The organism is Cupriavidus sp. 05N38 (assembly GCF_056397345.1).
Genome location: NZ_JBFTNF010000017.1, coordinates 1 through 57,183, shown reverse-complemented (window position 1 = coordinate 57,183; position 57,183 = coordinate 1). Strand labels below are relative to the sequence as shown.

The window sequence follows — 57,183 nt, the reverse complement described above, 5'->3', positions numbered from 1 at the left end:
GGAAGTCGAAACCGATCGCGGCATCACCTCGCTGGTGCTGCGCGGCGAAGAAGACATCCGCCGCCTGGCCGGCTCCACGCTGCTGATCTCCGACAGCCACGGCATCCACTACCTGGTACGCAACCTCACCGGCCTGGACAAGGCCAGCCGCAAGATACTCGACCGCTTCCTCTGAGCGCGCCGCCCGCGGCGCCGTGCATGCGGCCGGCAGCTGGCGCTCAATGCTTGCCGGTGAAGATCACGCCGGCCTGGCGGTCTGCGCGCATGGCGAACAGGTAGAGCTGGCCCAGGGTCGGCAGGCTGTGCGTGGTGGTCGGATCGTAGTAGGCGATACCCGTCATGGTCGTATTCGGATAGCGGCACGGCGCCGCGCCGAACTGCAGGTTCACGTTGTAGACCTTGCCCTGGCGCCGTGGCGTCGCGGTGCCGGTGAAGGTGCAGCCCGCGCCGGCGCTGACAGTGATGTTGCCCGTGGCATCGATATGCATGGCGATGCCGTCCGAACGCATGCCGGTGGTGTCGAGTGCCACCGCATTGCCCGCGTAGTCGCCTTGCAGCCCGTCGACGGTGGCGATGTAGTTGTAGTCGGTGCTGTAGTTGGCGGTGAACGATGTCTTGCGGGCGTTGCGGTAGGTCAGCTGCGTCTGCATCAGCGAACTGGGCACGAAGCGGCCGGTGAAATCGGCTGCCGCGAGGTTGTAGCCGGCAGCCTCGAGATTGAAGTCGAGCCCGTTGTTGTTGGTGGTGAGCGTATCGGCGTTGGTGCTGTAGTTGCCGGTGATGACGCCCATCGGTACGTCGGGTACGCCCGGGGACGAGTAGAAGATGTAGAAGGCGTTCTCGTCGAGCACGAGCACATTGACCCGCTGCCCATCCGGGGTAAAGCCGTTGAAGATGCCCGTGCCGATGGCATTGGTATCAGGTGCTGCCGGCACGGCCGGCGTGGTGGGCGTGGTCGGGGTCGTCGTGGCGGCCGGGGGCGTGCGTACCACCGCCAGCCCGCTATCGTTGTCGCCCGATCCGCCACATCCTGCGAGGGTCAGCGCGATCCCTGCAGCCCCGAAGATTCTCTTCATGTTGTCCGTTGCCCGTTCCTGTGTGCCGGGGCAAAGCCGACGCCGCCAGCCGGTCGAAAAAAATATCGACTGTAACAGATGATTACAATTTGCCGGCGAAGGCGGGGGATAGGGGACGGACCGGCAGGGCGCCGCCATTTTCGTGCGGCGTCGGCCAAAAGAAAGGCGCCCGCACTGGATGAGGCAGGCGGGCGCTGGAGGGATGCTCCGGAACGGCCGGTTTAAGGCAGGCCGGAAGGCCGACCCGGCTGGTATGCCGGGATGGCCTGGGGAGATCATGCCCCCTTCGCCAGCAAATGTGAATCAGACGACTCTCATTGTGCTGGGAAATTTTCGGCGCCGCGGGCGGCGGTGCGCGATGGCCTGCGACATGATGCCGGCACGATAGGGTGCCGGACACGGGGTGCCAGATATGGGGCCGGATATGGGCCCCGATATGGCGTCTACCATGGCCCCCGATTATGTCGGCCCCAAAAAATAAAACCCCGGGGATACGATCCTCGGGGTTTTGCATGATCCCGGCAATAACCGGAATCGAATATTGGTGGAGCCGGCGGGAATCGAACCCGCGTCCGCAAGCCCTCCACAGAGAGTTCTACATACTTAGTTCTGTCATTTGATTTAACCGGTGCATCGCGGACGAACACGCTCTACAACGACGAGTCACTAGATTTTCGTCCCCGGGTTCGTGACTCACCTGGGGCTTATCTGACGTAAATGACCTCGCGTAGTCTTGCGACTCTAGCCCGTCAGCGAGCCAGTGCGAGGACGGCCGCAATTAAGCGGCCAGTGCGTAACGTTCGTCGTTAGCAGTTATTGCATTCCCATTGATTAACGAGGTGACGGGTCCTCGGTATGCCCTCCACTGCTTTGTAACCCACGTCGAAACCAGGTCGGCCCCGTGTGAACAGTGTCAAGGAGTGGAATTGTACTCCGTTGTCGACCCGGCGTGTTGTCCCGCACGCGGCGCGTCGTCTCTATCGGCGCCGCGCGGCCGGTGTCAGCAGGGCGATCAGTTCGCTCGGATGGCGCACCAGATAATCGGCGCCCCATTCTTCGGGCGGCTCGCCTTCGCCGCAATAGCCGTAGGCGGCCGTGATGGTGGCCATGCCGGCCGCCTTGCCGGCCTGGATGTCGCGCAGGTCGTCTCCGACATACACGCAGCGCGCCGGCGCGACGCCGCTGACTTCAGCGGCGTGCAGCAGCGGGGCGGGATGAGGCTTGGCGTGCGGCGTGGTGTCGCCGCTGACCACGGCCGAGGCGCGCGGCGCCAGGCCAATCGCGGCCACCAGCGGGGCGGTGAAGCGGGTGATCTTGTTGGTGACGATACCCCAGCGGATGCCGGCCGCCTCGAGCGCGTCCAGCACCTCGCCCATGCCTTCGAAGAGATGGGTATGCACGGCGATATCCGCCTCGTAGTAGTCGAGGAAGGTATCGCGCAAGGCGGGAAACTCGGGGTCGGCGGGGCTCTTGCCGAAGGCCGCGCCGATCAGGCCCCGTGCGCCGTGCGATGCCACCGGGCGGAGCTTTTCATAAGCCACGGGCGGGCGACCGTGCTCGGTGACCAGCCGGTTGGCCGCCGCGGCGAGATCGGGGGCGGTGTCGGCAAGGGTGCCGTCGAGATCGAAGAAGACTGCGTCGAATGTCTGCATGTTCAGGCGGGCCGGCGGAATGCCATCAGGTAGTTCACGTCGGTGTCGCGGCCCAGCGAATAGACCTGGGTCAGCGGGTTGTAGCTCATGCCGCGCATCTCGATCAGCTCCAGGCCCGCATTGCGGGCGTAGCGCGCCAGTTCCGACGGCGTGATGAACTTGTCGTAGTCGTGCGTGCCGCGCGGCAGCATCTTGAGCACGTATTCGGCGCCGACCACGGCCAGCAGGTAGGCCTTGAGGTTGCGGTTGATGGTGGAGAAGAACACCGTGCCGCCGGGCCGCACCAGCGTGGCGCAGGCGCGCACGATGGACTGCGGGTCGGGCACATGTTCGAGCATCTCCATGCAGGTCACCACGTCGACGCTGGCGGGCATGCGCGCGGCAAGCGCTTCGGCGGCGATCTCCTCGTAAGTCACGGATACGCCGGACTCCAGGCTGTGCAGGTCGGCAACCCGCAGCGCCTTGGTGGACAGGTCGATGCCGCGCACGGTGGCGCCGCTGCGCGCCATGCTCTCGGCCAGGATGCCGCCGCCACAGCCGATGTCCAGCACCTGCTTGCCGTTCAGCCCGGCAATGCCGTCAATCCAGTCCAGGCGCAGGGGATTGAGTTCGTGCAGCGGCTTGAACTCGCTTTCCGGGTCCCACCAGCGGTGGGCCAGTTCGCTGAACTTGTCGATTTCCCGGGCGTCGGCATTCTTGCCGAGCAGGGTGGTTTCAACGGTCGGGTGGTGCGGCGGGGAGATCTGCGTCATGGGGTTTGGCGCGCGGCCGGTGCGGCAGCGAGAAAGCGGAGGGTATGCTGCACTGTATCAAAAAAAAAGCCCAGCTTGCGCTGGGCTTTTCTTCATCGGAAAGAATCCGATTAACGTGCGCTGCGGGTGCCGACCACTTCGACTTCCACGCGGCGGTTCGGCTGCTGGCAGGCGATTTGCGCCTTGCGGTTGCCCTTGCACGACTTCGGGTCAACCTTCAGCTGACGCTTGCCCTTGCCTTCCGTGTAGACACGGTTGGCTTCCACGCCCTTGCTCACCAGATAGGCCTTGACGGCTTCAGCACGGCGGATCGACAGGCGATCGTTGTACTTGTCCGAACCGAACGAGTCGGTGTGGCCAACGGCGATGATGACTTCCAGGGTGATGCCGGACAGCTTGGAGCCCAGGTCGTCCAGCTTTGCCTTGCCTTCGGGCTTCAGCACGGCCTTGTCGAAATCGAACAGGGTGTCAGCAGCGAACGTGACCTTCTCGCTGGAAACAACCGGAGGAGCAACCGGAGCCGGCGGCGGAGCTACCGGAGCGACCGCCGGAGCCAGGGCGCCGTCGCACAGGGCGTTGGCCGTGGCCGGGGTCCACGAACTGTCGCGCCAGCAGAGCTCGTTCGTGCCGTTCTTCCACACGTACTCGCTCGTACCGTTGCCCCAGTTATCGTTCACAGCCTTCTTTTCGTAGGGGACGGACTGGGCTTGAGCGGATGCAGCCATTACTGCGGTAGCTGCAACGAGCGCGAGCTTGGCAAATTTTTTCATATTTCTCCTCTCAGGATGAGATCACCGCAGGGTTACTGCGAGCAAATGGACGGAAACAAGTCATACATTCTTCGGAGTATAACATTCTCGATGCGGTGTATGCTCCACTTCGAACAATGTCTGGCTCTTCGCTGGGGAATTGTGCCACAAGGGTCGTTTCCTAAGAAGTAAATATATTCGATTCCATCAATGGGTTTTAGGCCTGTGGTGTTTGTGCAACATGGCCCTTGCGATGCCCGCAAACCCTTGCCTGGCCGGGCTTGCAGGTTTTTGGTCCCGCTTCCGGGCGGCGCTTCCGGGCCCCGCCGGAGGCCCGGAACCGGGGGTTGCCGCAGCCGCGGGGGAGGGGTGCCGGGCATGTTAGAATGCCACGTTGCCCAGCTGTCAGACGCCGTCCCGGCGAATGGCGATTCACATGGGCGCCTTCTGTTTAAATTCGCCGCATAACCCACGCCGCAATGGATCAATTCGCCAAAGAAACCCTTCCGGTCTCCCTAGAAGAGGAAATGCGCCGCTCCTATCTCGATTACGCGATGAGCGTGATTGTCGGGCGCGCGCTTCCCGATGTGCGGGATGGCCTGAAACCGGTACACCGGCGTGTGCTCTATGCGATGCATGAGCTTAACAACGACTGGAACCGGCCGTACAAGAAATCGGCGCGTATCGTGGGGGACGTGATTGGTAAGTATCACCCCCACGGCGACACCGCTGTGTACGATACGATCGTCCGCATGGCGCAGAATTTTTCGCTGCGATACATGCTGGTCGATGGCCAGGGTAATTTCGGCTCGGTGGACGGTGATAACGCCGCCGCGATGCGTTATACCGAAATCCGCCTTTCCAAGATTGCCCACGAGATGCTGCTGGACATCGACARGGAAACTGTCGATTTCGGGCCGAATTACGACGGCTCCGAAAATGAGCCGCTGATTCTGCCGGCGCGCATCCCCAATCTGCTGATTAATGGCTCGTCGGGTATCGCGGTGGGTATGGCCACCAATATTCCCCCGCACAATCTCAATGAGGTCGTCGACGGCTGTCTGCACCTGCTGCGTAATCCGCAGGCCACGGTGGACGAGCTGATCGAGCTGATCCCGGCGCCGGACTTCCCGACCGCCGGCATCATCTACGGCATCCAGGGCGTGCGCGAGGGCTACCGCACCGGCCGCGGCCGCGTGGTGATGCGCGCCAAGACGCACTTCGAGGATATCGACCGCGGCCAGCGCCAGGCGATCATCGTCGACGAGCTCCCCTACCAGGTCAACAAGCGCACGCTGCTCGAGCGCATCGCCGAGCTGGTGACCGACAAGAAGGTCGAGGGCATCTCGGATATCCGCGACGAATCCGACAAGTCCGGCATGCGCGTGGTGATCGAGCTCAAGCGCAACGAAGTGCCGGAGGTGGTGCTCAACAATCTCTACAAGCACACCCAGCTGCAGGACACCTTCGGCATGAACATGGTGGCGCTGGTCGACGGCCAGCCGCGCCTGCTGAACCTGCGCCAGATGCTGGAGTGCTTCCTGTCGCACCGGCGCGAAGTGGTGACCCGCCGCACCGTGTTCGAGCTGCGCAAGGCGCGCGAGCGCGGCCACGTGCTGGAAGGCCTGGCGGTTGCGCTGGCCAATATCGACGAGTTCATCGCCATCATCAAGGCTGCGCCCACCCCGCCCATCGCCAAGCAAGGGCTGATGAACAAGGCGTGGGATTCGAGCCTGGTGCGCGAGATGCTGGCGCGCGCCGAAGGCGATACGCCGGGCGGCCGTGCCTCTTATCGTCCGGATGGCCTGCCCGCCATCTTCGGCATGCAGGCCGACGGCCTGTACCGCCTGTCCGATTCGCAGGCCCAGGAAATCCTGCAGATGCGCCTGCAGCGCCTGACCGGCCTGGAGCAGGACAAGATCGTGCAGGAGTACCGCGACGTGATGGCGGTGATCTCCGACCTGCTCGACATCCTGTCGCGCCCCGAGCGGATCAGCACCATCATCGTCGAAGAGCTCACCGCCATCCGCACCGAGTTCGGCGACCTGCGCCGCTCGCACATCGAGCTCAACGCGACCGAGCTCGATACCGAGGACCTGATCACGCCGCAGGACATGGTGGTGACGCTGTCCCACAGCGGCTATATGAAGAGCCAGCCGATTTCCGAGTACCGCGCGCAGAAGCGTGGCGGGCGCGGCAAGCTGGCTACCACCACCAAGGAAGACGACTGGATCGACACGCTGTTCGTGGCGAACACGCACGACTACATCCTGTGCTTCTCGAACCGCGGCCGGCTCTACTGGCTCAAGGTGTACGAGGTGCCGCAGGGTTCGCGCAATGCGCGCGGCCGGCCGATCGTCAACATGTTCCCGCTGTCCGAAGGCGAGAAGATCAACGTCATCCTGCCGGTGCGCCAGTTCGACGCCGAGCACTTCATCTTCATGGGCACTGCCCGCGGCACCGTGAAGAAGACCGCGCTGACCGAGTTCTCCAACCCGCGCAAGGCCGGCATCATTGCTGTCGACCTGGACGAGGGCGACTACCTCATCGGCGCGGCCGTGACCGACGGCCAGCATGACGTGATGCTGTTCTCCGACGCTGGCAAGGCCGTGCGCTTCGACGAGAACGATGTGCGTCCGATGGGTCGCCAGGCACGCGGCGTGCGCGGCATGAACCTGGAAGACAGCCAGAGCGTGATTGCCATGCTGGTGGCGCCGGCCGAAACCAGCGACCAGGCCGGCACCGTCGGCAGCGTGCTGACCGCCACCGAGAACGGCTACGGCAAGCGTACGCCGATTGCCGAATACACTCGACACGGCCGCGGCACCAAAGGCATGATTGCGATCCAGACCAGCGAGCGCAATGGCCGTGTGGTGGCTGCCGCACTGGTGTCGCCGGACGACGAGATCATGCTGATCACGACCGGCGGCGTGCTGATCCGCACACGCGTGTCCGAGATCCGTGAAATGGGTCGCGCGACGCAAGGCGTCACGCTGATCAATGTGGACGAAGGCACCAAGCTGTCGGGTCTGCAGCGGATTGTCGAGAGCGATGCCGACAACGGCGTCGCGGGTGACGATCTCGACGCGGCCGAGGCGAGTGGTGCTGACGGCGCGGCGCCGGGCGAGCAGGCCGGTGCGCCGGACGGCACCCAGGCAGGCACGCCTGACACGGGATCGAATTCGTAAGTTGTTGCAACATTGAACCGCTGGCCGGAACTCGTTTGCCGGCCGTCGGACTAAAACGGACATATTTACCAGGGAGTCACAATGCTCAAGACCTATCGACGTATCGCTGTTCTGGCTGCCTTCGTGCCGGCCATGATGCTGGCCAACGCGGCGCAAGCCCAGGACGCCGACAAGACCGCTGCCATCAAGGAGCTCCTGACCGTCATGCAGGCCGACCAGGCCGTCAAGGGTCAGGCTGACAACTGGCAGCAGGGCGCCAAGCAGGAAGCGCCCATGGTCCTGGAGCAGGTACTTGTCGACAACAAGACCCTCAACGACAAGCAGAAGCAGGCTGCGGTCGACAAGCTGAAGAAGAACGGCGCGGTGCAGCGCATGGTGGATGGCGCCGGCCAGGCGTTCTCGACCGACGGCTTCAAGAGCGACGCCATGAAGGCGCACTACGACGCCTTCGGCAAGTACTACAGCGCGCAGGAAATCCGTGACCTGACCACCTTCCTGAAATCGGCTACCGGACAGAAGTTCATGGCCAACCAGGGCAAGGCCACCCAGGAAATCTGGGGCTCGATGATGCAGAAGTACGGCCCGCAGGTCGGCAAGTCGATGCGCGACGCCGCCGAGAAGGAAATCGCCGCTGCTGCGAAGTAAGCCCGGGCAACCGGCCGCGGGAGCGGGGCGCTGTCCTCGTCTGCCCATTGCGGCGCGGGTTTGAGGGATAATGGCTGCTTGGTTAACACCGGCAGCCATTTTTCATTCCATGAACGAACCCCAGAATCCCGCACTTGCCGCCATGATGCAGCGCGCCGTGGCCGAGCGTGTCTATAACTTCTCGCCCGGTCCGGCAGCGCTGCCGACCGAAGTGCTGATGCAGGCGGCCGAAGAAATGCTGTCATGGCACGGCACCGGGGTTTCGGTGATGGAAATGAGCCATCGCAGCCGCGAGTTCGAAGGCATCCAGGCCGAGGCCCTGGCCAACCTGCGCGAACTGCTGCATGTGCCGAAGAACTTCCGCATCCTGTTCCTGCAGGGCGGTGCCATCGGCGAGAACGGCATCGTGCCGTTGAACCTGATGCGCCGCGTGGACGCCGAGCGTCCGAAGGCGGATTTCGTCGTGACCGGCAGCTGGTCGGTGAAGTCCGAGAAGGAAGCGCGCCGCTATGGCGAGGTCAATATCGCCGCCAGCAGTGCCGCGCAGAAGTTCGCGCGCATTCCCGACGTGTCCCAGTGGAAGCTGTCCGACGACGCGGCCTACGTGCATCTCTGCACCAACGAGACCATCGACGGCGTCGAGTTCCAGGACGTGCCCGATATCGGCCAGAGCCGCGATGGCGGACCGGTGCTGGTGGCCGATGTCTCCAGCCATATCCTCTCGCGCCCGGTGGACTGGTCGCGCGTCCAGGTTGCCTACGGCGGCGCGCAGAAGAACATCGGCCCGGCCGGGGTGACCATCGTGATCGTGCGTGAAGACCTGCTGGGCCACGCGCATCCGCTGTGCCCCTCCGCCTTCAACTGGCGCGTGGTGGCCGAGCATGACTCGATGTACAACACGCCGCCGACCTAYKCSATCTATATCGCCGGSCTGGTCTTCAAGTGGCTCAAGGCCCAGGGCGGSGTRGGCGCSATCGAGCAGCGCAATATCGCCAAGTCGSRCGCGCTGTACCAGTTCCTGGACCAGAGCGCGTTCTATCGCAACGAGATCGATCCGGGCAGCCGCTCGCGCATGAACGTGCCGTTCTTCCTGGCCGACGAGTCGCGCAACGATGCGTTTCTGGCCGGTGCGCGCGCCAACGGGCTGGTCCAGCTCAAGGGCCACAAGTCGGTCGGAGGCATGCGTGCCAGCCTGTACAACGCCATGCCGCTCGAAGGTGTGCTGGCGCTGATCGAGTACATGCGCGAGTTCGAGCGCAGCGCGGCTTGATTTTCATGCGGTGACCTTGCCCGGCGGCAGTGGCGCGGCGCCGCCACACTGCCGGGCACCATCGCGCAGGGCTGCGCGCAGACCGCGCAAGCCGGCCATTTTCAGAGCCATTTCGCAATGAGGTGGCGAAGCGGATCCATACAATGACAAATCAAGACAAGCACATCGCGCAGGAGGCGGCGCCGCAGGACAATGCCGCTGCCGACAAGGCGCTCGGCGTCGAGCTGGCGCCGCTGCGCGAGCAGATCGACACGCTCGACCGCGAACTGCTCGCGATGCTGAACCGCCGTGCGCAACTGGCTCTCGACGTGGGCGAGGTCAAGAAAAAGTACGGCGCGCCGGTGTTCCGTCCCGAGCGCGAATTGCAGGTGATTCGCAAGGTGCAGGGCGCCAACCCCGGCCCGCTGCTCGACGAAAGCGTGGCATCGATCTGGCGCGAGGTGATGTCTGCCTGCCGCGGACTCGAGAAGCCGCTCGAGGTGGCCTTCCTGGGGCCGGCCGGCACGTTCTCCGAGCAGGCGCTGTACTCGCATTTCGGCCATGAGGTGAGCGGCGTGCCGTGCCCGAGCATCGACGAGGTGTTCCGCGCGGTGGAAGCCGGCACCGTGGAGTATGGCGTGGTGCCGGTGGAGAACTCCACCGAGGGCGCGGTGTCGCGCACGCTGGACCTGTTCCTGCAGACCTCGCTGAAGATCAGCGGCGAGATTGCGCTCAAGGTCCATCACAACCTGATGGCGTCGTCGCCGGACATGAAGGGCGTGACCGTGGTGCGGGCCCATGCGCAGGCGCTGGCGCAATGCCAGCACTGGCTCACGGCGAACTACCCGCACCTGGAGCGCCAGGCGGTGTCGAGCAACGCGGAAGCCGCGCGCATGGCAAGCGAGGACCCGACGGTGGCGGCGATTGCCGGCGAATCGGCGGCCAACCGCTACCACCTGCACCTGGTGCGCACGCATATCCAGGACGACCCGCACAACCGCACGCGCTTCGCGGTGATCGGGCGCTACGAGACCGAGCCCTCGGGCAGCGACCAGACCTCGATGATCCTGTCGGTGCCGAACAAGGCCGGCGCGGTGTACCAGTTGCTCGCGCCGCTGGCCGACAACGGTGTGTCGATGTGCCGCTTCGAGTCGCGTCCGGCGCGCAGCGGCGCGTGGGAATACTACTTCTACGTGGACGTGGAAGGTCACCAGCATGACGCCGCGGTGATGCGGGCGCTGGAGGAACTGCGCCGCAATGCGGCTTACTTCAAGGTGCTGGGCTCGTACCCGTCCAGCAGGTAGGGCATCACGTCAGAGCAACAAGAAAGCGAACAGCGAGGAGTCGATATGGCAGAGCAGGGCAAGCAATTCGGTCCGGATTACGTGCGTGCGATTTCCCCGTACGTGGCGGGCAAGCCCATTTCCGAGGTGGCGCGCGAGTTTGGCCTGGACGAGGCCGCCATCGTCAAGCTGGCGTCGAACGAGAACCCGCTTGGCATGCCCGATTCGGCGCGCGCCGCCATCGCTGCCGCGGTGGGCGAGCTGGGCCGCTACCCCGACGCCAACGGGTTCGAGCTGAAGGCCGCATTGTCGGCCCGCTTCGACGTAGACACGGAATGGCTCACGCTGGGCAACGGCAGCAACGACATCCTGGAAATCGCCGCGCACGCGCTGGTCAAGCCGGGCGAGTCGATCGTCTATGCCGAGCACTCCTTCGCCGTGTACGCGCTCGCCACACAGGAAGTCGGCGCGCGCGCCATCGAGGTCAAGGCGCGCGACTTCGGCCACGACCTGGACGCGATGGCTGCCGCCATCGCGCCGGATACGCGCCTGGTCTTCATCGCCAACCCCAACAACCCGACCGGCACCTTCCTGCCGGCCGCCGCCCTCGAAGCGTTCCTGGCCAAGGTGCCTGCCGACGTGGTCGTGGTGCTGGACGAGGCCTACAACGAGTACCTGGACGATGCGCAGCAGTACGACTCGGTCGCGTGGGTGCGCCGGTATCCGAACCTGCTGGTGTCGCGCACGTTCTCCAAGGCCTACGGCCTGGCCGGCCTGCGTGTCGGCTACGCGGTGGCCCAGCCGGCGCTGACCGACCTGCTCAACCGCGTCCGCCAGCCGTTCAACGTGAACAGCCTCGCACAGGTGGCGGCGATCGCGGCGCTGGGCGATGCGGCCTTCCTCAAGCGCAGCGCCGAGCTGAACCGCGCCGGCAAGGCGCAACTGGTGGCCGCGTTCGACCGGCTCGGCCTGCAATACGTGCCGTCCTCGGGCAACTTCGTGCTGGTGCGCGTGGGCGAGGACGACGGTGCCGGCGCGCGCGTCAACCTGGCGCTGCTCAGGCAGGGCGTGATCGTGCGCCCGGTGGGCAACTACAACCTGCCGAAGTGGCTGCGCGTGACCATCGGCCTGCCCGAAGAGAACGCCGCCTTCATCGCGGCGCTGGAAAAAGCGCTCAGGTAAAGGCACCCGGGCCGGCGCCGTCCCCGCGTCGCGGCCCGCCACCCGCGCATTTGGCGGCGCCGATGCCGGGCGGAGCGGATACAATGCCGGATTCCCGAACTTTCGTGCCTGGCAGCGTATTCCCGTGACCGATCCTGCGTCCGCCCCCTATTTTTCTCGTGTCGTCATTGTCGGCGTCGGCCTGATCGGCGGCTCGCTCGCGCTTGCGCTCAAGCGGGCCGGCGCGGTCGGCACGGTGGTCGGCGTGGGCCGCTCGCAGGCTGCGCTCGAGCGCGCCCTCAAGCTTGGCGTGATCGACGAGGCGGCGACGCTGGAAGAAGCCGCCAAAGGCGCCAGCGTGATCGTGCTGTGCGCGCCGGTGGCGCAGACCTTTGCGCTGCTGCACGCACTCGAGCCGCACCTGGAGCCCGCCACCATCGTGACCGACGCGGGCAGCACCAAGTCCGATGTGATCGTGGCCGCCAAGACCGCGCTGGGCGACAAGGCAGCGCAATTCGTGCCGGCGCATCCGATCGCCGGCCGCGAGCTGCACGGAGTCGAGGCCGCGCTGGCCGATCTCTACGACGGCAAGCGGGTCGTGTTGTGCCCGCTGCAGGAAAACTCCCGCCTCGATGTGGCCGCCGTGCGCGCCATGTGGGAGACCGCGGGCGCGCTCTGCCATGTGATGTCTGCGGTGCAGCACGACGCCGTGTTCGCCTCGGTCAGCCATCTGCCGCATTTGCTGTCGTACGCGCTGGTCGCCCAGGTGGCCAATGCCGAAGACGCGGCGCTCAAGCTCGATTTCGCCGGTGGCGGTTTCCGTGACTTCACGCGCATTGCGGCGTCCTCCCCGGAAATGTGGCGAGACATCTGCGTGGGCAACCGCGAGGCGATGCTCAGCGAGCTGACTACCTACCAGGCCATGCTCGCGCACCTGAAGACCCTGATCGAGAAAAGCGACGGCGCGGGCCTTGAACGCGTCTTCCAGCGTGCCAGCCAGGCCCGCCTTCAGTGGGGCGCGCAGCGTGCGCCTGCAGTCAACGTCGAACCCTGACCGCCACGTCCTTCGCGTCCTTCGCGTCATTCGCGTCATTCACACCACGGCGGCCCGCCATCGGCACGGCCGTCGCCCAACCCGCTTGCAGACCATGGAACACCTCACGCTCGGTCCCCTCACTCGCGCCTCTGGCACGGTTCGCCTGCCGGGCTCCAAGAGCATCTCCAACCGCGTGCTGCTGCTGGCGGCGCTCGCCGAGGGCGAGACCCGCGTATGCGACCTGCTCGATTCCGACGACACCCGCGTGATGCTGCAGGCGCTGCGCACGCTCGGCGTGGAATGGCGCCAGGAAGACGGCGTGTGCGTGGTGCGCGGCGTGGGCGGCAAATTCCCCGGCAAGGCGGCGGACCTGTTCATGGGCAATGCGGGCACCGCCATCCGCCCGCTGACCGCGGCGCTGGCCCTGCAGGGCGGCAGCTACAAGCTGTCCGGCGTGCCACGCATGCACGAGCGGCCGATCGGCGATCTCGTCGACGGCCTGCGCCAGATCGGCGCCAAGGTCGACTACCTGGGGACCGAGGGCTATCCGCCGCTGCAGATCTCGCCCGCCCAGATCCGCATCGATGCGCCCATCCGCGTGCGCGGCGATGTCTCCAGCCAGTTCCTGACGGCCCTGCTGATGACGTTGCCGCTGGCCGACGCGGCCGCCGGCACCATCGAGATCGAGATCGTGGGCGAGTTGATCTCCAAGCCCTATGTCGAGATCACGCTCAGCCTGCTGGCGCGCTTCGGCATCGACGTCAGGCGCGAAGGCTGGTCGCGCTTTATCGTTCCGGCGCGTGCCGCCTATCGCTCGCCGGGCGAGATCTTCGTCGAGGGCGATGCGTCGTCGGCGTCGTATTTCCTGGCCGCCGGTGCCATCGGCGGCGGCCCCTTGCGCGTGGAAGGCGTGGGCATGTCGAGCATCCAGGGGGATGTGAAGTTTGCCGAGGCGCTCAATCGCATGGGCGCCAATGTCATGGCCGGCGCCAACTGGATCGAGGTGCGCGGCACCGAGCGTGACGATGGCCGCCTGCGCGGCATCGAACTCGACTGCAATCACATTCCCGACGCCGCCATGACGCTGGCGGTGGCTGCGCTGTTTGCCGACGGCCCGACCACGCTGACCAATATCGCCAGCTGGCGGGTCAAGGAAACCGACCGCATCAGCGCCATGGCCATCGAGTTGCGCAAGCTCGGCGCGGAGGTGGAGGAGGGCGCGGACTACCTGAAAGTGACGCCACCGACCCAGTGGCTGACGCCGGCGGCCGGTATCGACACTTATGACGACCACCGCGTGGCGATGTGCTTTTCGCTGGCCGCGTTCGGGCCGCTGCCGGTACGCATCAACGAGCCGGGTTGCGTGGCCAAGACCTTCCCGGACTACTTCGACGTGTTCGCCACGGTGGCGCGCTGATCACCCGGCGCGGGCCGGGAGGCCCGCATACGCGCATGCGCGCCTGCCCCAGTAGCGGCCGGGCGCGGAATGCGCCACAGTATGGAATTGCGGTGTGAACGATGCCGCCTGCGCGCGGACGAAGGACAAGGAGGACTTGTCGTGGCGAATTCCCGTTCTGATTTAAGTATTCAATTTTTTGTTCTGTTTCAATAAGCAATGACTATTGTCGACGTCATCACAATCGACGGGCCCACTGCCTCTGGCAAGGGCACCGTAGCGCACAAGGTGGCCGATGCGCTCAGCTTCCACTTGCTGGACAGCGGGGCCTTGTATCGCCTTGTGGCGCTCGCCAGCGAGCGTGCAGGCATCGATATACAGGACATCGAGGCGCTTGCAAGGCTGGCTGCCCACCTCGATGTCAAGTTCGGCCCGGACCGGGTCTGGCTCAGTGGCGAGGAGGTCAGCCTGGCCCTGCGCGCCGAGGCGACCGGCAACCGCGCCTCGGCCATCGCCGTGCATCAGCCGGTGCGCGATGCGCTTACGGCGCTGCAGCGGGGCTTTCGCAAGCTGCCCGGGCTTGTCGCCGACGGGCGCGACATGGGCACCGTGATTTTCCCGGACGCCCGCCTGAAGGTATTCCTGACCGCAAGTGTCGAGGCGCGCGCTCGCCGGCGCTATAAACAATTGATTGATAAGGGAATTTCTGCTAATATCGAAGACCTTTTGCGTGACCTCGAGTCGCGCGACCTGCGGGATCGCACCCGCACGGCCGCGCCGCTGCGTCCCGCAACGGATGCAAAACTGCTCGATACCTCCGACATGACGGTGGATCAGGCGGTGGCGCAAGTGCTGCAGTGGTTTGCGGTGCAGGGTTCCTGACCCGCGCCCTGACCACTTCGCACTGAAGTGCCGGCAGCGCCCGCCCGAGCGGACCTGCCGGTGTTGTCCAACCTGACCCCGCTGCCCTGGCAGACTGTGCGCGATCCTCGCGCCGGCCCGAGTACTGCGGATTGATACTCAAGTTTATGTCCGACCTGCAAACTAACGAATCCTTTGCCGCACTGTTCGAGGAATCCGTCGCCCGCTCCAATATGAAGGCTGGCGAAGTGATTTCCGCTGAAGTCGTGCGCATCGACCACAACTTCGTGGTCGTCAACGCCGGCCTCAAATCGGAAGCCTTTGTGCCGGTGGAGGAGTTCCTGAACGACCAGGGCGAACTCGAAGTGCAGGCCGGCGACTACGTCTCCGTGGCCATCGACGCGCTCGAGAACGGCTATGGCGACACCATCCTCTCCCGCGACAAGGCCAAGCGCCTGGCATCGTGGCTGAACCTCGAGAAGGCGCTGGAAGACGGCGAGATCATCTCGGGCACGGTCACGGGCAAGGTCAAGGGCGGCCTGACCGTCATGGTCAACGGCATCCGCGCGTTCCTGCCGGGCTCGCTGGTCGACGTGCGTCCGATCAAGGACACCACGCCGTACGAAGGCAAGACCCTGGAATTCAAGGTCATCAAGCTGGATCGCAAGCGCAACAACGTGGTGCTGTCGCGCCGCGCTGTCGTGGAAGCGACCCTGGGCGAAGAGCGCCAGAAGCTGATGGAAACCCTGAAGGAAGGCGCCATCGTCAACGGTATCGTCAAGAACATCACGGACTACGGCGCGTTCGTGGACCTGGGTGGCATCGACGGCCTGCTGCACATCACCGACCTGGCATGGCGTCGTGTGCGTCACCCCAGCGAAGTGCTGTCGGTTGGCCAGGAAATCACCGCCAAGATCCTCAAGTTCGACCAAGAGAAGAACCGCGTCTCGCTGGGCGTGAAGCAGCTGGGCGAAGATCCGTGGGTCGGCATCTCGCGTCGTTACCCGCAAAGCACCCGCCTGTTCGGCAAGGTGACCAACCTGACCGACTACGGCGCGTTCGTCGAGATCGAAGCCGGCATCGAAGGCCTGGTGCACGTGTCGGAAATGGACTGGACCAACAAGAACGTTGCTCCGTCCAAGGTTGTCCAGCTGGGCGACGAAGTCGAAGTCATGGTTCTGGATATCGACGAAGACAAGCGTCGTATCAGCCTGGGCATGAAGCAGTGCAAGGCCAATCCGTGGGACGATTTCAGCCGTAACCACAAGAAGGGCGACAAGCTGGGCGGCCAGATCAAGTCGATCACCGACTTCGGCGTGTTCATCGGCCTGCCCGGTGGCATCGACGGCCTGGTGCACCTGTCCGACCTGTCCTGGCAAGAAACCGGCGAAGAAGCCGTGCGCAAGTACAAGAAGGGCGACGAAGTGGAAGCCGTGGTTCTGGGCATCGACGTCGACAAGGAACGCATCTCGCTGGGTATCAAGCAGCTGTCGGGCGATCCGTTCAACAACTTCATCTCGGCCAACGACAAGGGTTCCCTGGTCAACGGCACGATCAAGACGGTTGATGCCAAGGGCGCCGTGGTGCAGTTGGCTGATGACGTCGAAGGCTACCTGCGCGCATCCGAGATCTCGGCTGACCGCGTGGAAGACGCCCGCAACGTGCTGAAGGAAGGCGAGCAGATCACCGCTCTGGTTGTGAACGTCGACCGCAAGTCGCGCAACATCAACCTGTCGATCAAGGCCAAGGACAACGTCGAGCAGCAAGAAGCGATGCAAAAGTTCGCGGCTGACACCGGCACGGCTGGCACGACCAACCTGGGCGCGCTGCTGAAGGCCAAGCTCGGCCAGGACAACCAGTAAGCATTGGTTCACTCCTGCCAGCGGATGCCCATGACCAAGTCCGAGCTTGTCGAAAAACTGGCTGCCCGGTTCCCGCAGTTGTTGCTGCGGGATGCGGACATCTCGGTGAAGACGATCCTCGATGCGATGTCCGAAGCGTTGGCCGACGGCCACCGAATCGAGATTCGCGGATTCGGCAGTTTTGGTCTGAACCGGCGTCCGCCGCGCGTGGGGCGCAACCCCAAGTCCGGCGAACGTGTGCTGGTGCCCGAGAAACGGGTGCCGCACTTCAAGGCGGGCAAGGAGTTGCGCGAGCGGGTCGACCGCAGCCCGGTGCCACAGGCCGGTAACGGTGGTGCCGGTGCCATTGCCAACGGGAGTCACGTCGGCAACGGCAATGGCATCGCCAACGGCAACGGCCACGGCGCCGCGCCTGGGGCGGCACATGCGGCAACGCATGTCCAGTCCAAGCCGGCGACGGTTGCCGGCGGTGCGCTGCACGAGGATGCCGGGCTGAAGCTGGCCCGGTCCTGATTTGCTGCGATTCGCTCGCAACATGCCTGGATAGTCGAGAAAGCGCCCCTTATCGGGGCGCTTTTTCATTGTGTGGGCATACAAGACGTTACCGTTGGCACGAGGCGATTCCGCTACAATGCCGGAAATCCACCGGGGACTGCCCTGATAGCCGCATTGCCTGGGCCCGAGTTCCTACCTGTCGCATGAAGTCCGCATGATGTCCGCATGAAGCCCGCATGAAACTTGTCGCCTGGATCATCCGCATCGTCCTGTTCGCGCTGCTGTTCGTGCTGGCGCTGCGCAACACCGCCGACGCCTCGCTGCGGCTGTTTTTCGACGCAGTCTGGCGCGCGCCGCTGATCCTGATCCTGCTTGCCGCATTCGGCCTCGGTATCGTCGCCGCGCTCGCCGCCATTGCGCCCGCGCTGATGCGCCAGCGCATGGAAGTGGGCCGGCTGCGGCGTGCGCTCGGCGAGGCGCGCAGCCAGCCGGCCGCAAGCGATCCGCAGGCGGCCGCATCCGGCGTTCCCTACAACGTAGTCGGCCCGAAAGTCTGAGCCATGATTTTTGAAACCTGGTGGCTGCTTGCGCTGCCGCTGATCTTTGGCCTCGGCTGGATGGCCGCGCGCTTCGATGCGCGCCAGCTCCTGAGCGAGCAGGGCGCGCTTCCCCGTTCCTATTTCAAAGGGCTGAATTTCCTGCTCAACGAGCAGCCCGACCAGGCCATCGATGCCTTTATCGAAGTGGTGCGCCTGGACCCCGAGACCACCGAGCTTCACTTCGCCCTCGGTGCGCTGTTCCGCCGGCGCGGCGAAACCGAGCGCGCCATTCGCGTGCACCAGAACCTGGCCAGCCGCCAGGACCTGCCCGATGCAGAGCGCGAGCACGCCCTCTACGAACTCGGGCAGGACTATCTGCGCGCCGGGTTGCTGGACCGTGCCGAAGAGTCGCTGCGGCGGCTGATGTCGGGCCCCTACGCGGCGCCGGCCAAGCATGTGCTGCTCGAACTCTACGAAGTCGAGAAGGAATGGAAGAAGGCCATCGAGGCCGCGCGCGAACTCCAGCCGCTCGAGCAGAAGGACTACAAGGTGCAGATCGCGCAGTTCTGTTGCGAACTGGCGCAGGACGCGCTGCAGCGCAAGCAGCCAGAGGATGCGACCGGCTGGTTGCGGCAGGCCATCGAGGAAAACCCCGCCAATGTGCGCGCGCCGATGCTGCTCGGCGACGTGGCGATGGCGGCAGGCGATGTCACCGGCGCGCTGGGCCACTGGCTGGGCATCGAGAAGCAGGATGCGTCCTACCTGCCGTTGGTGGCGGATCGCGTGATCAAGGCCTATCGCCAGCTCGGTGATGAAGGCCGGGCCCTGGAGTGGCTGCGCGGCCTGCTCAAGACCAACCTGGCCCCGGAATTGCTCGACAGCGCCTATCGGACGGAGCTCGAGCTGCATGGTGCGGAAGCGGCCGCGACGCTGATGCGCGAGCAACTGCGCCGGCAGCCTTCGCTGCTGGCCCTGACCAAGTATTTCGAGGCCCAGGCCGCCGAGGTCGCGCAGGCGCAGGGTGCGCCCGCCGAAGTGGCCGCGGCCGGATCCGGCGCCGCCGCCGCGGTGGCGCAGCCCGACGCAGGCCAGGATCTCGCCCATGCGCAGGAGGTATCGGCGATCCGCGACCTGCTGCAGCATCGTACGCGCAACCTGGCGCGCTATACCTGCCGCGAGTGTGGCTTCCGCGCGCGATTGTTCTATTGGCAGTGCCCCGGCTGCAATCGCTGGGAAACCTATGCACCGCGCCGTTCCGAGGCGCTGGGCTGACGCCGTCGTAGCGCGCGCCAATCCCTATCTGGAGTACGAGTTATGAAAGTCACCGTTATCGGCAGCGGCTACGTCGGTCTAGTGACCGGCGCCTGCCTGGCAGAACTGGGCAACGATGTGTTCTGCCTGGATGTGGATGAGCGCAAGATCGCTCTGCTCAATGCCGGCGGCGTGCCGATCTACGAGCCGGGCCTGAAGGAGCTGATCCAGCGCAACCGCGAAGCCGGGCGACTGACCTTCTCCACCGACGTGGCGGCCAGCGTGGAGCACGCCGATGTGCAGTTCATCGCGGTCGGCACGCCGCCGGACGAGGACGGCTCGGCAGACCTGCAGTACGTGCTGGCGGCGGCGCGCAATATCGGCCGCCATATGACGGGCTTCAAGGTGGTGGTGGACAAGTCGACGGTGCCGGTCGGCACCGGGGATCGTGTCACGCAGGCCATCCGCGCCGAACTGGCTACGCGTGCGCTCGAAGATCTGCAGTTTTCGGTGGTGTCGAATCCCGAGTTCCTCAAGGAAGGCGCCGCGGTGGAAGACTTCATGCGGCCTGACCGCATCGTGCTGGGTTGCGACGGCGACGTCGCGGGCCGCCATGCCAAGGCCATCATGCGCCAGCTGTATGCCCCGTTCAACCGCAACCACGAACGTACCTTCTACATGGACGTGCGCTCGGCGGAGTTCACCAAGTACGCCGCCAATTCGATGCTGGCCACGCGCATCTCGTTCATGAACGAGCTGGCCAACCTGGCCGACGAGGTCGGCGCCGATATCGAGCTGGTGCGCATGGGCATCGGTTCCGATCCGCGCATCGGCTATAGTTTCCTCTATGCCGGCGCCGGTTACGGCGGCTCATGCTTCCCCAAGGACGTGCAGGCACTGATGCGTACCGCGAGCGCGCACGGCAAGCCCATGCGCGTGCTGGAGGCAGTGGAAGCGGTCAACGAGGCGCAAAAGCAGGTGCTGGCCGACAAGGTCGTGCGCCGCTTCGGCGAGGATCTCGCAGGCCGCACGTTCGCGTTCTGGGGCCTGGCGTTCAAGCCGAACACCGACGATATGCGCGAGGCGCCGTCGCGGGTGCTGGCGCGCGCACTGGTTGCACGCGGTGCGTCGCTGCGCGTGCACGATCCGATCTCGATGGAGGAGGCTCGCCACGCGCTGGAGGCAGACCTCGCCGATATCGAGGGCGGCTTTGCCCGCGTGCATTTCAGCGAAGCGCAGATGGATACGCTGGACGGCGCCGACGCGCTGGTCATCCTCACCGAATGGAAGGTCTTCCGCAGCCCGGATTTCAACCAGATCAAGCGCCGCCTGAAGGCACCCGTCATCTTCGACGGCCGCAATCTGTACGAGCCCGAGGCCATGCAGGAAGCAGGCATCGAATACCATGCGATCGGGCGGCCGACCACGACGCGCTGAACCGAGAAAACCAACGGGAACGACAAGCCGACGCCCTGGCTGACGGACCGGGCCGCGTTGCCAAGGATTCCATGAGCAAGAACCACATTCCGCTGCAACAGATCAATCAATCCCGCATCCTGGTGACGGGCGACATGATGCTGGACCGCTACTGGTTCGGCGACGTGGAACGCATCTCGCCGGAAGCGCCGGTGCCGGTCGTGCAGATCAAGCGCAGCGACGAACGGCTCGGCGGCGCCGCCAACGTGGCGCGCAACGCGGCCGCGCTGGGCGCCACGGTCGGCATGCTCGGCGTGGTGGGCGACGACGAGCCCGGCCGCACGCTGGAGACGCTGCTGGAGGCCAGCCATGTGCAGCCCTACCTGCACCGCGACCGGAGCGTCAACACCACCATCAAGCTGCGCGTGATGGCGCACCAGCAGCAACTGCTGCGCGTGGATTTCGAGAACCCGCCGGCGCACGAAGTCCTGCTCTCCGTGCAGGACCGCTTCCTGGCCCTTGTGAAGGAATACAAGGTGCTGGTGCTGTCCGACTACGGCAAGGGCGGGCTGGCGCACGTGGGCCGCATGGTGGAAGCCGGCCGGGCGGCCGGTTGCCTGGTGCTGGTCGATCCCAAGGGCGACGACTACTCGCGCTATCGCGGCGCCACGCTGATCACGCCCAACCGCGCCGAGATGCGTCATGTGGTGGGTGCCTGGAAGACCGAATCGGACCTCACCATCCGGGCCCAGAACCTGCGCCGCGAATTGCATCTCGATGCGCTGCTGCTGACGCGTTCGGAAGAGGGCATGACGCTCTACACCGAAGCGGAAGTGCTGCATGTTTCGGCCCAGGCGCGCGAGGTCTACGACGTATCGGGCGCCGGCGACACCGTGATCGCCACGCTGGCGACCATGCTCGGGGCCGGCGTGCCGCTCAAGGAAGCCGTGCAGCACGCCAACCGCGCCGGCGCCATCGTGGTGGGCAAGCTCGGCACGGCCGTTGTCACCTATTCTGAATTGTTCGGCTCGCAGGCGCAGGGCGCGGCGCTGCCTTCCGGCTCGAACGAGCCTTCACGCACATGACCATCATCGTTACCGGCGCGGCCGGATTCATCGGCAGCAACCTCGTCAAGGGCCTCAACGAACGCGGCGAGGACAATATCGTCGCCGTCGACAACCTGACGCGCGCAGAGAAATTCCACAACCTCGTCGACTGCGAGATCCTCGACTACGTGGACAAGACCGAATTCCTCGCGCGCTTCGCCCGTGGCGAGTTCGGCAAGGTGCGCGCGGTCTTCCACGAGGGCGCCTGCTCGGACACCATGGAGCACGACGGCCGCTACATGATGGAGAACAACTACCGCTATACGCGGGCGCTGATGGAAGCCTGCCTGGAGCAGGGCACGCAGTTCCTCTACGCTTCGTCGGCGGCGACCTACGGCGCTTCGCAGGTGTTCAAGGAAGACCGCGAGCACGAGCAGCCGCTCAACGTCTACGGCTACTCCAAGTTCCTGTTCGACCAGGTGGTGCGGCGCACGCTGCCGTCGGCTTTGTCGCAGATCGTGGGCTTCCGCTACTTCAATGTCTACGGCCCGCGCGAAGCGCACAAGGGACGCATGGCTTCGGTGGCGTTCCACAATTTCAACCAGTTCCGCGCCGACGGCACCGTGAAGCTGTTCGGCGAATATGGCGGCTACGGCCCGGGTGGCCATACGCGCGACTTCGTGTCGGTGGAAGACGTGGTGAAGGTCAACCTGTTCTTCCTCGAGCACCCGGACAAGTCGGGGATCTTCAACCTCGGCACCGGCAACGCGCAGCCCTTCAACGACATCGCCACCACCGTGGTCAACACGCTGCGCGAAGCCGAGGACAAGCCCCGGCTGAGCCTGGACGAGCTGGTGCAGGAAGGACTGGTCGAGTACGTCAAGTTCCCCGATGCGCTGCGCGGCAAATACCAGTGCTACACGCAGTCGGACATGTCGCGACTGCGCGCGGCAGGCTACAAGGACGCGTTCTACACGGTCGAGGAAGGCGTGTCGCGCTACTGCCGCTGGCTGCTGCAGCGCAAAGCCTGAGGCGGGAGAGATCAGGCCATCGACGCGCGCTTCGGCGCGCGTTTTTTTGGCTTGCGGCGGACACACCTTGGTAGCCGAGGTGAACATTTGTTGCAGGACGCGCCAACGCTGCCGCGCGCTCCTATCCTCCGTGTTGCCGCGTCCAGCGAGGGCGCGGCTACCTTCACAACGGATAGGAGAATCTCCATGCGCAATCAGGCAATCAAGGTACTCAAGCTGGTTTCCGGGCAGGCACTGCTGGCCCTGGCGCTGTGCTTTTCGCTGATGGGCGCGGCCCATGCCGCGGTCGATGTCAATACGGCAGACGAGACTTCGCTGGTGACGCTCAAGGGCATCGGTCCGGCCACCGCGAGCACCATCGTCGCCGAGCGCGCCAAGGGTGGTCCCTTCAAGGATGCGGCCGACCTGGCCGACCGCGTCAAGGGCCTTGGGCAGAAATCGGTGGCGCGGCTGCAGGAAGGCGGCATGACCATCGGCGCCGCGGCCGCACCGAAGCCGGCCGCGGTTGCGGCAAAGAAGGATGCCAAGGTCGCGGACAAGGCGCCGGCCAAGCCCGCCAGATAAGCGGGCGCGGCTGCCGCCACCAAGGCAACCCGCCCGTCGTACCGAAGAAGCCCCGGCCGTGTCCGGGGCTTCTTTGCGTTCATGCACCAAAAGCGCGGTCGAGCCGCTGGTACGGCTCGTGCTAGTCCGGATGGCTTCGCACGATCGCGGCTGCACGGTATCATGCGGACGCCCGCGCAGGCCGAGCCGGCCGCGCGGCAAGGACAAACCAAATCGAGCCGGACCTGCCCGCGCGCGGGCGGCCAGGCCAAGGACAGAAAAGGGAGCTGGACAATGGGAAATGATGAGGACGCGGGATTCCTGCCCAAGTGGCGGCTGAAGACGCATGGCGTGATCGCGCCTGACGAGCGGCTGCCTGCGGGGCAGACCGTCCTGGCCGGCATCCAGCACGTGGTGGCGATGTTCGGCTCGACGGCGATCGCGCCGATCCTGATGGGTTTCAATCCCAATATCGCGATCCTGTTTTCCGGTATCGGCACGCTGATTTTCTTCTTGTGCGTGCGCGGGCGGGTGCCGAGCTACCTGGGCTCGAGCTTCGCCTTTATCGCGGTGGTGATTGCCGCCACCGGCTACGCCGGCAGCGGCCCCAACCCGAACATACCGGTGGCGCTGGGCGGCATCATCGCCGCGGGCGCGCTCTACCTGGTGATCGGTCTCGTGGTGCAGGCGGTGGGATACCGCTGGGTCGAGCGGCTGATGCCGCCCGTGGTGACCGGCGCCATCGTCGCGGCCATCGGCCTGAACCTGGCGCCGGTGGCGGTCAAGGCCGTGAGCGGCGCCGCGCTCGACACCTGGGTTGGCCTGGCCACGGTGCTGGCCGTTGGCATGGTCGCCGTGCACGCGCCTGGCATGCTGCGCCGGCTGCCGGTGCTGGTCGGCGGGCTGTTCGGCTATGCGCTGTATTACGTTTGCACCAATGTCATGGGACTGGGCAAGGCCATCGATTTCTCCGGCGTGGCCGCGGCGAGCTGGTTCGGCCTGCCGGTCTTCACCTCGCCGGTATTCCAGGCCAGCGCCATGCTGCTGATCGCACCGGTGGCGATCGTACTGGTGGCCGAGAATCTCGGGCATATCAAGGCCATCAGCGTGATGACCGGGCGCAATCTCGATCCGTACATCGGGCGTGCCTTCATCGGTGACGGCATTGCCACCATGATCTCCGCGGGCGGCGGTGGTACCGGCGTGACCACCTATGCCGAGAACATGGGCGTGATGGCCGTGACCCGGATCTACTCCACGCTGATCTTCGTGGTGGCCGCGGTGGTGGCGCTCATCCTGGGCTTTTCTCCCAAGTTCGGCGCGCTGATCCTGACCATCCCGGGTCCCGTGATCGGCGGCCTGACCATTGTCGTGTTCGGGCTGATTTCCGCCACGGCAGGGCGCATCTGGGTGGAAAACAAGGTGGACTTCTCCAGCTCGCGCAACCTGATCACGGTGGGCGCCACGCTCACCGTGGCGGCCGGCGACCTGACCCTGAAGCTGGGCGGCATGGCGCTGGGCGGTATCGGTACCGCCACTTTCGGCGCCATCCTGCTGTATCACCTGCTGGGCGGCAGCAAGAGCGAATCCGACGCCTGATGACCGTGCCGCGGCGGCCCGGGCGGCGAGGGTCGCCCGCCGCGCAGCCAACGCGGGTATTACGACTGGATTACAATGTCCGCCGACATTTGGAATCCCCGCTCACCATGGCCTACAAGACGATCGAAGACACCATCGGCAATACGCCGCTGGTGCAACTGCAGCGCATCCCCGGCGCCGCCGGTGCCCCGCGCGGCAATGTCATCCTCGGCAAGCTCGAGGGCAACAACCCGGCCGGGTCGGTCAAGGACCGGCCGGCGGTGTCGATGATCGCCCGCGCCGAAGCGCGCGGCCGCATCAAGCCGGGTGATACGCTGATCGAGGCCACCTCGGGCAATACCGGCATCGCGCTGGCCATGGCGGCCGCCATCCGTGGCTACAAGATGGTGCTGATCATGCCCGAAGACCTGAGCATGGAGCGCCGCCAGAGCATGGCCGCCTATGGCGCCGAGATCATTCTCACGCCGGTCAAGGGCGGCATGGAGTACGCGCGGGACCTGGCTGACTCGATGGAGCGCGATGGCCGCGGCGTGATCCTCGACCAGTTCGGCAACCCGGACAATCCGCTGGCCCACTACGAGACCACCGGCCCCGAGATCTGGCGCGAAACCGAAGGACGCATCACTCACTTCGTCTCCGCCATGGGCACCACCGGCACCATCACCGGCGTGTCGCGCTTCCTGAAGGAGCAGAGCGCGGCGGTGCAGGTGGTCGGCGCGCAGCCGGCCGAGGGCTCGCGCATTCCCGGCATCCGCAAGTGGCCGGAGGCGTACATGCCGAAGATCTACGATCCCAAGTACATCGACCGCACCGAACTGGTCAGTCAGGGCGATGCCGAGCACATGGCCCGCCGCATGGCGCGCGAGGAAGGCATCTTCTGCGGGATCTCGGCCGCCGGCGCGCTGTGCGTGGCACTGCGCATCGCCGAAGAGGTGGAGAACGCCACCATCGTCTTCGTGGTGTGCGACCGCGGCGACCGCTATCTCTCGACAGGGGTGTTCCCGGCCTGAGGCCCGCGCCGCACGCACCGCACGCGCCAGCAAAAAGCCCCGCTCGGATCACGGCGGGGCTTTTTGTCTTCTGTGGTCGGCGGCGGCAGGTGCCGCCGGCGCTCGGGGTCAGCCCATCGCCGACTTGACCGCCTCGCCCAGCTGGTACACCGCCAGCGCGTAGAAGAAGCTGCGGTTATAGCGCGTGAGCACGTAGAAATTGCGCAGGCCCAGCATGTAGTCGGTGGTTTCGCCGGGCGTGGGCAGGTCCACCACCAGCACGCCGGTCTCGCCTTCGCGCGCCAGGTCGATCGGTTCGTCCACGCGCAGGCCGGCCTTGAGCAACTGGTTCAGCGTGCGGGTGGGCCACGGCTCGCCGTCTGCGGCCGCGGTGGCGATGCCGCGGCTGCCCTCGTCGGGGGCAAGGCGCCAGACCACCGGGCGGCCCTGTTCCCAGCCGTGCAGTTGCAGGAAGCGGCCCACGCTGCCGATGGCGTCGGTGGCGCTGTTGCGCAGGTCGATGTGGCCGTCGCCGTCGTAGTCGATGGCGTAGTCGCGCAGGCTGGTCGGCATGAACTGCGGGATGCCGACGGCGCCGGCGTAGGAGCCCAGCACCGAGAACACATCGGTGTTGGTGTCGCGGCACCACAGCAGGTAGTCCGCCAGCTGGTTGCGGAACAGCGTGGTGCGCGCGTCGCGGTTCGGGGTGTCCGGATAGTCGAAGGCCAGCGTGGAGAGCGAGTCGATCACGCGGAACGTGCCCATGTCGCGGCCATAGATGGTTTCGACGCCGATGATGCCGACGATCACCGAAGCCGGCACGCCGAACTCGGCCTCGGCGCGGCGCAGGGTGTCGCGGTTCTGCTGCCAGAAGCGCACGCCCGCGTTGATGCGGATGGGTTCGATAAAGCGCGAGCGGTATGCGCGCCAGCTCTTGCGGCCCGGCGTGGCGGGCGGCATGATCAGGCGCGCTACCGTGGACGAATAGACGGCCTGCCCGAACCAGCCTTCGAGCATGGGGCGGGCGAAGCCATGGCGCGCCACCATTTCGTCGATGAAGGCGCGGCTCTTCGGGTTGTCGCGATAGCGGCCCGGCTCGATCTCTTCCTCGCGCACGCTCACACGGCGCTTGCCGGCGGCAAGCAGTGCGGGAGAAACGCCGCACAAGCTCAATGCGGCAGCGGAAAGCGCAGCTCCCAGCAAGGGGCGGCGCAGGGAGCGCTGGGTTTCGGTCATGGTGTCCTTTGCAAGTCGCTGCGAGTATAGCGGATGGTGCCCGCGCGGCACCTCGCTGGGTGCCCGGCGCGGCATGTGCTAACGTAGCGATTGGAGACCACGATAAAGCTATAAGCCATGCCGACAGGCTATTACACGCATCCAGAATTCCTGCTGCATGAGATGGGGCATTTCCATCCGGAATGCCCGGAGCGCCTGCAGGCCATAGAAGACCAGCTGATCTCGCACGGCATGGATGGTTTGCTCGACCGGCGCGATGCCCCCGCCGCGACCGCAGAGCAGATCGGGCGCGTGCACCGGCCGGAGTACGTGGCCAGCCTGGCCGCCGCCAGTCCCGCCAGCGGCTATCACCCGATCGACCCCGACACGCTGATGAACAGCCACACGCTGGCCGCCGCCACGCACGCGGCCGGCGCCGCGGTGGCAGCCACCGACGCGGTCATCGCGGGCGAGATCGAAAATGCCTTTTGCTGTGTGCGCCCGCCCGGCCATCATGCCGAGCCGGACCATGCGATGGGCTTTTGCTTCTTCAACAACGTAGCGATCGCCGCGCGCCACGCGCTCGCGGCGCACGGCCTGGAGCGCGTGGCGATCGTCGATTTCGACGTGCATCACGGCAACGGCACCGAGGCCGCGTTCCGCGGCGATGCGCGCGTGCTGATGTGCAGCTTCTTCCAGCACCCCTTCTATCCCTACAGCGGCACCGAGCATATCGCCACCAATATGTCGAACATCCCGCTGCCGGCCTATACCAGCGGCATGGCGGTGCGCGAAGTGGTGGAGACGATCTGGCTGCCGCGCCTGAACGAGTTCAAGCCGCAGATGCTGTTCATCTCGGCGGGCTTCGATGCCCATCGCGAGGACGACCTCGGGCAGATGGGGCTGGTCGAGCAGGACTACGCCTGGATTACCGCGCAACTGATGGAAGTCGCCCGCACGCATGCCAAGGGACGCATCGTCAGCTGCCTGGAAGGTGGCTACAACCTCAGCGCGCTCGGCCGCAGCGTGCTCGCGCACCTCAAGGTGCTGCTCGAGCAATAGACAACAGGAGAAGGCCTGCCATGGCAGATACCGATAACCGCCATGCGGCGTCGCTGCTGAGCGAAAGCCTCGATGCGCCCGGCGTGCTGCGGCTGACGATGAACCGTCCCGAAGCCTTCAACGCCTTGTCCGAGGGCCTGCTGGACGCGCTGACCGCCGCCTTCGCGCGCGTCGCGGCCGATGCTTCGGTGCGCGTGGTGGTGCTGGGCGGGGCAGGGCGAGCCTTCTGCGCCGGCCACGACCTGCGCGAGATGCGCGCCAGCCCGTCGCACGACTACTACCGCCGCCTGTTCGACCGCTGCACGCGCATGATGATGGCGATCCACAAGATGCCGCAGCCGGTGATCGCGCGGGTGCAGGGCGTCGCCACCGCCGCCGGCTGCCAGCTGGTGGCCATGTGCGACCTGGCCGTGGCGGCGGATGACGCGCGCTTCGCGGTATCCGGCGTCAATCTCGGCCTGTTCTGCGCCACCCCCGGGGTGGCGCTGTCGCGCAACCTGTCGCGCAAGCAGGCGCTGGAGATGCTGCTGACCGGCGACATGATCGACGCGACGGAGGCGCGCACGCGCGGGCTGGTCAATCGCGTGGTGCCCGCCGACGGCCTCGATGCCGAGGTCGCGCGCCTGGCCGCCAGTATCTGCGCCAAGCCGGCCGCCGCGGTGGCTGCCGGCAAGGGCCTGTTCTACCGCCAGCTCGAGATGGGCATCGAGGCCGCTTACCAGCTGGCCGGCCAGACCATGGCCTGCAACATGATGGATCCCGCCGCGCTGGAGGGTGTCCAGGCCTTCCTGGACAAGCGTGCGCCTTCTTGGCGTGGCGAATAAACTGCTTTTTATTGTCTTATATGCCTTGAACATATAAAGACATCGGCAAAAAGTCGTTTCTGGTATGAAGCGGATCGCTTAAAATGCGAGCTTCGCCTAAAAATAAAATGCGGCAACAGCGCTTGAGACATTCTCGCCTGTTGCCGTTTTCTTTTCACATGATCGAACTGCAAGGTCTATCGCAGCGCTTCCCCGGCGGGTCGGGCGAGGTGCATGCATTGCGGGATGTCAGCCTGTCCATCGCGCCGGGCGAGGTGTTCGGCATCATCGGCCGCAGCGGCGCCGGCAAGAGCACGCTGGTGCGCGCCATCAACCTGCTCAACCGCCCCAGCGCCGGCCGCGTGATCGTCGGCGGCCAGGACCTGACGGCGCTCGACAGCGGCGCGCTGCGCCAGGCCCGCCGCGACATCGGCATGATCTTCCAGCATTTCAACCTGCTGTCGTCGCGCACCGTGTACGACAACGTGGCGCTGCCGCTGGAGCTGGCCGGCAAGTCCAGGAACGAGATTTCCGCGACGGTGCTGCCGCTGCTGGAACTGGTCGGCCTGACGGCGCTGAAGGACCGCTATCCCGCCCAGATCAGCGGCGGGCAGAAGCAGCGCGTGGGCATCGCCCGTGCGCTGGCCAGCAAGCCCAAGGTGCTGCTGTCGGACGAGGCCACCTCGGCGCTCGATCCGGAAACCACGCGCGCCATCCTGGAGTTGCTCAAGCAGATCAACCGCGAACTGGGCCTGACCATCGTCATGATCACGCACCAGATGGAAGTGATCAAGCAGGTCTGCGACCGTGTCGCCGTGCTGGAAGCCGGCCAGGTGGTCGAGACCGGCCGCGTGATCGACGTCTTCCTGCGCCCGCGACACGAGGTCACGCGCGCCATGATCGGCGATGTGATTGCCCAGGAACTGCCGGCAAGCGTGCTCAAGCGCGTGGAAAGCCGGCTTGGCAACGGCCGCGACCATGTCTACCGGCTGGCCTTCACCGGCGAAGGCGTGGACCAGCCGGTGCTGGCCCAGGCCATCCGCCGCCATGGGCTGGACTTCAATATCCTGCACGGGCATATCGACGAGATCCAGGGCCAGGCCTTCGGTTCGCTGGCCATCATGGCCACCGGCGAACCCGCCGACGTCAAGGCCGCGATGGCATTCCTGCAAGAACAAGGCGTGGTCGTGGAGGAGATCGAGCATGTGGTCTGAAATGTTTGATCTGTTCGTGACCTCGTTCAACGAGACCTTGCTGATGGTGGGCATCTCGGGCGTGGTCGGCTCGCTGTTCGGCGTGCCGCTGGGCGTGCTGCTGCACCTGACCAACCGCGGCGGCGTGCTGTCGCACCCGCTGTTCAACCGCACCATCGGCGTGGTGGTCAACGCGGTGCGCTCGATTCCCTTCATCATCCTGCTGGTGGTGGTGATCCCGTTCACGCGCTTTATCGTCGGCTCGTCGATCGGCACCACCGCGGCCGTCGTGCCGCTGACCATCGCCGCCATTCCGTTCATCGCGCGACTGGTGGAAAGCGCGCTGCGCGAGGTCGACAAGGGTTTGGTGGAGGCCGCCCAGTCGATGGGCGCGACCACCGGCCAGATCGTGATGAAGGTGCTGCTGCCCGAGGCCATGCCCGGCATCGTGGCCGGCCTGACCATCACCTTCGTGAGCCTGGTCGGCTATTCGGCCATGGCCGGCGCCATCGGCGGCGGCGGGCTGGGCGACCTGGGCATTCGCTACGGCTACCAGCGCTACATCACGGAAGTGATGGTGGCGGTAGTGCTGATCCTCATCGTCTTCGTGCAGGCGGTGCAGAGTTTCGGTGACTGGCTGGTGCGGCGCATCAGCCACAAGTGAGCGAGGCGCGCGGCAGCGCGCAACAAAAGAAATCAGGGCAATCGAGAAATCGAGCCATCCAGAAATCGAGAAACAAGGAAGTCAGACATGCAACGTCGTAACGTGCTGCAATGGATCGCCGGCGCCGCCATTGGCGCCACCCTGGCCACTGGTGCCATCGCCCAGGAAAAGCCGATCAAGATCGGCGTCACCGGCGGCCCGCACGCCCAGATCATGGAGCAGGTCAAGAAGGTCGCCGCCAAGGACGGCCTGAACATCCAGGTCGTCGAGTTCAGCGACTACATCCAGCCCAATGCCGCGCTGGCCGCCGGCGACCTCGACGCCAACAGCTACCAGCACCTGCCGTACCTGGAAGCGCAGATCAAGGACCGTGGCTACAAATTCACCCACATCGCCTTCACCGTGACGTTCCCGATGGGCGTGTATTCCAAGAAGCTCAAGTCGCTCGACCAGCTCAAGGAAGGCGCGCGCGTGGGTGTGCCCAACGACCCCACCAACGGCGGCCGCGGGCTGCTGCTGCTGCAGAGCAAGGGCGTCATCAAGCTGCGCCCGGATGCAGGCCTGAAGGCCACGCCGCTGGACATCGTGGCCAACCCGAAGAAGATCAAGATCGTGGAGCTGGACGCAGCGCAGCTGCCGCGCTCGCTGGATGACCTCGACGCCGCCGCGATCAACGGCAACTATGCCGAGTCCGCTGGCCTGTCGCCGATCAAGGACGCCATCGCCATCGAGGGTCCGAAGGGCCCCTACGCCAACCTGATCGCCATCCGCGAAGCCGACAAGAACAAGCCCTGGGTGGCCAAGCTGGTGAAGGCTTACCACTCGCCCGAGATCAAGCAGTATGTGCAGAGTACGTTCAAGGACTCGGTGATTACCGCCTGGTAAGCTGAAAAAAACCGCCAGACCTGCGTGCTCCAGGGCATTCTGCAGCACAATGGCGCAAGGTTTTCACGTTGCCGGGCTATGCCCGGCAATTCTTTACCGATAAAATAGTACGACCGTTCGAAAAACAAGAGAGCCGCCAACCCGGTGGTTATAATGGCGGGCGAACCAAATTTCTGACTATCGACTATCAGTGGAGTGAGCGCATGAAAGTACTCGTCGCAGTCAAGCGCGTGGTGGATTACAACGTCAAGGTCCGGGTGAAGTCGGACGGCACGGGCGTGGATCTGGCCAACGTCAAGATGAGCATGAACCCGTTTGACGAAATCGCCGTGGAAGAAGCGGTGCGCCTGAGGGAAGCCGGCGTGGCGACCGAGGTGATCGCCGTGTCGTGCGGCGTGGCGCAATGCCAGGAAACCCTGCGCACCGCGATGGCGATCGGCGCCGACCGCGGCATCCTGGTCGAGTCGAGCGAAGACCTGCAGCCGCTGGCCGTGGCCAAGCTGCTCAAGGCGCTGGTCGACAAGGAGCAGCCGCAACTGGTGATCCTGGGCAAGCAGGCCATCGACGACGACTCCAACCAGACCGGCCAGATGCTGGCCGCGCTGGCTGGCCTGCCGCAAGCGACCTTCGCCTCCAAGGTGACCGTTGCCGACGGCCGTGCCTCGGTGACGCGTGAAGTGGACGGCGGCCTGGAAACGCTGTCGATCAAGCTGCCGGCGGTGGTGACCACCGACCTGCGCCTGAACGAGCCGCGCTACGTGACGCTGCCCAACATCATGAAGGCCAAGAAGAAGCCGCTCGAGACCGTCAAGCCCGAGGACCTCGGCGTCGACGTCGCGCCGCGCCTGAAGACCGTCAAGGTCGTCGAGCCGCCCAAGCGTACCGCGGGTGTGATGGTGCCGGACGTTGCGACGCTGGTGCAGAAGCTGAAGAACGAAGCCAAGGTCATCTGAGCGCCAGGAGATAAAACATGACTGCACTCGTCATTGCTGAACACGACAACCAAACCATCAAGTCCGCCACGCTGAACACGGTGACGGCTGCCGCCCAGTGCGGCGGCGACGTCCACGTGCTGGTGGCCGGCGCCAACGCGAAGGCTGCCGCCGACGCGGCCGCCAAGATCGCCGGCGTGTCCAAGGTGCTGCTGGCCGACGCCGCCTACTTCGGCGACGGCCTGGCCGAGAACGTGGCCGAGCAGGTGCTGGCCATCGCCAACGACTACAGCCACATCCTGGCCCCCGCGACCCCCTACGGCAAGAACATCCTGCCGCGCGTGGCCGCCAGGCTGGACGTGGCCCAGCTGTCGGACATCACCAAGGTCGACAGCCCGGATACCTTCGAGCGCCCGATCTACGCCGGCAACGCGATCTCGACCGTGCAATCGTCGGACAAGGTGAAGGTCATCACCGTGCGCGGCACCGGCTTCGACGCCGCTGCTGCCGACGGTGGCTCGGCCGCCGTGGAAAGCCTGCCGGCCGTGGCTGACGCGGGTATCTCGCAATTCGTCTCGCGCGAAGTCACCAAGAGCGACCGCCCCGAACTGACCGCAGCCAAGATCATCGTGTCCGGTGGCCGTGGCGTGGGCTCGGGCGAGAACTACACCAAGGTGCTGACGCCGCTGGCCGACAAGCTGAACGCCGCCATGGGCGCCTCGCGCGCCGCGGTGGACGCCGGCTTCGTGCCCAACGATTATCAGGTCGGCCAGACCGGCAAGATCGTCGCGCCGCAACTGTATATCGCCGTCGGTATCTCCGGCGCGATCCAGCATCTGGCCGGCATGAAGGACTCCAAGGTGATCGTGGCGATCAACAAGGATGCCGAAGCGCCGATCTTCTCGGTGGCCGACTACGGCCTGGTGGGCGACCTGAACGTCGTGGTGCCGGAACTGGTGGCGGCGCTGGGCTGATCGCAGGGTTCGGCCGCCGCCAGGCGCGCCGGACCGGGCCAGGGAGTACAAGCCGTTCCGGGCCCGCCCGAGAACGGCTTTTTTATACATATCGGAGACATCGATGACCTACCGTGCCCCGCTCAAGGACATGCTGTTCGTGATGAACGAACTGGCTGGCCTCGACGCAGTCAGCAAGCTGCCCGGCTTCGAGGACGCCACGCCGGAGACGGCGCAGGCGGTGCTCGACGAGGCGGCCAAGTTCAACGAACAAGTCTTGGCGCCGCTCAACCGCATCGGCGACACCGACCCCAGCAGCTGGAAGGACGGCGTGGTCACGACCACGCCCGGCTTCAAGGAGGCCTTCCGCCAGTTTGGCGAGGGCGGCTGGCAGGGCGTGCTGCATCCGCAGGAATTCGGCGGCCAGGGCCTGCCCAAGGTCATCGCCACCGCGTGCAACGAGATGCTCAATACGGCCAATCTCTCGTTTGCCCTGTGCCCGCTGCTGACCGACGGCGCCATCGAGGCCTTGCTGACCGCCGGCACGGACGCGCAGAAGGCCACCTTCCTGCCCAAGCTGATTTCGGGCGAGTGGACCGGCACCATGAACCTGACCGAGCCGCAGGCCGGTTCGGACCTGGCAGCCGTGCGCACGCGCGCCGAGCCGCAGGGCGACGGCACGTTCAAGGTCTTCGGCACCAAGATCTTCATCACCTACGGCGAGCATGACATGGCACAGAACATCGTCCATCTCGTGCTGGCGCGCACGCCGAGCGCGCCCGAGGGCGTGAAGGGCATCTCGCTGTTCATCGTGCCCAAGTTCCTGGTGAACGAAGACGGCTCGAACGGCGCGCGCAACGACGTGCATTGCGTGTCGATCGAGCACAAGCTCGGCATCAAGGCCAGCCCCACCGCGGTGCTGCAGTTCGGCGACCACGGCGGCGCCATCGGCACGCTGGTGGGCGAAGAGAACCGCGGCCTCGAGTACATGTTCATCATGATGAACTCGGCGCGCTTCTCGGTCGGCATGCAGGGTATCGCCGTGTCCGAGCGTGCCTACCAGCAGGCCGTGGCCTTTGCCCGCGAGCGCGTGCAGAGCCGCCCGGTCGACGGTTCGGCGCGCGAGGCGGTCACCATCATCCACCACCCCGACGTCAAGCGCATGCTGATGACGATGCGCTCGCTGATCGAAGGGGCACGCTCGGTGGCCTACGTTGCCGCGGCCGCTTGCGACACGGCGCACCAGCATCCGGACGAGGCCGTGCGCAAGCAGAGCCAGGCCTTCTACGAGTTCCTGGTGCCTATCGTCAAGGGCTGGAGCACGGAGCTGTCGATCGATGTCACCAGCCTTGGCGTGCAGGTCCACGGAGGCATGGGCTTCATCGAGGAAACCGGCGCTGCGCAGCACTACCGCGACGCGCGCATCCTGCCGATCTACGAAGGCACCACCGCCATCCAGGCCAACGACCTGGTCGGCCGCAAGACCCTGCGCGACGGCGGTGCCGTGGCGCGTGCCATCTGCGCGCAGATCGCGGAAACGGAAGCCGCACTGGGCAAGCAGGATGGCGCGGCGTTCGCAGCGGTGCAGGCGCAGCTGGCCAAGGGCCGCACGGCGCTGGAAGCCGTGGTGGCGTTCGTGGCGTCCAATGCCAAGGCGGATCCCAACGCCGTGTTTGCCGGCAGCGTGCCTTACCTCAAGCTGTGCGGCATCGTGTTCTCGGGCTGGCAGCTCGGCCGCGCCATGCTGGTGGCACAGGCAAAGCGCGGCGAGGATGCATCGTTCCATGACGCCAAGATCGCCACGGCGCATTTCTTCGCCGAGCACATCCTGTCGCAGGCATCGGGTTTGCGCGATGCCGTCGTGGCGGGCGCCGCGCCGGTCAATGCCTTGAGCGAAGCGCAGTTCTGACCTGTTCGTGCGCAAGCAAAAGGCGGCCCCGCGGGGCCGCCTTTTTTTACGCGCGAGCCCGGATCGCTCAGGCCACGGCGGGGCGGTGCACGGCGCGCGTGCCCGGCTGCTTCACATAGCGTGCCACCGACAGGTCGTCGGCGCGAATGGCGGGCGAGGTACCGGACACCAGGTCCGACAGCAGCTTGCCCGAGCCGCAGGCCATGGTCCAGCCCAGCGTGCCGTGCCCGGTATTGAGCCACAGGCCCTTGAGCGGAGTCGGGCCGACGATGGGGGTGCCATCCGGCGTCATCGGGCGCAGGCCGGTCCAGAACGTGGCGCGGCTGACATCGCCGGCGCCGGGGAACAGGTCGGTCACCACATGCTCCAGCGTGCGGCGCTTGGACGGGTCCAGCGAACGGTCATAGCCGACGATCTGGGCCATGCCGCCCACGCGGATACGGTCGTCGAAGCGCGTAATGGCAACCTTGTAGGTTTCGTCGAGCACCGTCGACACCGGGCTGCGGGTTGCATCGGTCATCGGCACGGTGATCGAGAAGCCCTTGAGCGGGTAGACCGGCAGGTTCGAGAGGCCCGGCAGGAAGTTCTTCACGAAGGGCGTCGACCAGCTGCCCAGCGCTACCACCACCAGGTCCGCCATCACGGGCTGGCCACCCACCATGGCGCCGGTGACCGCGTCGCCCTTGGTGAGCAGGCCGTCGATGGAGCGGTTGTAGTGGAACTGCACGCCCAGGCTCTCGGCCATGGCCGCGAGTTGCGTGGTGAAGAGCTGGCAGTCGCCGGTTTCGTCATTGGGGAGCCGCAGGCCGCCGCTCAGCTTTTGGCTGACGGCGGCAAGGGCCGGTTCGCTGGCGGCGAGGTCCTCGCGCGATAGCAACTGGTAGGGCACGCCGGCCTGTTCGAGCACGGCGATGTCCTTGGCCGCGCCCTCAAGCTGCTCGTCGGTGCGGAAGACCTGCAGCGTGCCTTGCTGGCGTCCTTCGTAGGCAATGCCGGTATCGGCGCGCAGGGCGCGGATGCAGTCGCGGCTGTATTCGGCCAGACGCACCATGCGTTCCTTGTTGATGGCGTAGCGCTCGGCCGAGCAGTTCATCAGCATCTGCCACATCCATTGCAACTGGAACAGGGTGCCGTCCGGACGGATGGAGAGCGGAGCATGCTGCTGGAACATCCACTTGATGGCCTTGAGCGGCACGCCCGGCGCGGCCCAAGGCGAGGCATAGCCCGGGGAGATCTGGCCGGCGTTGGCAAAACTGGTGCCCAGCGCGGGCGCGGCCTCGCGGTCGATCACGGTGACTTCATGGCCGGCGCGGGCCAGATACCAGGCGCTCGTCACGCCAATCACACCACTGCCAAGGACAAGGACGCGCATAGTCGGGGGCTCTCAACCAGAAAGTAAGTCAGATAAAGTATTTATCTCTATACTATTGAAATATGTGCAGTCATAGTTATCGTAATTTTCAGAGAAACAGGATTTACTCATGAGAACAAGTCGTCAGCCCCTGCGCAGCCTGGACCGGCTCGACCGCAAGATCCTGGCGCTGCTCCAGGCCGATGGCCGCATGTCGATGAAGGAGCTTGCGGAAGCCGTGGGGCTGACCATCACGCCCTGCATCGAGCGGGTCAAGCGCATGGAGCGCGACGGGGTCATCATGGGCTACTACGCGCGGCTCAATCCCGCGCTGCTGGGCAGCGGCCTGCTGGTCTTCGTGGAGATCTCGCTCGGCAACAAGTCGGGCAATATGTTCGAGCAGTTCCGCCGCGAGGTATCACGCATTCCCGAGGTGCTCGAATGCCACCTGGTGTCGGGCGACTTCGATTACCTGATCAAGGCGCGCATCCGCGAGATCGGCGAGTACCGCCGCCTGCTCGGCGATATCCTGCTGCAGTTGCCGGGCGCCGCGCAGTCCAAGAGCTATGTGGTGATGGAAGAGATCAAGGAAACGCTGGCGATCGCGGTCGACGAAAAGGCGCCGCTTGCCTGAAGCCGCGGCGCGGTTCAGAACAGTTTCATTTGCGCTGCGGCGCCGTCCCGGGAAAACAGTTCGGTGGTCAGCGCATGGCGCTCGGTATTCAGGCCGAAGCGCCGGCATGCCAGCTTGAAACGCTTGCTCAGGAGTTCGGCAAAGATACCGGTGCCCGTCATGCGCACGCCGAACCGCGAGTCGTAGGCCTGGCCGCCGCGCATTTGCGCCACCAGGCTTTCGACGTGCTTCGCGCGCAGCGGATGATAGGTGGCCAGCCATTCGGAGAACAATGCCGCCACCTCGCGCGGCAGGCGCAGCAGGGTGTACGCCGCGCTGCGCGCCCCGGCCTTGGCGCAGGCTTCGAGGATGGCCTCCATCCCGGAGTCGGTCAGGCCGGGAATCACGGGCGCCACAATCACGCCGACCGGAATGCCGGCTTCGCGCAGAGCCGCGATCGCGGCCAGGCGGCGCGCCGGTGCGCTGGCACGGGGTTCGAGCGTGCGTGCGATCTCATTGTCGAGCGAGGTGACCGACACATGGACGCGCACCAGGTTCCTGGCCGCCATGCGCTGCAGGATATCGATGTCGCGGGTGACCACGCCCGACTTGGTGATGATGGCCACGGGATGATTGAAGCGCTCCAGCACCTCCAGGATCCCCCGTGTGATTCGCAGGCCCCGCTCGATGGGCTGGTATGGGTCCGTATTGACTCCCAGCGCGATTACCGACGGCGTGTAGCGGCGGCTGCCGAGTTCGGCCTCGAGCAGGGCCGCGGCGTTTTCCTTCGCGTACAGGCGGGTCTCGAAGTCGAGGCCAGGCGAAAGTCCCAGATAGGCATGGCTGGGCCGCGCGTAGCAGTAGATGCATCCATGCTCGCAGCCACGATAGGGGTTGATGGACGCGTGGAAGGGCAGGTCCGGCGACTGGTTGTGCGAGACGATGCGTCTGGCCTTCTCCGTGAAGACAATGGTCTGGATCGGTGGTGTCGTTGGCTCATCGGCGGCTTGCCATTCATCGTCGACGCGCTCGCGGGTCCATGCATCGAACCGGCTGACATCATTCGAGCGCGCAGCCCTGCCTTTTAGCGGGCTGATGGGGTGGGGTCGGTTCGGCACGGGGGCTGTCCTGCATCCAAGGTAATCTGGGTTGATACTGTATATTTATACAGTAGTCGCGCCAAAATACCAAGGCCCGGTCGCACCTGCGCATAGCGGTCCGACAGCCGGACGGAATCGAGGCGTGAACGCAGGCGTGCCGGCAGGAGGCAATGTCTGGGATGGCAGGGCTGAGGCATCGCGGCAGGCGGCGGGGCAGCCTGGCCAGTTCGCGCCGGGGGGCGCTATTGCGCGGGCTCGCTGTCCCAGTAGGGCGGAGAGCCGAAACATGCGGCGAAGAAATCGATGAACGCGCGGGTCTTGGCCGGCACCTGCCGGCGGCTGGGGTAGACCGCCCAGATCGAAACTGCCGGCAGCACGGGATAATCGGTCAGCACGCTGACCAGCGCGCCGCTGCGCAGGTGGGGGCCGACATCCCAGGTCGACTTGAGCGCCAGCCCCATGCCGGCCAGGATGGCATCGCGGATGACCTCGCCGTTGTCCGTGCGCAGGTTTCCGCTCACTGCCACCACGGTCTTGCCGAGCGCCGTGTCGAACTGCCATGAGGCCTGGTCGCTGAGCACCAGGCAATTGTGCTGGCGCAGGTCTTCCGGATGTCGCGGCGTGCCATGCGTGGCAAGGTAGGCAGGCGAGGCGCAGATGGCGCGGTGGCTCGGCGCCAGCGGCCGCGCCACCAGCGACGAATCGGGCAGGGCCCCCATGCGCAGCGCCACGTCGACGCCGGCCTCGACCAGGTCGATCACCTGGTCGGTCAGGCGCAGATCCAGCGACAGTCCCGGATAAGCCGAGAGGAAGGCAGGAATGGCCGGGGAGACATGCTGTCGGCCGAACGAAGCGGGCACCGCGACGCGCAATTGCCCGTGCGGGGCTTCGGCGCCTCGGCCCACCGCTTGCGCCGCGAGGTCGGCGGTGTCGAGCAGTTGCCCGGCATGCTCGAGGAAACGCTGGCCGTCGCCGGTCAGCGAGATGCGCCGCGTGGTCCGGTGCAGAAGCCGCGTCCCCAGTTGCTGCTCGAGTTGCGCGAGCCTGCTGCTGGCCGACGAGGTGGATAGCCCGAGATCGCGCGCCGCGGCCGACAGGTTGCCCAGCGTGGCGGCGCGCACGAAGACGGCGATGTCGAGCAGGTCGAAGTGCATTGGCGCCGGAATGGCTGCGCCGTGCGCTTATTGCGAGAGGGCGCGGGCCGCCTCGACCTGGGATTCGAAGAAGGTCTGGAAGCTGATGGCGAGGCCGGCCATCAGCAGCCCGGTGCCGATCAGCAGTGACAGGATGACCAGGATCACGACTGGCCAGCCGGAGCGCGTCGGCTTGCCGTGCGGGTTGAAGCGGGCGTCCCATTTGTCGTCCGGACGCAGCCCGTACACGATGGCCGTGAGGAAGGCTGCGATCACCGACGTGCCGCCGGCCACCGCGAAGGTCCAGTTCAGCGCCGGCGAGCCGGCCCCGGTCTGCATCGACGCCACGCCGATCGCGCCGGCCAGCGTCGCCAGCAGATGGGCCCAGCCGAACTTGTCGCGCAACCCGCCCAGGTAGAAGCGGTGAAGCCCCAGGCTGCCGAACAGGAAGGCCAGTGCCACCGTGATCAGCTTCGATTTTCCGGGGGATGTCGTGACGGTCGCGGCGGCAGATGATGGGGCTTGGGTGGCGGCAGGCATGGGCAGCTACGAAGTGGAGGGCCGGCAAGGCGTGCCGGCACAGGGTCGGGGTGAGGGCCAGGCAGGCTGGCGCCGGCGCTCATTGTACGCCGCTACGCGGCGCGGACAATGCGGCACAGGCGCGCTGCCGCCGTCGCTTGCGAACTGTTTGGATACTGCCCGGGAACCGTGCGAGAGGCGCGACCAAAGCCAAGCCGGGACAGCGCCGCGAGGGGGATGCGAGGGGGATGCGAGAAGTGGATATCGTGCTGGCAGCCTAGCGGCTGCCGTCCCGGCCACGGGCCTGCCAACCCGGGCCCATGCCGGAGCCGCGCTGATCGCCACGCCCGCCATCGGCCTGCGCATTGCGATCGGGGTGGCGGCCGCGTTCGTCTTCGCGTTCCTGGGGGGGCGGCGGGCGGCCGTTCAGGCGGTCGTCCGCGCGGGCGCGCGCTTCCATGCGTTCGATCTGGGCGCGTACATGGTCCTGCCGTTCGGCACGCACGCTTGCCATTTCCCAGCCACCCTGGCTCGGTTGCCCGCGCGCATTGGTCATGTTCCGGCCTTCGGGCCGGTTATGTTGCCAGAACGCGACCTGAGCGTGGCCGGCAGGGCTGAGGCCGATCAGGAAGACGGCCAACAGGATGCCAGCCACCGGGTCGCGCAGGAGATTGCGGGGGAGCATGCGGAATCCCAGTTTCCTGTCGCGCGGTGATGTTATTGGTAGATGGAATCATGGTACGCACGCGCATCCGGCACGCCTATGCAAAAGCCGTTACCGGTGTAACGGATTGTTTCGTCCCCACTGCCGGGGAATTTGCCGCCTGTCGACAGCTGCCGGCGAGGCGCGGGCCGCCTCCGTTTTCATGGCGCGTAGCGGATGCGGTAGATCGCGCCCGCCATGTCGTCGCTGACGAGCAGCGAGCCGTCCGGTGCCACCTGGACATCGACCGGACGGCCCCATGGCTTGTCATTCTGCAGCCAGCCCTGCGCGAAGATTTCCTGGCGCACCACCTGGCCAGCGTCATCCAGCACGATCCTGGCGATGCGGTAGCCGATCCGCTCGCTGCGGTTCCAGCTGCCATGTTCGGCGATAAAGATATTGTTGTGATATTCGGCAGGAAATTGCGCGCCCGTATAGAAACGCATGCCGAGCGCGGCCACATGAGCGCCCAGCCTGGCCACCGGCGGTTCGAATTCCGCGCAGGCGCGCTGCTTGCCGAATTCCGGGTCGGCAATGGTGCCGGCATGGCAGAACGGGTAGCCGAAATGCTGGCCGGCGCGGGTGAGGCGGTTGAGTTCGTCGTCGGGCTGGTCGTCGCCCAGGAAGTCGCGGCCGTTGTCGGTAAACCATAGCTGGCGCGTGGCGGGGTGCCAGTCGAAGCCGACCGAGTTGCGCACGCCCCGCGCCACCACCTGCAGGTCGCTGCCGTCGGGCTTCATCTTCATGATGTTGGCGTAGCGGTTCTCGTCGGGCGCGCAGATATTGCAGGGCGCGCCGACCGGCACGTAGAGATAGCCGTCGGGCCCGAAGGCGATGAATTTCCAGCCGTGGTGGGTTTCGCCGGGAAAGCGGTCGCTCACCACCACCGGCCTGGGCGGGTTGTCCAGCCGGGCTTCCACGTCATCGAGCCGCACGATGCGCGAGGTCGAGGAGGCATACAGCGCGCCGTTCCGGAAGGCGACGCCAACTGGCATGGTCAGGCCCGTGGCCACCGTTCGCACTTGGGGGCTGCCGGCCAGCGGGTTGCTGATGGCGTAGACTTTGCCTTCCCCGCGCGTGCCCACGAACAGCGTGCCGGCCGGCGACATGGTCATGCCGCGCGCCTCCGGCACCGACTGGCTGAGCACTTCGATGCGAAATCCGGGCGGCAGCTTGATCTGGTCGAGCGGCAAGGCCTGCGCTGCGGTGCTGCTGGCGTTAGCGCCAAGGCACGCGCCAGCGGCGAGCACGCCCGCCAGCAGGGCGCGGCAGGCGGGAATGTGGAGGTAGGAACGCATGCGACGCTCTCCTGTCGGGGTTTTCGCCACGATGCCTGTGGCGGTGTGTCGCGTCAATCGCTCTAAGTGTTTGTTTGGCCTCGGGATTTGGTCTATACTCTTGCGTTTCGTGTTCGAACATCAAGTTTTCTGAGGAATCAACCCATGGTCGTAATCCGTCTGGCTCGCGGTGGCAGCAAGAAGCGCCCGTTCTTCAACATCGTCGCTGCTGACTCGCGCAACCGCCGTGATGGCCGTTTCATCGAGCGCATCGGCTTCTACAACCCGCTGGCTTCGGCAAGCGAAGAAGGCCTGCGCCTGGTGCAGGACCGCCTGACCTACTGGACTGGCGTTGGCGCGCAGATGTCGCCGACGGTTGCCCGTCTGGTCAAGCAAAACGCCGCCAAGGCCGCAGCCTGATTGTTGTGACGCGCGTTTCGCGACGCGTGGCAAACGACAAGTGACCGAACGCAAGCAAGGCGCCCCGGCGCGGCGGCCGCTCAATGTGCCGCTCGAACCCTCGGCGCGGCCGCAGGCGGCCCAGCAAAAGCCGAATCTCAAGCCGCAGGGCGCGACCGGGTTGCCGGCCGCGCTGGCCTATACCGACGCGTTGCCGGACGACCTGGTCGAAGTCGGCTATATCGGCGCAGCATACGGGATTCGGGGCTGGGTCAAGATCCAGCCGCATGCCGACGATGCGAGCGCGCTGCTGCACGCGCGCCGCTGGTGGCTGCTCAGGCCGCCGCCGTCCGGCGTGCTGGGTGCGGCTGCCGCCGTGCAGTCCGATGCCTTGTGCGTGAAGATCGCGCAATCCCGCGAGCATAGCGGTACCGTGGTGGCGCAGGCGGTCGGCGTGTCCGATCGCAGTCACTCGGAAGCGCTCAAGGGGCGTCGCGTATGGATCCGCCGCGAGGATTTTCCCGCGCCGGACGAGAACGAGTTTTACTGGGTCGATCTGATCGGCTGCGCCGTGTTCAACGAACAGGGCGAGCTGCTGGGCGAAGTGTCCGGGCTGATCGACAACGGGGCTCACCAGATCCTGCAGGTGGCGCATGCCTTGCCCGACGGCAAGACGGGCGAGCGCCTGGTCCCGTTTGTCGATGCATTCCTGCGCTCGGTCGATATCAAGGCCCGGCGCGTGGTGGTCGACTGGGGGCTGGACTACTGAGCGCCTGGCAACAGGCGCCGAGCCCGACCTGGTGGGCAGGCAAAGGGAGAGGCGGATGCAGTTCGATGTGATCACGCTGTTTCCCGAGATGTTTCGCGCGCTGACCGACTGGGGCATTACCAGCCGGGCGGCGAAGCAGCAGCGTTATGCGCTGCGCACCTGGAATCCGCGCGATTTCACCACCGACAATTACCGTACCATCGACGATCGCCCGTATGGCGGCGGCCCTGGCATGGTCATGCTGGCCAGGCCGCTCGAGGACGCTATCGATGCGGCATGCGCGGCCCAGCAGGCCGCGCGGCCGGAGGCGCAGGCGGTACGGCCGCATGTGGTGCTGATGTCGCCGCAGGGCGCGCCGCTGACGCATGCGAAGGTGATGTCGCTGGCGCAGCGCCCGGGTCTCGTGCTGCTGTGCGGGCGTTACGAGGCCATCGACCAGCGCCTGATCGAGCGGCGCGTGGACGAGGAAATCAGCCTCGGCGATTTCGTGCTGTCGGGCGGCGAACTGCCGGCGATGGCCGTGATCGACGCGGTGGTCAGGCATTTGCCCGGTGTGCTGGGCGATGCGCAGTCGGCGGTCCAGGACAGCTTTGTCAATGGGCTGCTGGATTGCCCGCATTACACGCGGCCTGAAGAGTACGAAGGCGTGCGGGTGCCCGAGATACTGCTCGGGGGTCATCACGCCGAGATCGAGAAGTGGCGGCGCCAGCAGGCGCTGGCGAATACTGCGAAGAAGCGCCCCGACCTGATCGAGGCGGCGCGCAGCGAAGGTTTGCTCAGCCGTGCCGACGAGAAATTCCTGTCGGCGTGGCTGGCGAATGAAGGGCGGGAGTTCGCTCCCGTCAAGTGAAACCCCATCCTCTGCCGGGGCCCGGGCAATGCCCGGGGCATTCAACGCTGGCATGATGGACAAGGAGAAGAAACGATGAACCTCATCGAGCTGATCGAGAAAGACGAAATCGCGCGTCTGACCGCGAACAAGACCATCCCCGCATTTGCGCCCGGCGACACCGTGATCGTCAGCGTGAACGTGGTGGAAGGTAACCGCAAGCGCGTGCAGGCCTACGAAGGCGTCGTGATTGCCAAGCGCAACCGCGGCCTGAACTCGTCCTTCATCGTGCGCAAGATTTCCTCGGGCGAAGGCGTGGAACGTACGTTCCAGCTGTACTCCCCGCTGATCGCCGGTATCGAAGTGAAGCGCCGCGGTGACGTCCGTCGCGCCAAGCTGTACTACCTGCGCCAGCGTTCGGGCAAGTCGGCGCGTATCAAGGAAAAGCTGGCATACAAGGCAGCCCCCGCCAAGGCAGCGGCCGCCCAGTAAGCTGGTTGCCGTGGCCGGTTCCGCCGGCCATGGCTGCGCAAAAAGGGCACCTTCGGGTGCCCTTTTTGCATTGCCGCGCAGACTGTCGTGTTGCGATGCGCAAAGACGGCTTTGGCCCGCATCTGTCATACTGCGATCCGATATGCGTCCCGCCTTCGATCCCGAATCCCTCCCCGTCGTTTCCACCGATACCCGCCACCCGGCGCTGCCAGATGTGCGCCTGCGGCCTGATTTCATCCGCCACAGGCTCAAGTCGCCGCCGGCCTGGGCTCCCGAGCTGACTGACGAATCGCGCGCCTACGACCGCAGCAAGGCGCTGCGCGACGCGGCCGTGCTGGTGCCGCTGGTGGAGCGCGAAGACGGGCTGACGGTGCTGCTGACGCAGCGCAACGCCAACCTGAGCGCGCATGCCGGGCAGATCAGCTTTCCCGGCGGGCGCCACGAGGCGTCGGATATCGACCGCGTGGCCACCGCGCTGCGCGAGACGGAAGAAGAGGTGGGGCTGGGGCGCGGCTATGTCGAGGTGCTGGGCGCCTTGCCGGACTACATCACGGGCACCGGCTTCCACGTCAGCCCGGTGGTGGGCCTGGTCCGCGGCGGCTTCACGCTGCGCCCGGATGCGCGCGAGGTGGCGGATGTGTTCGAAGTGCCGCTAGGCTTCCTGATGGATCCTTCGCATCACCAGCAGCGCCTGTTCCGCTGGGTGGACGGCGAGCGGCTTTTCTACGCCATGCCGTTTCCGCGCGAAAACGGCGGTCACCACTTCATCTGGGGCGCGACCGCCGGGATGCTGCGCAACCTCTATCACCTGCTGGCGGCCTGAAGCTGGCTACAGGCCGTGCTGAAGCCGTTTGCGTTCAGGCGGCTGCCTGCCTTTCGGCGATGCAATGCGGGCAGCTCTTGCCCACCACGTAGTGCGGGCCCTGCTGCTCCTCGGCGGTGACCACGGCGCGGCAGGCAAAGCACTGCCTGGGACCGGCCGGTTCCAGGTTCGGATTCAGCGCGGTACGGTAGTCGAAGACGAAGCAGTCGCCTTCGTAGTGGCTGCCGCCCACCTCCTCGAAATACTTCAGGATGCCGCCCTCGAGCTGGTAGACGTGTTCGATGCCGGCTTCCTGCATATGGATGGCGGCCTTYTCGCAGCGGATGCCSCCGGTGCAGAACGACACCACGGTCTTGCCCTCGAGCTCCGCCTTGTGCGCGGCGATGGCGGGCGGGAAGTCGCTGAACTTCGCGATGTCGTAATCCACCGCCTGCGCGAAGGTGCCGACCGCCACTTCGAAATCATTGCGGGTATCGAGCATCACTACCGGGCGGCCAGCATCGTCGTGGCCCTGGTCGAGCCAGCGCTTGAGGTCCACCGGCCGTACCGCCGGCGCGCGCCCGGCCTCGGGGCGGATCAGCGGCATCTTCATGGTGATGATTTCCTTCTTCTCGCGCACCAGCATGCGCTTGAAGGGCTGGGTCTCCGACAGGCTTTCCTTGGGCGCGATGTCGGCGAAGCGCGGGTCGGCGTGCAGCCAGTCCATGAAACCGCCGATGGCGTCGCGGCTGCCCGCCAGGAACATGTTGATGCCCTCCGGCGCGAGCAGGATGGTGCCCTTGAGGTCCAGGGCCTCGCAGCGCGCGCGCATGTCCGGGCGCAAGACCGGGATATCGTCCAGCGTGACGAATTTGTAAGCGGAGATGTTTACGATCTGCATAAATGGCGCGCGCCCGGCCCGCGCCTTGTGACCGCGCGGTAACTGCCTGATTGGAAAGGCGAAATTATAGCGCCTCAAAGGCCGCGCGCCGGCTTTTTCCCAGCGCGGGGGTCAAGCTTGCGCGCGCGGCGCCCGCGCAAAGAACGCAGGCGCAGGCATGCCGAGCCGGTACAATCACGCCCATGTCTGCACCTCGCTTCGTTCATCTCCGCCTCCACTCCGAATACTCCGTCGTCGACGGGATCGTGCGCCTCGACGACGCCGTCAAGGCCGCGGCGGCCGACGGCATGGGCGCGCTCGCCCTGACCGACCTGGCCAACGCCTTCGGCCTGATCCGCTTCTACAAGGAAGCGCGCGGCGGCGGCGTCAAGCCGGTGGTCGGCGCCGACGTCTGGCTCACCAACGCTGAAGACCGCGACAAGCCCGCGCGGCTGCTCCTGCTGGTGCAGGACCGGCGCGGCTACCTCAACCTGTGCATGCTGCTGTCGCGCGCCTGGCTGTCCAACCAGCACCGCGGCCGCGCCGAGATCGAGCCAGGCTGGTTCGATGAAGCCGGCGAAGAGGGCCTGCCGCTGGCCACCGGCCTGATCGCACTGTCCGGTGCCATGGGCGGCGACGTCGGCATGGCGCTGGCCAACGGCAACGACGCCGCGGCCGAGCGCGCCGCCGCGCACTGGGCCAAGGTGTTCCCGCAGCGCTTCTATATCGAGCTGCAGCGGGCCGGCCAGCCCGGCACCGACTCCTATGTGCAGCAGGCGGTGCAGCTTGCCGCCAGGATGCGCCTGCCCGTGGTGGCCACGCATCCGGTGCAGTTCATGACGCCCGACGATTTCACCGCGCACGAAGCCCGCACCTGCATCGCCGAAGGCGAGCTGCTGGCCAACCCGCGGCGCACGCGGCGCTTCACCACCGACCAGTACTTCAAGACGCAGGACGAGATGTGCGCGCTGTTCGCCGACATCCCCTCCGCGCTGGAAAATGCGGTGCAGATCGCGCGCCGCTGCAACCTCACGCTCGAACTCGGCAAGCCGCGCCTGCCGCTGTTCCCCACGCCGGACGGCATGTCGCTCGACGACTACCTGGTCCAGCTGGCCAAGGAAGGCCTGGAAAAGCGCATGGAGGTGCTGTTTCCCGACGAAGCCGAGCGCGAGGCCAGGCGGCCCGAATACTACGCGCGGCTGGAGTTCGAGACCGGCACCATCATCAAGATGGGCTTTCCCGGCTACTTCCTGATCGTGGCGGACTTTATCAACTGGGCCAAGAACAACGGCGTGCCGGTGGGCCCGGGGCGGGGCTCCGGCGCCGGCTCGCTGGTGGCCTATGCGCTCGGCATCACCGACCTGGACCCGCTCAAGTACGCGCTGCTGTTCGAGCGTTTCCTGAACCCGGAACGGGTCTCGATGCCCGACTTCGACATCGACTTCTGCCAGCACGGGCGCGATCGCGTGATCACCTACGTGAAGGAGAAGTACGGCAAGGACGCGGTCTCGCAGATCGCCACCTTCGGCACCATGGCGGCCAAGGCCGCCGTGCGCGACGTGGGCCGCGTGCTGGACCTCGGCTACGGCTTCGTCGACGGCATCGCCAAGCTGATCCCGTTCAAGCCCGGCAAGCTGGTCACCATCGAGGAAGCCAAGAAAGAAGAGCCGCTGCGTGCTGATCGCCCCCGGCAAGCTCACCGACTTCTGCCCGCTGTACACGCAGGGCGGCCAGAACGACGGCATGAGCGGCGTGGTCAGCCAGTACGACAAGGACGACGTCGAGGCCGCCGGCCTGGTCAAGTTCGACTTCTTGGGCCTGACCACGCTGACCATCCTGGACTGGGCCGAGCGCTATATCCGCCGGCTCGATCCGTCCAAGGCGGACTGGAACTGCAGCCACATCCCGCTCAGCGATGGTCCGGCCTTCGATATCCTCAAGACGGCCAACACGGTGGCGGTGTTCCAGCTGGAAAGCCGCGGCATGCAGGGCATGCTCAAGGACGCCAAGCCCGACCGCTTCGAAGACATCATCGCGCTGGTGGCGCTGTACCGCCCGGGCCCGATGGACCTGATCCCCAGCTTCTGCGCGCGCAAGCACGGGCGCGAGAAGGTGGAATATCCGGACCCGCGCGTCGAGCCGGTGCTCAAGGAGACCTACGGCATCATGGTCTACCAGGAGCAGGTGATGCAGATGGCGCAGATCATCGGCGGCTATTCGCTCGGCGGCGCCGACTTGCTGCGCCGCGCCATGGGCAAGAAGAAGGCCGAGGAAATGGCCCAGCACCGCGAGCTGTTCCGCGCGGGCGCGGCCAAGAACGGCCTTACCGCCGAAAAGGCCGACGATACCTTCGACCTGATGGAAAAGTTCGCGGGCTACGGCTTCAACAAGTCGCACGCGGCCGCCTATGCGCTGCTGGCCTACTACACGGCCTGGCTTAAGGCGCACCATCCGGCCGAATTCATGGCGGCCAATATGTCGCTCGCCATGGACGACACCGACAAGGTCAAGATCCTCTACGAGGACTGCAAGCTCAACAAGCTGAAGGTGCTGCCGCCTGATGTCAACGCCAGCGAGTACCGCTTCGCCCCGACGGACGCCAAGACCATCCGCTACGGCCTCGGCGGCATCAAGGGCTCGGGCCAGGGCGCCATCGAGGACATCCTGCGCGCGCGCGAGGAAAGGCCTTTCGCCGACCTGTTCGATTTCTGCGAGCGCGTCGACCGCCGCCAGGTCAACCGCCGCACCATCGAGGCGCTGATCCGCGCCGGCGCCTTCGACAGCCTCAACGACAACCGCGGCCAGTTGCTGGCTTCGGTGTCGCGGGCGATGGAAGCCGCCGAGCAGAAGGCCGAGTCCGCCAACCAGGTGTCGCTGTTCGACCTCATGGCCGACGCCGGCGAGTCGCACCGCCCCGAACTGGTCGACGAGCCGCGCTGGCCGGCCAAGCGCACGCTGCAGGAAGAAAAGCAGGCGCTCGGCTACTACTTCTCCGGCCACCTGTTCGATGCCTACCGCGACGAGGTCGGCCGCTTCCTCAAGGGCACGCTCGCGGGCCTGGAGAAGGAGGTGCAGGGCAACGGCGGCGGCTACGGGCGCGATGTGCGCGGCAAGGTGATCGCCGGTGTCATCACGGGCATGCGCACCCAGATGACGCAGCGCGGCAAGATGCTGATCGTGTTGCTCGACGACGGTACCGGCCAGGTGGAAATGACCGTGTTCAACGAACTGTTCGATGCCAATCGTCACATGTTCCGCGATGATGAACTGGTGATCGTGCAGGGCAACGCGCGCCACGACACCTTTACCGGCGGTGTGCGTTTCACCGCCGAATCGGTGATGGACCTGGTGGCCGCGCGCGCCAAATATGCCGAGGCTGTGGGGCTGGCCATCAACGGCAATGCCTCCACCGAGCTGCTGCGCGAGCTGCTGACACCCTATCTCGCTACGGTGGCGAACACGCCGGGCCTGCCCGTGCGCGTGAGTTATGCCACCAGCGGCGCGCGTTGCGAGGCGGAGCTGGGGCGGCAGTGGCTGGTCACGCCGTCCGACGATGCGCTTGCCAGTTTCCGCACGGCGCTTTCCGGCGAGAACGTGCGCATGCTGTACGGTTGACCGGCCGCTTCCTGCCCGGTCAGCCAGCCCGTCATTACATGGATCAACCACGCCCCCGCATGGCCAAGCAACGCATCCTTTTTCACCTGACCCACTTCCTGCGCGGCGGCATCGAGACCTCGCTGGTTTCGCTGCTGGCTTCGCTGGACCGGGAGCGCTTCGAGCTGGGATTGACGCTGACCTATCCGACCGAGGCGCTGGAAACGCACTTTCGCGCCATGCTGCCGCCGGACGTCAAGATCCATATCCTGGCGCCGGAGCGCTGGCTGTCGCATTTCCGGCAGATGAAGAAGGCGGGCAAGCTCGGCCCGCTCGGCAAGATCTACGAGGAAGTGCTGCTGCCGCCGCTGCGCAAGCCGCTGGTCAACCGCCGTTTCCGCAGCATCGCGCGCGACTATGACCTGGTGATCGACTACGATATGTCGCTGTCGCGGCTGACCGGCCGCCTGCCTGTGCCCATGATCGGCTACCAGCATTTCAGCGTGGCGCACCTGGAGCGCGAGAACCGCCGCAAGCTGCGCAAGCTGCGGCGCCAGTGCCGCGAGCACTATGACCGCATCGTGGTGCTCAACGACAGCATGCTGGCCGACGCGCGCGCGCTGATCCCCGAGGCCGCGGGCAAGTTCGTCCGGCTCTACAACGCCACCGACCTGGACCGGATCCGTGCGCTCGGCAGCGCGGCGTTCAGTCCGCCCGCGCGTCCCTACATCGTCTCCGTGGGGCGCCTGGAAGAAAGCCAGAAGGATTTCACCACGCTGTTGCGGGCCTACGCCGCGCTGGTCCGTGGCACCGGCCTGTGCGAGCGCCTGGTGCTGGTGGGCGAAGGGGCATCGCGCGCACGGCTGGAAACGCTCGCGCGCGAACTGGGCATCAGCGAACGGGTCACTTTTGCCGGTTTCCAGGCCAATCCCTATGTGTGGATCCGCCATGCGCGGCTGATGGCCTTCAGCTCGAAGATGGAAGGCTTGCCCAATGTACTGCTGGAAGCCATGGCGCTGGGCCAGCTGGTGGCGAGCACCGATTGCCCGGTGGGGCCGCGCGAGATCCTGGCAGATGGCAAGGCCGGCCTGCTGACGCCGGTCGGCGACGTGCACGCGCTGGCCGAGGCGATCCGCCGCGGGCTGGAGGATGCGCCCTTGCGGGCCAGGCTGCTGGCGTTCGCCGCAAGCCATATCGAGCAGATGGGGTTCGGCCCCACCTCGGCGGCCTTCAGCGCGTGCGTGGACGATCTGCTGGGCGCGCCGCACCCGGTGGTGGCCGGGCCTAGTGCTGCGGCTCCTGCTGCTGCGTCTTCTGCCGCAGGTACCACAGCTTGATGTACTTGTAGTAGCTGGCCTGACCGTTCATCAGCGCCACGCCCAGGCCCTGCGCGCCGTCGAGAAATCCGCGGCGCATCAGGTAGGTCCGCAAGAAGGCCCAGACGCCGTGCAGCACTGCGCTGGCCGGCGAGGCGGACTTGCCGCGGGCGAAGCCCTGCTGCGCGCCAAGCGTGGAGTACTGGTCGACCTTGCGCAGCACCTGCGAGAAATCGTCGTAGGTATAGTGCAGCAGCGGCGAGGCCAGTTTTCCTACCGGGCCATCGGCGACCACGCGCTCATGCACCAGGTCGTCGGTAAAGCGGGCACGGCCGCGCCGGAACAACCGTGTGACGTAGTCGGGGTACCAGCCGCCGTGACGGATGAAGCGGCCGCAAAAGCGCGACAGGCGCGGCATTTCGTAGGCATTGGCCTGGCCGGACGCCACCGCCGCCAGGATTTCGTCGCGCAGCTCGGGGGTGACCCGTTCGTCGGCATCGAGGGAGAGGACCCACTCGGTGTCGGCCTTGGAGACAGCCAGGTTTTTTTGCGCGCCGAAGCCCGGCCAGTGCGCGCTTTCGAAGACCTCGGCGCCCAGGCTGCGGGCCAGCTCCACGGTGCCGTCCTGGCTACCCGAATCCACTATAATCGCGCGGTCGCACCAGGACACGCTTTCCAGGCAGGCCCGGATATTGTGTGCCTCGTTTTTTGTAATCAGTACGACTGAGATTTTCATAGGGCTTGTCTATGGTGTTTCGTGCGGGAAAAGTGACCTCCATCGCCAATGCGCTGGTCCTGGCATTCCCGATCCTGCTGCTTTGCGTGCCCAAGGGTGCCGGCATCTTCCTCGCGGGCATCGTGGTGCTCGGGCTGCTGGGCTACCGTGGCATGGGGAGCACATGGGCGCAGTATCGCGCCACGCTCTATCCGCTCGGGCTCGCTATTCTAGCCGCCGTGCTTGTGTTCCTGGCATCGAAGCTCTACTTCGGCGTGCCGTGGAACGTGATCGACAACCCATCCAGGATCCTGCTGCTGCTGCTGACCTGCCTGGTCGTGCTGAGAACCGCGCCCGACCCGCAGCGCATCTGGGGCGGGATCACCGTGGCGCTGGCGGCAAGCCTTGTGCTTGTACTGTTCCAGCGCTGGGTGCTCAACGATCCGCGGCCGTCGGCCTGGACCCAGGCCATTGCCTTCGGCAACATGGTTGCCGCGCTGGGACTGATCGGCTTCGTGCGTCCGGGTGACAACCGCAGGGCGCACCTGATCGCCTGGCTCAACCTGGCACTGGCGGCTGCCGTACTGATCGTCAACGGCACGCGCGGCGCCTGGCTGGCGCTGGCCGTCACGATGGTGCCATTGCTGTTCGTGCGCTACCCGAGCATGAAGCCGGCGAGATTCTTCGGCGCGGTGGCGCTGATCGTCGCGCTGGCCGCGGGGCTATATCTCGTTCCCAATAGCCCGGTCGCGCAGCGGGTGGATCTCGTGCGTGGGCAATTGGAGCAGTTCCAGAACGGGAATACCGAGACTTCGGTTGGCGCCCGGCTCAAGACATGGGAACTCGCGGTGGATTCGATCCGGCTGCATCCGTGGCTCGGCGTGGGCATCGGGCAGTTTGCGCGGATCCCCAAGGGCTCGGCCTTCTGCAAGGCCCACAATGCGTCCGACGTCTGCATTCTCGAGCACGCCCACAACGACGTGCTCGAGGCGGCTGCCACCACCGGCATGCCTGGCCTGCTGGCCCTCCTGGGGCTGTTCCTGGTGCCCGGTTTCCTGTTCTGGCGGTTGCTGCGCATCTGCTGCCGCAATGCCAACACCCTTGGCGTGAGCCTGAGCGCTTCCGGCATCGGCGTGGTCCTGGCCAGCCTGATCAGTGGCCTGACGCAGGTGACCATGGCGCACCAGGCAAATATCGTCTTCTATGCGGGCGTCATCGGACTCCTGCTGGGCCTGGCCGCGGTACAAACAAAATATCCCCGCACCGACGGGGCGGAGAAGCTGTGAACGTTCGAGAAAATAATGCCCCGCAAGGCCGCGAGGCCGATACCCTGAAGCGCGTCTGGGCCTATCTGCGCCCGGAGATGCGCATCTTCGTCGTCGCCATCATCGCGATGGCGGTGGTGGCGGGCGCGGAAGGCCTGATCCCGAAGGTCGTCAACGACCTGCTCGACAAGGGGTTCGGCGGCGCCTACGTGGGCAAGCTCTGGCACGTGCCGGCGCTGCTGACCGGGGTGGCGCTGATCCGCGGCGTGGCGCAGTTCGCTTCGGGCTACCTGCTGAGCCTGATCTCCAACCGCGTGTTGCTGAAGATGCGCATGCAGATGTTCGAGCGCATGCTGCATGCGCCGGCGCTGTTCTTCCACCGCAATACCGCGGCCTCGCTGATCAACGCGGTGATCTTCGAGGTCAACCAGGTCATGCAGATCCTGACGGGCGTGCTGATCACGCTGGTGCGCGATTCGCTGACGGTGCTGGCGCTGCTGGTCTACCTGTTCTACACCAACTGGCGGCTGACGCTGGTGGTGGCGGTGATCCTGCCGGTGATCGGCTTCGTCATGTCCAAGGTCAACCGGCGCCTGCGCCGGCTCAACCGTGACCACCAGGCCCTGACCAACAGTGCGGCCTATGTGGTCGAGGAAGCCGTGGGCGGCTACAAGGTGGTCAAGCTGCATGGCGGCGAGCAGTACGAGACCTCGCGCTTCGCCGCCATGGCCGAGCGCCTGCGCGGCTATTCGATGCGCATGGCGGTGGCGGGCGGGCTGAACCAGCCGGTCACGGCCTTCCTGGCGTCGCTGGCGCTGTCGGTGATCCTGACCATCGCGATGATCCAGTCGCAGTCGAACCAGACCACGGTAGGCAGCTTCACCGGCTTCGTGATGGCCATGCTGCTGCTGATCTCGCCGCTCAAGCACCTGACCGACCTCAACCAGCCGCTGCAGCGGGGCCTGACCGCGGCCGAGATGATCTTCGGCCTGATCGACGAGCCGGTCGAGCGCCAGGAAGGCGGCCTGCCGCTGGCGCGCGCGCGCGGCGACCTGGTGTTCGAGAAGGTGAGCTTCCGCTACGGCGACGCGGGCAGGCCGGCGCTGGACAAGGTCGGCTTCCACGTCAGTGCCGGCGAAGTGGTGGCGCTGGTGGGGCCGTCCGGCAGCGGCAAGACCACCCTGGTCAACCTGGTGCCGCGCTTCTTCGATCCGACCGAAGGCCGCATCCTGCTCGACGGGCAGTCGATCGACGTGTTCGCGCTGAAGGACCTGCGCAACCAGATCGCCTTCGTCAGCCAGGACGTGGTGCTGTTCAACGGCACCGTGGCCGCCAATGTCGCCTATGGCGTGCATACGGAGGCGGACATCGATATTGCCCGTGTCGAGCGCGCGCTGGCGGCCGCCTACCTGACCGATATGGTCAAGGGCCTGCCGCAGGGTCTCGAAACCAATATCGGCGACAACGGCATGAAGCTGTCCGGCGGCCAGCGCCAGCGTCTGGCGATCGCGCGCGCGATCTACAAGGACGCGCCGATCCTGATCCTCGACGAGGCGACCTCCGCGCTGGACTCGGAATCGGAGCGCCAGGTCCAGGCCGCGCTGGAGGCCTTGATGGTCGGCCGCACGACGCTGGTGATCGCGCACCGCCTTTCCACCATCGAGAACGCCGACCGCATCGTGGTGCTCGATCACGGGCGCGTGGCGGAGCACGGCAGCCACGAGGAACTGCTGTCGGCCGAGGGGCTGTACGCCGGGCTGCACCGCATCCAGTTCGCCACGCACTAGGCGCGGCGCGCCATTGCGCCGGCCGGGCCGGGAGGCATCCGCCTCCCGCGCCACATCGTTTCGCCGCGGTGCGCGGGTGCGGGCGCCAACTTCGCTAGAATGGCATGCAAACCACAGCGCAGAGGAAGACATGAGCAAGCCCGACGCACCGCCGATCAGCCGCTATCCCGTTCCCGCCCTGGCGGACCTGCCGGAAGATATCCGCGCGCGCATCCTGGAAGTCCAGGACAAGGCTGGCTTCGTGCCCAATGTCTTCCTCACGCTGGCGCACCGGCCCGACGAGTTCCGCGCATTCTTTGCCTACCACGACGCACTGATGCTCAAGGAGGGCGGGCTGAGCAAGGGCGAGCGCGAGATGATCGTGGTGGCGACCTCGGGCGCCAACCAGTGCCTTTACTGCGTGGTGGCACATGGCGCCATCCTGCGCATCTACGAGAAGAAGCCGGCGCTGGCCGACCAGGTCGCGGTCAACTACCGCAAGGCCGACATCACGCCGCGCCAGCGCGCCATGCTGGATTTCGCGCTCAAGGTCTGCCAGGACTCCCGCGATGTCTCCGATGCCGATTTCGCTGCGCTGCGCGATCACGGCTTCAGCGACGAGGACGCCTGGGACATCGCCGCCATCACGGCGTTCTTCGGCCTGTCCAACCGCATGGCCAACACCATCGGCATGCGGCCCAATGACGAGTTCTATCTGATGGGGCGGGTGCCGAAGGCAAAATAGGGACCGTTCACACAGGAGGCCGCGCATGCGCCGCCTCCTGCCCTCGCTGCGTTTTCCACCCGTTCAATCCTCTCTTCCCGCCCGCCCGGCCGGCACGGCGTCTCCATCTTGAATCCCGTCTCGCTTTTCTTTGCCCAGGCCTGCCTGGTGGTAGGCACGCCCTTCGTCCTGTGGCGCGGATTGCGCATTGGCAGCATCGTGCCGCTGGTGGCCATGCAGATCGTGGGTGGCATCCTGCTCGGGCCCTCGCTATTGGGCGCGCTGTGGCCGCAGGGCTGGCAGATGCTGTTCGGCCCGGCGCAGCTGTCCGCGCTGTCGGGCCTGCAGTGGCTGGCGGTGGTGCTGTTCGCTTTTCTTTCCGGCCTGCATATCGGCGGTGCCGGGCAGCAGGGGATGCGGCGCATCGCCACGGCGGCGGCGCTGGGCAGCGTGCTGGTGCCGTTCGTGCTCGGCACGGCGGCCGGCGCGTGGCTGGTGCATGCCGCGCCGGCGGTGGCCGGGCATGCGGCCTCGCCCTGGCAGTTCGCCGTGGCGGTAGGCGTTTCGATGGCGGTGACCGCGCTGCCGGTGCTGGGCGCCATCCTGCGCGAGATGAAGCTCTCCGATTCCGTTCCCGGCCAGCTGGCGCTGGGCTGTTCGGCCTTCAGCGATGCTGCCATCTGGCTGGTGCTGTCGGCCATCCTCGCCAGCGCGGGCCGCTCCTCCGCCGGCGATTTCCTGCGCCTGGCGCTGTTCGGCGCGCTGTATGTCGGCGCCATGCTCTGGCTGGTGCGGCCGGCCCTGGCGCGCCTGCTCGCGCGCATGAACGCCAACGATGCGCGCCTGGCCCTGGTCGCGGTGCTGATCTTCGCCTCCGCGCTGGTATCCGAAGCGATCGGCCTGCACTACATCCTCGGCGGCTTCCTGGCCGGCGTGGTGCTGCCGCGCGATGCGGCCGCCGATCTGCGGCGCCAGCTTGAACCCACCACCGTGGTGGTATTGCTGCCGTTCTTTTTCCTGATGACGGGGCTGCGCACCGATATCGCCATCGGCGGCCGCGAGACCCTGCTGGTGTTCGGGCTCAGCACGCTGGTCGCCGTGCTCGGCAAGGTGGCTGGCACCGCGCTGCCGGCGCGCATGGCTGGCCTTGCGCCGCGCGAGGCATGGATGCTGGGCGCGCTGGTACAGACCAAGGGCCTGATGGAAGTGGTGGTGCTGGGCATCCTGTTCGAGGCCGGCCTGATCGGCACCACGGCGTTCTCCGGCCTGCTGCTGATGGCGCTTGCCACCACCGTGCTGGCCAAGCCGCTGACGCGCGCCGCCTCCCGTCTGCGCGGCGCTGCCTGAGCGCTACCTGATCTCGGCGCAGGCGCCGCTGCGCGGATCGAACAAGACCGGCCACGCCTGCTCGTAGATGCCCGGTGTGCAGTGCTTTTCGCAATGGGCGTGAGCCAGCGTCACGCGCCGCGGATCCTGCCAGACCATCAGCGTGCAGCCACTA

51 protein-coding genes, 1 other RNA gene and 1 pseudogene (1 of these 53 only partly in view) are annotated in these 57,183 nt (G+C 66.0%); 39 read left to right on the top strand and 14 right to left on the bottom strand.

All coding sequences use genetic code 11. The annotated features are described in order from the left end of the window. A protein-coding gene (locus tag AC1DK4_RS14940; RefSeq protein WP_441612535.1) for a cyanophycin metabolism-associated DUF1854 family protein crosses the window boundary here: on the top strand, window positions 1–175 show its 3' end. It extends 344 nt beyond the left edge of the window; only the last 175 of its 519 coding nucleotides appear in the window; its start codon lies off the left edge, out of view; its stop codon occupies window positions 173–175. Between the two features lie 43 nt (window positions 176–218). On the opposite strand, the gene AC1DK4_RS14935 is transcribed toward AC1DK4_RS14940, so the two are convergent. The 5 genes from AC1DK4_RS14935 to ompA form a co-directional block, all read right to left on the bottom strand. Next, window positions 219–1,076, bottom strand: a complete 858-nt coding sequence (locus AC1DK4_RS14935; protein ID WP_441612534.1) for a hypothetical protein — start codon at window positions 1,074–1,076, stop codon at window positions 219–221. A gap of 542 nt (window positions 1,077–1,618) precedes the next feature. Beyond that, window positions 1,619–1,977, bottom strand: a transfer-messenger RNA (tmRNA) gene (ssrA, locus tag AC1DK4_RS14930). 76 nt (window positions 1,978–2,053) lie between these two features. Continuing rightward, the gene (gene gph, locus AC1DK4_RS14925) at window positions 2,054–2,728 is read right to left on the bottom strand and encodes a phosphoglycolate phosphatase (protein WP_441612533.1); all 675 of its coding nucleotides are present in this window, start codon (window positions 2,726–2,728) and stop codon (window positions 2,054–2,056) included. A 2-nt stretch (window positions 2,729–2,730) separates the two neighbouring features. Then, complete coding sequence (gene ubiG / locus AC1DK4_RS14920) at window positions 2,731–3,480, bottom strand: bifunctional 2-polyprenyl-6-hydroxyphenol methylase/3-demethylubiquinol 3-O-methyltransferase UbiG (protein ID WP_441612532.1); 750 nt, start codon at window positions 3,478–3,480, stop codon at window positions 2,731–2,733. A 110-nt stretch (window positions 3,481–3,590) separates the two neighbouring features. After that, complete coding sequence (ompA, locus tag AC1DK4_RS14915) at window positions 3,591–4,250, bottom strand: outer membrane protein OmpA (RefSeq protein WP_441612531.1); 660 nt, start codon at window positions 4,248–4,250, stop codon at window positions 3,591–3,593. A gap of 458 nt (window positions 4,251–4,708) precedes the next feature. Between ompA and gyrA the strand changes: the two genes are divergently transcribed. The 18 genes from gyrA to cysM all read left to right on the top strand — a co-directional run bounded on the left by gyrA (window position 4,709) and on the right by cysM (window position 25,840). Then, window positions 4,709–7,417: a DNA gyrase subunit A gene (gene gyrA / locus AC1DK4_RS14910; RefSeq protein ID WP_477131612.1), complete on the top strand. Its 2,709-nt coding sequence runs from the start codon at window positions 4,709–4,711 to the stop codon at window positions 7,415–7,417. A gap of 81 nt (window positions 7,418–7,498) precedes the next feature. Beyond that, window positions 7,499–8,062: a DUF2059 domain-containing protein gene (locus AC1DK4_RS14905; protein ID WP_441612529.1), complete on the top strand. Its 564-nt coding sequence runs from the start codon at window positions 7,499–7,501 to the stop codon at window positions 8,060–8,062. A gap of 109 nt (window positions 8,063–8,171) precedes the next feature. Then, window positions 8,172–9,332, top strand: a complete 1,161-nt coding sequence (gene serC, locus AC1DK4_RS14900; RefSeq protein WP_477131611.1) for a 3-phosphoserine/phosphohydroxythreonine transaminase — start codon at window positions 8,172–8,174, stop codon at window positions 9,330–9,332. Window positions 9,333–9,475: 143 nt separating this feature from the next. Continuing rightward, on the top strand, window positions 9,476–10,615 hold the full coding sequence (gene pheA / locus AC1DK4_RS14895; RefSeq protein ID WP_441612527.1) for a prephenate dehydratase: 1,140 nt from the start codon (window positions 9,476–9,478) through the stop codon (window positions 10,613–10,615). 45 nt (window positions 10,616–10,660) lie between these two features. After that, complete coding sequence (gene hisC, locus AC1DK4_RS14890; protein WP_441612526.1) at window positions 10,661–11,776, top strand: histidinol-phosphate transaminase; 1,116 nt, start codon at window positions 10,661–10,663, stop codon at window positions 11,774–11,776. A gap of 124 nt (window positions 11,777–11,900) precedes the next feature. Further along, window positions 11,901–12,809: a prephenate dehydrogenase gene (locus AC1DK4_RS14885; protein ID WP_441612524.1), complete on the top strand. Its 909-nt coding sequence runs from the start codon at window positions 11,901–11,903 to the stop codon at window positions 12,807–12,809. A 94-nt stretch (window positions 12,810–12,903) separates the two neighbouring features. After that, window positions 12,904–14,208, top strand: a complete 1,305-nt coding sequence (gene aroA / locus AC1DK4_RS14880; protein ID WP_441612523.1) for a 3-phosphoshikimate 1-carboxyvinyltransferase — start codon at window positions 12,904–12,906, stop codon at window positions 14,206–14,208. A gap of 198 nt (window positions 14,209–14,406) precedes the next feature. Then, complete coding sequence (gene cmk / locus AC1DK4_RS14875; protein WP_441612522.1) at window positions 14,407–15,069, top strand: (d)CMP kinase; 663 nt, start codon at window positions 14,407–14,409, stop codon at window positions 15,067–15,069. A gap of 146 nt (window positions 15,070–15,215) precedes the next feature. Beyond that, a complete protein-coding gene (gene rpsA, locus AC1DK4_RS14870) occupies window positions 15,216–16,910 on the top strand; it encodes a 30S ribosomal protein S1 (protein ID WP_006158411.1) in 1,695 nt (564 codons plus the stop codon). A gap of 30 nt (window positions 16,911–16,940) precedes the next feature. Further along, complete coding sequence (locus AC1DK4_RS14865) at window positions 16,941–17,423, top strand: integration host factor subunit beta (RefSeq protein ID WP_441612521.1); 483 nt, start codon at window positions 16,941–16,943, stop codon at window positions 17,421–17,423. Window positions 17,424–17,641: 218 nt separating this feature from the next. Further along, window positions 17,642–17,962 (top strand): lipopolysaccharide assembly protein LapA domain-containing protein, encoded by a 321-nt coding sequence (locus AC1DK4_RS14860; RefSeq protein ID WP_441612520.1) that lies wholly within the window; start codon window positions 17,642–17,644, stop codon window positions 17,960–17,962. A 3-nt stretch (window positions 17,963–17,965) separates the two neighbouring features. Further along, window positions 17,966–19,216 carry a lipopolysaccharide assembly protein LapB gene (gene lapB / locus AC1DK4_RS14855; protein WP_441612519.1) on the top strand — a complete coding sequence of 417 codons (1,251 nt, stop codon included), beginning with the start codon at window positions 17,966–17,968 and terminating at the stop codon, window positions 19,214–19,216. 42 nt (window positions 19,217–19,258) lie between these two features. Further along, window positions 19,259–20,632 (top strand): UDP-glucose dehydrogenase family protein, encoded by a 1,374-nt coding sequence (locus AC1DK4_RS14850; protein ID WP_441612518.1) that lies wholly within the window; start codon window positions 19,259–19,261, stop codon window positions 20,630–20,632. Between the two features lie 71 nt (window positions 20,633–20,703). After that, window positions 20,704–21,696: a D-glycero-beta-D-manno-heptose-7-phosphate kinase gene (gene rfaE1, locus AC1DK4_RS14845; RefSeq protein ID WP_441612517.1), complete on the top strand. Its 993-nt coding sequence runs from the start codon at window positions 20,704–20,706 to the stop codon at window positions 21,694–21,696. Next, the gene (gene rfaD / locus AC1DK4_RS14840) at window positions 21,693–22,688 is read left to right on the top strand and encodes an ADP-glyceromanno-heptose 6-epimerase (RefSeq protein ID WP_441612516.1); all 996 of its coding nucleotides are present in this window, start codon (window positions 21,693–21,695) and stop codon (window positions 22,686–22,688) included. Before rfaE1 ends, rfaD begins: the two co-directional genes overlap by 4 nt. A gap of 186 nt (window positions 22,689–22,874) precedes the next feature. Further along, window positions 22,875–23,252: a ComEA family DNA-binding protein gene (locus AC1DK4_RS14835; protein WP_441612515.1), complete on the top strand. Its 378-nt coding sequence runs from the start codon at window positions 22,875–22,877 to the stop codon at window positions 23,250–23,252. Window positions 23,253–23,525: 273 nt separating this feature from the next. Beyond that, window positions 23,526–24,830 carry a solute carrier family 23 protein gene (locus AC1DK4_RS14830; RefSeq protein WP_441612514.1) on the top strand — a complete coding sequence of 435 codons (1,305 nt, stop codon included), beginning with the start codon at window positions 23,526–23,528 and terminating at the stop codon, window positions 24,828–24,830. 107 nt (window positions 24,831–24,937) lie between these two features. Beyond that, window positions 24,938–25,840: a cysteine synthase CysM gene (cysM, locus tag AC1DK4_RS14825; protein ID WP_441612513.1), complete on the top strand. Its 903-nt coding sequence runs from the start codon at window positions 24,938–24,940 to the stop codon at window positions 25,838–25,840. A gap of 108 nt (window positions 25,841–25,948) precedes the next feature. Here the strand turns inward: cysM and mltB are convergent, their stop codons facing one another. Next, entirely contained in the window at window positions 25,949–27,055 is a 1,107-nt protein-coding gene (gene mltB / locus AC1DK4_RS14820) for a lytic murein transglycosylase B (protein WP_441612512.1), read from the bottom strand. 117 nt (window positions 27,056–27,172) lie between these two features. On the opposite strand from mltB, the gene AC1DK4_RS14815 reads away from it, so the two are divergent. The 8 genes from AC1DK4_RS14815 (at window position 27,173) to AC1DK4_RS14780 (ending at window position 35,435) form a co-directional block, all read left to right on the top strand. Continuing rightward, complete coding sequence (locus AC1DK4_RS14815; protein WP_441612511.1) at window positions 27,173–28,096, top strand: histone deacetylase family protein; 924 nt, start codon at window positions 27,173–27,175, stop codon at window positions 28,094–28,096. A gap of 20 nt (window positions 28,097–28,116) precedes the next feature. Further along, entirely contained in the window at window positions 28,117–28,920 is an 804-nt protein-coding gene (locus tag AC1DK4_RS14810; protein WP_441612510.1) for an enoyl-CoA hydratase, read from the top strand. A 158-nt stretch (window positions 28,921–29,078) separates the two neighbouring features. After that, entirely contained in the window at window positions 29,079–30,113 is a 1,035-nt protein-coding gene (locus tag AC1DK4_RS14805) for a methionine ABC transporter ATP-binding protein (RefSeq protein WP_441612509.1), read from the top strand. Further along, window positions 30,103–30,756, top strand: a complete 654-nt coding sequence (locus tag AC1DK4_RS14800; protein ID WP_441612508.1) for a methionine ABC transporter permease — start codon at window positions 30,103–30,105, stop codon at window positions 30,754–30,756. Before AC1DK4_RS14805 ends, AC1DK4_RS14800 begins: the two co-directional genes overlap by 11 nt. A gap of 87 nt (window positions 30,757–30,843) precedes the next feature. Beyond that, window positions 30,844–31,641: a MetQ/NlpA family ABC transporter substrate-binding protein gene (locus AC1DK4_RS14795; protein WP_441612507.1), complete on the top strand. Its 798-nt coding sequence runs from the start codon at window positions 30,844–30,846 to the stop codon at window positions 31,639–31,641. A 203-nt stretch (window positions 31,642–31,844) separates the two neighbouring features. Then, window positions 31,845–32,594: an electron transfer flavoprotein subunit beta/FixA family protein gene (locus tag AC1DK4_RS14790; protein ID WP_441612506.1), complete on the top strand. Its 750-nt coding sequence runs from the start codon at window positions 31,845–31,847 to the stop codon at window positions 32,592–32,594. A 17-nt stretch (window positions 32,595–32,611) separates the two neighbouring features. Beyond that, complete coding sequence (locus tag AC1DK4_RS14785) at window positions 32,612–33,547, top strand: electron transfer flavoprotein subunit alpha/FixB family protein (RefSeq protein ID WP_441612505.1); 936 nt, start codon at window positions 32,612–32,614, stop codon at window positions 33,545–33,547. A 103-nt stretch (window positions 33,548–33,650) separates the two neighbouring features. Beyond that, window positions 33,651–35,435: an acyl-CoA dehydrogenase gene (locus AC1DK4_RS14780; protein ID WP_441612504.1), complete on the top strand. Its 1,785-nt coding sequence runs from the start codon at window positions 33,651–33,653 to the stop codon at window positions 35,433–35,435. A gap of 67 nt (window positions 35,436–35,502) precedes the next feature. On the opposite strand, the gene AC1DK4_RS14775 is transcribed toward AC1DK4_RS14780, so the two are convergent. Further along, window positions 35,503–36,807 (bottom strand): D-amino acid dehydrogenase, encoded by a 1,305-nt coding sequence (locus AC1DK4_RS14775; protein ID WP_441612503.1) that lies wholly within the window; start codon window positions 36,805–36,807, stop codon window positions 35,503–35,505. A gap of 109 nt (window positions 36,808–36,916) precedes the next feature. Here AC1DK4_RS14775 and AC1DK4_RS14770 point away from each other — a divergent pair, with 109 nt between their 5' ends. Further along, window positions 36,917–37,420, top strand: coding sequence for an Lrp/AsnC ligand binding domain-containing protein (locus tag AC1DK4_RS14770; RefSeq protein ID WP_441612502.1), 504 nt, complete (start codon window positions 36,917–36,919; stop codon window positions 37,418–37,420). Window positions 37,421–37,434: 14 nt separating this feature from the next. Here the strand turns inward: AC1DK4_RS14770 and AC1DK4_RS14765 are convergent, their stop codons facing one another. From AC1DK4_RS14765 to AC1DK4_RS14745, 5 genes are all read right to left on the bottom strand, one after another. Continuing rightward, window positions 37,435–38,517, bottom strand: coding sequence for a PA0069 family radical SAM protein (locus tag AC1DK4_RS14765; protein ID WP_441612501.1), 1,083 nt, complete (start codon window positions 38,515–38,517; stop codon window positions 37,435–37,437). Window positions 38,518–38,741: 224 nt separating this feature from the next. Continuing rightward, window positions 38,742–39,653: a LysR family transcriptional regulator gene (locus AC1DK4_RS14760; RefSeq protein ID WP_441612500.1), complete on the bottom strand. Its 912-nt coding sequence runs from the start codon at window positions 39,651–39,653 to the stop codon at window positions 38,742–38,744. 27 nt (window positions 39,654–39,680) lie between these two features. Next, complete coding sequence (locus AC1DK4_RS14755) at window positions 39,681–40,172, bottom strand: TM2 domain-containing protein (RefSeq protein WP_441612499.1); 492 nt, start codon at window positions 40,170–40,172, stop codon at window positions 39,681–39,683. Window positions 40,173–40,428: 256 nt separating this feature from the next. Next, the gene (locus tag AC1DK4_RS14750) at window positions 40,429–40,836 is read right to left on the bottom strand and encodes a hypothetical protein (RefSeq protein ID WP_441612498.1); all 408 of its coding nucleotides are present in this window, start codon (window positions 40,834–40,836) and stop codon (window positions 40,429–40,431) included. A gap of 179 nt (window positions 40,837–41,015) precedes the next feature. Continuing rightward, the gene (locus tag AC1DK4_RS14745) at window positions 41,016–42,152 is read right to left on the bottom strand and encodes a PQQ-dependent sugar dehydrogenase (protein WP_441612497.1); all 1,137 of its coding nucleotides are present in this window, start codon (window positions 42,150–42,152) and stop codon (window positions 41,016–41,018) included. Between the two features lie 144 nt (window positions 42,153–42,296). On the opposite strand from AC1DK4_RS14745, the gene rpsP reads away from it, so the two are divergent. The 5 genes from rpsP to AC1DK4_RS14720 all read left to right on the top strand — a co-directional run bounded on the left by rpsP (window position 42,297) and on the right by AC1DK4_RS14720 (window position 45,443). Further along, the gene (gene rpsP / locus AC1DK4_RS14740; protein WP_441612496.1) at window positions 42,297–42,551 is read left to right on the top strand and encodes a 30S ribosomal protein S16; all 255 of its coding nucleotides are present in this window, start codon (window positions 42,297–42,299) and stop codon (window positions 42,549–42,551) included. A 160-nt stretch (window positions 42,552–42,711) separates the two neighbouring features. Beyond that, complete coding sequence (gene rimM / locus AC1DK4_RS14735; RefSeq protein ID WP_441612727.1) at window positions 42,712–43,299, top strand: ribosome maturation factor RimM; 588 nt, start codon at window positions 42,712–42,714, stop codon at window positions 43,297–43,299. 55 nt (window positions 43,300–43,354) lie between these two features. Then, a complete protein-coding gene (gene trmD, locus AC1DK4_RS14730) occupies window positions 43,355–44,149 on the top strand; it encodes a tRNA (guanosine(37)-N1)-methyltransferase TrmD (RefSeq protein ID WP_441612495.1) in 795 nt (264 codons plus the stop codon). 75 nt (window positions 44,150–44,224) lie between these two features. Next, entirely contained in the window at window positions 44,225–44,620 is a 396-nt protein-coding gene (rplS, locus tag AC1DK4_RS14725) for a 50S ribosomal protein L19 (protein ID WP_441612494.1), read from the top strand. Between the two features lie 142 nt (window positions 44,621–44,762). After that, the gene (locus AC1DK4_RS14720; protein WP_441612493.1) at window positions 44,763–45,443 is read left to right on the top strand and encodes a CoA pyrophosphatase; all 681 of its coding nucleotides are present in this window, start codon (window positions 44,763–44,765) and stop codon (window positions 45,441–45,443) included. A 34-nt stretch (window positions 45,444–45,477) separates the two neighbouring features. On the opposite strand, the gene AC1DK4_RS14715 is transcribed toward AC1DK4_RS14720, so the two are convergent. Beyond that, on the bottom strand, window positions 45,478–46,323 hold the full coding sequence (locus AC1DK4_RS14715) for a sulfurtransferase (RefSeq protein ID WP_441612491.1): 846 nt from the start codon (window positions 46,321–46,323) through the stop codon (window positions 45,478–45,480). Window positions 46,324–46,505: 182 nt separating this feature from the next. Here AC1DK4_RS14715 and AC1DK4_RS14710 point away from each other — a divergent pair. Continuing rightward, window positions 46,506–49,917, top strand: a pseudogene (locus AC1DK4_RS14710) (DNA polymerase III subunit alpha). A gap of 59 nt (window positions 49,918–49,976) precedes the next feature. Further along, complete coding sequence (locus AC1DK4_RS14705; RefSeq protein WP_441612489.1) at window positions 49,977–51,233, top strand: glycosyltransferase; 1,257 nt, start codon at window positions 49,977–49,979, stop codon at window positions 51,231–51,233. Here the strand turns inward: AC1DK4_RS14705 and AC1DK4_RS14700 are convergent. After that, a complete protein-coding gene (locus AC1DK4_RS14700; protein ID WP_441612488.1) occupies window positions 51,181–51,948 on the bottom strand; it encodes a glycosyltransferase family 2 protein in 768 nt (255 codons plus the stop codon). The two genes, AC1DK4_RS14705 and AC1DK4_RS14700, sit on opposite strands and share 53 nt — an antisense overlap. Before the next feature lie 32 nt (window positions 51,949–51,980). On the opposite strand from AC1DK4_RS14700, the gene AC1DK4_RS14695 reads away from it, so the two are divergent. The 4 genes from AC1DK4_RS14695 (at window position 51,981) to AC1DK4_RS14680 (ending at window position 57,029) form a co-directional block, all read left to right on the top strand. After that, a complete protein-coding gene (locus AC1DK4_RS14695; protein ID WP_441612486.1) occupies window positions 51,981–53,213 on the top strand; it encodes an O-antigen ligase family protein in 1,233 nt (410 codons plus the stop codon). Next, a complete protein-coding gene (msbA, locus tag AC1DK4_RS14690) occupies window positions 53,210–54,979 on the top strand; it encodes a lipid A export permease/ATP-binding protein MsbA (RefSeq protein WP_441612484.1) in 1,770 nt (589 codons plus the stop codon). The genes AC1DK4_RS14695 and msbA overlap by 4 nt, the downstream gene beginning before the upstream one ends. Window positions 54,980–55,109: 130 nt before the next feature. After that, window positions 55,110–55,703: a peroxidase-related enzyme gene (locus AC1DK4_RS14685; protein WP_441612483.1), complete on the top strand. Its 594-nt coding sequence runs from the start codon at window positions 55,110–55,112 to the stop codon at window positions 55,701–55,703. 108 nt (window positions 55,704–55,811) lie between these two features. Continuing rightward, window positions 55,812–57,029 carry a cation:proton antiporter gene (locus AC1DK4_RS14680; RefSeq protein ID WP_441612482.1) on the top strand — a complete coding sequence of 406 codons (1,218 nt, stop codon included), beginning with the start codon at window positions 55,812–55,814 and terminating at the stop codon, window positions 57,027–57,029. The last annotated feature ends 154 nt before the right edge of the window (window positions 57,030–57,183 follow it).

Bases quoted from the DNA above. Each gene is read 5' to 3' on its own strand.
- trmD (WP_441612495.1), top strand. From the start codon at position 43,355: ATGCAGTTCGATGTGATCACGCTGTTTCCCGAGATGTTTCGCGCGCTG.
- AC1DK4_RS14800 (WP_441612508.1), top strand. From the start codon at position 30,103: ATGTGGTCTGAAATGTTTGATCTGTTCGTGACCTCGTTCAACGAGACC.
- AC1DK4_RS14755 (WP_441612499.1), bottom strand. From the start codon at position 40,172: ATGCCTGCCGCCACCCAAGCCCCATCATCTGCCGCCGCGACCGTCACG.
- hisC (WP_441612526.1), top strand. From the start codon at position 10,661: ATGGCAGAGCAGGGCAAGCAATTCGGTCCGGATTACGTGCGTGCGATT.
- cmk (WP_441612522.1), top strand. From the start codon at position 14,407: ATGACTATTGTCGACGTCATCACAATCGACGGGCCCACTGCCTCTGGC.
- AC1DK4_RS14850 (WP_441612518.1), top strand. From the start codon at position 19,259: ATGAAAGTCACCGTTATCGGCAGCGGCTACGTCGGTCTAGTGACCGGC.
- AC1DK4_RS14835 (WP_441612515.1), top strand. From the start codon at position 22,875: ATGCGCAATCAGGCAATCAAGGTACTCAAGCTGGTTTCCGGGCAGGCA.
- gph (WP_441612533.1), bottom strand. From the start codon at position 2,728: ATGCAGACATTCGACGCAGTCTTCTTCGATCTCGACGGCACCCTTGCC.
- AC1DK4_RS14860 (WP_441612520.1), top strand. From the start codon at position 17,642: ATGAAACTTGTCGCCTGGATCATCCGCATCGTCCTGTTCGCGCTGCTG.
- aroA (WP_441612523.1), top strand. From the start codon at position 12,904: ATGGAACACCTCACGCTCGGTCCCCTCACTCGCGCCTCTGGCACGGTT.
- AC1DK4_RS14745 (WP_441612497.1), bottom strand. From the start codon at position 42,152: ATGCGTTCCTACCTCCACATTCCCGCCTGCCGCGCCCTGCTGGCGGGC.
- AC1DK4_RS14830 (WP_441612514.1), top strand. From the start codon at position 23,526: ATGGGAAATGATGAGGACGCGGGATTCCTGCCCAAGTGGCGGCTGAAG.
- AC1DK4_RS14685 (WP_441612483.1), top strand. From the start codon at position 55,110: ATGAGCAAGCCCGACGCACCGCCGATCAGCCGCTATCCCGTTCCCGCC.
- rpsP (WP_441612496.1), top strand. From the start codon at position 42,297: ATGGTCGTAATCCGTCTGGCTCGCGGTGGCAGCAAGAAGCGCCCGTTC.
- AC1DK4_RS14785 (WP_441612505.1), top strand. From the start codon at position 32,612: ATGACTGCACTCGTCATTGCTGAACACGACAACCAAACCATCAAGTCC.
- rpsA (WP_006158411.1), top strand. From the start codon at position 15,216: ATGTCCGACCTGCAAACTAACGAATCCTTTGCCGCACTGTTCGAGGAA.
- cysM (WP_441612513.1), top strand. From the start codon at position 24,938: ATGGCCTACAAGACGATCGAAGACACCATCGGCAATACGCCGCTGGTG.
- AC1DK4_RS14865 (WP_441612521.1), top strand. From the start codon at position 16,941: ATGACCAAGTCCGAGCTTGTCGAAAAACTGGCTGCCCGGTTCCCGCAG.
- AC1DK4_RS14705 (WP_441612489.1), top strand. From the start codon at position 49,977: ATGGCCAAGCAACGCATCCTTTTTCACCTGACCCACTTCCTGCGCGGC.
- pheA (WP_441612527.1), top strand. From the start codon at position 9,476: ATGACAAATCAAGACAAGCACATCGCGCAGGAGGCGGCGCCGCAGGAC.
- ompA (WP_441612531.1), bottom strand. From the start codon at position 4,250: ATGAAAAAATTTGCCAAGCTCGCGCTCGTTGCAGCTACCGCAGTAATG.
- AC1DK4_RS14760 (WP_441612500.1), bottom strand. From the start codon at position 39,653: ATGCACTTCGACCTGCTCGACATCGCCGTCTTCGTGCGCGCCGCCACG.
- AC1DK4_RS14775 (WP_441612503.1), bottom strand. From the start codon at position 36,807: ATGCGCGTCCTTGTCCTTGGCAGTGGTGTGATTGGCGTGACGAGCGCC.
- rplS (WP_441612494.1), top strand. From the start codon at position 44,225: ATGAACCTCATCGAGCTGATCGAGAAAGACGAAATCGCGCGTCTGACC.
- AC1DK4_RS14750 (WP_441612498.1), bottom strand. From the start codon at position 40,836: ATGCTCCCCCGCAATCTCCTGCGCGACCCGGTGGCTGGCATCCTGTTG.
- AC1DK4_RS14810 (WP_441612510.1), top strand. From the start codon at position 28,117: ATGGCAGATACCGATAACCGCCATGCGGCGTCGCTGCTGAGCGAAAGC.
- AC1DK4_RS14790 (WP_441612506.1), top strand. From the start codon at position 31,845: ATGAAAGTACTCGTCGCAGTCAAGCGCGTGGTGGATTACAACGTCAAG.
- AC1DK4_RS14815 (WP_441612511.1), top strand. From the start codon at position 27,173: ATGCCGACAGGCTATTACACGCATCCAGAATTCCTGCTGCATGAGATG.
- AC1DK4_RS14720 (WP_441612493.1), top strand. From the start codon at position 44,763: ATGCGTCCCGCCTTCGATCCCGAATCCCTCCCCGTCGTTTCCACCGAT.
- rfaD (WP_441612516.1), top strand. From the start codon at position 21,693: ATGACCATCATCGTTACCGGCGCGGCCGGATTCATCGGCAGCAACCTC.
- AC1DK4_RS14935 (WP_441612534.1), bottom strand. From the start codon at position 1,076: ATGAAGAGAATCTTCGGGGCTGCAGGGATCGCGCTGACCCTCGCAGGA.
- AC1DK4_RS14700 (WP_441612488.1), bottom strand. From the start codon at position 51,948: ATGAAAATCTCAGTCGTACTGATTACAAAAAACGAGGCACACAATATC.
- AC1DK4_RS14805 (WP_441612509.1), top strand. From the start codon at position 29,079: ATGATCGAACTGCAAGGTCTATCGCAGCGCTTCCCCGGCGGGTCGGGC.
- lapB (WP_441612519.1), top strand. From the start codon at position 17,966: ATGATTTTTGAAACCTGGTGGCTGCTTGCGCTGCCGCTGATCTTTGGC.
- ubiG (WP_441612532.1), bottom strand. From the start codon at position 3,480: ATGACGCAGATCTCCCCGCCGCACCACCCGACCGTTGAAACCACCCTG.
- AC1DK4_RS14905 (WP_441612529.1), top strand. From the start codon at position 7,499: ATGCTCAAGACCTATCGACGTATCGCTGTTCTGGCTGCCTTCGTGCCG.
- AC1DK4_RS14795 (WP_441612507.1), top strand. From the start codon at position 30,844: ATGCAACGTCGTAACGTGCTGCAATGGATCGCCGGCGCCGCCATTGGC.
- rfaE1 (WP_441612517.1), top strand. From the start codon at position 20,704: ATGAGCAAGAACCACATTCCGCTGCAACAGATCAATCAATCCCGCATC.
- AC1DK4_RS14770 (WP_441612502.1), top strand. From the start codon at position 36,917: ATGAGAACAAGTCGTCAGCCCCTGCGCAGCCTGGACCGGCTCGACCGC.
- mltB (WP_441612512.1), bottom strand. From the start codon at position 27,055: ATGACCGAAACCCAGCGCTCCCTGCGCCGCCCCTTGCTGGGAGCTGCG.
- AC1DK4_RS14780 (WP_441612504.1), top strand. From the start codon at position 33,651: ATGACCTACCGTGCCCCGCTCAAGGACATGCTGTTCGTGATGAACGAA.